General features: G+C 64.8%; 54 protein-coding genes and 1 pseudogene (1 of these 55 running past the window's edge). 31 read left to right on the top strand and 24 right to left on the bottom strand.

Going from position 1 to position 56,792, the window contains the following annotated elements; genetic code table 11:
• Positions 1–1,001: the 3' portion of a LysR family transcriptional regulator gene (locus tag ABID59_RS04810; protein ID WP_148752977.1), read on the top strand. The gene continues 40 nt to the left of window position 1, outside the view; the window shows 1,001 of its 1,041 coding nt (coding positions 41–1,041); its start codon lies off the left edge, out of view; the stop codon is at positions 999–1,001.
• A 7-nt stretch (positions 1,002–1,008) separates the two neighbouring features.
• On the opposite strand, the gene ABID59_RS04805 is transcribed toward ABID59_RS04810, so the two are convergent.
• Positions 1,009–2,202: an autotransporter outer membrane beta-barrel domain-containing protein gene (locus tag ABID59_RS04805; protein WP_354082608.1), complete on the bottom strand. Its 1,194-nt coding sequence runs from the start codon at positions 2,200–2,202 to the stop codon at positions 1,009–1,011.
• Positions 2,203–2,581: 379 nt separating this feature from the next.
• Between ABID59_RS04805 and ABID59_RS04800 the strand changes: the two genes are divergently transcribed.
• The 4 genes and pseudogenes from ABID59_RS04800 to ABID59_RS04785 form a co-directional block, all read left to right on the top strand.
• Positions 2,582–2,788 carry a cold-shock protein gene (locus tag ABID59_RS04800; RefSeq protein WP_148752975.1) on the top strand — a complete coding sequence of 69 codons (207 nt, stop codon included), beginning with the start codon at positions 2,582–2,584 and terminating at the stop codon, positions 2,786–2,788.
• 140 nt (positions 2,789–2,928) lie between these two features.
• Positions 2,929–3,231: a hypothetical protein gene (locus ABID59_RS04795; RefSeq protein ID WP_148752974.1), complete on the top strand. Its 303-nt coding sequence runs from the start codon at positions 2,929–2,931 to the stop codon at positions 3,229–3,231.
• Positions 3,228–3,644, top strand: a complete 417-nt coding sequence (locus ABID59_RS04790) for a type II toxin-antitoxin system VapC family toxin (protein WP_354082607.1) — start codon at positions 3,228–3,230, stop codon at positions 3,642–3,644. Before ABID59_RS04795 ends, ABID59_RS04790 begins: the two co-directional genes overlap by 4 nt.
• Before the next feature lie 31 nt (positions 3,645–3,675).
• Positions 3,676–3,954 (top strand): annotated as a pseudogene (locus ABID59_RS04785) (DUF6678 family protein); the annotation flags it as partial.
• A gap of 57 nt (positions 3,955–4,011) precedes the next feature.
• Here ABID59_RS04785 and purN read toward each other — a convergent pair.
• Both purN and purM read right to left on the bottom strand, forming a co-directional pair.
• Positions 4,012–4,665 (bottom strand): phosphoribosylglycinamide formyltransferase, encoded by a 654-nt coding sequence (purN, locus tag ABID59_RS04780; RefSeq protein WP_187435038.1) that lies wholly within the window; start codon positions 4,663–4,665, stop codon positions 4,012–4,014.
• Complete coding sequence (gene purM, locus ABID59_RS04775; RefSeq protein WP_148752971.1) at positions 4,665–5,738, bottom strand: phosphoribosylformylglycinamidine cyclo-ligase; 1,074 nt, start codon at positions 5,736–5,738, stop codon at positions 4,665–4,667. The genes purN and purM overlap by 1 nt, the downstream gene beginning before the upstream one ends.
• Positions 5,739–5,892: 154 nt before the next feature.
• Here purM and ABID59_RS04770 point away from each other — a divergent pair, with 154 nt between their 5' ends.
• From ABID59_RS04770 to ppx, 4 genes are all read left to right on the top strand, one after another.
• Positions 5,893–6,435: a CDP-alcohol phosphatidyltransferase family protein gene (locus ABID59_RS04770; RefSeq protein WP_148752970.1), complete on the top strand. Its 543-nt coding sequence runs from the start codon at positions 5,893–5,895 to the stop codon at positions 6,433–6,435.
• A 131-nt stretch (positions 6,436–6,566) separates the two neighbouring features.
• Positions 6,567–7,244 (top strand): P-loop NTPase family protein, encoded by a 678-nt coding sequence (locus tag ABID59_RS04765; protein WP_148752969.1) that lies wholly within the window; start codon positions 6,567–6,569, stop codon positions 7,242–7,244.
• Positions 7,245–7,397: 153 nt separating this feature from the next.
• Positions 7,398–9,590 (top strand): RNA degradosome polyphosphate kinase, encoded by a 2,193-nt coding sequence (locus tag ABID59_RS04760; RefSeq protein WP_354083102.1) that lies wholly within the window; start codon positions 7,398–7,400, stop codon positions 9,588–9,590.
• Positions 9,591–9,605: 15 nt separating this feature from the next.
• A complete protein-coding gene (ppx, locus tag ABID59_RS04755) occupies positions 9,606–11,108 on the top strand; it encodes an exopolyphosphatase (protein WP_354082606.1) in 1,503 nt (500 codons plus the stop codon).
• A gap of 3 nt (positions 11,109–11,111) precedes the next feature.
• On the opposite strand, the gene ABID59_RS04750 is transcribed toward ppx, so the two are convergent.
• On the bottom strand, positions 11,112–11,960 hold the full coding sequence (locus ABID59_RS04750) for a TerC family protein (protein ID WP_354082605.1): 849 nt from the start codon (positions 11,958–11,960) through the stop codon (positions 11,112–11,114).
• A gap of 44 nt (positions 11,961–12,004) precedes the next feature.
• A complete protein-coding gene (gene ndk / locus ABID59_RS04745; protein ID WP_018456271.1) occupies positions 12,005–12,427 on the bottom strand; it encodes a nucleoside-diphosphate kinase in 423 nt (140 codons plus the stop codon).
• Positions 12,428–12,728: 301 nt separating this feature from the next.
• On the opposite strand from ndk, the gene ABID59_RS04740 reads away from it, so the two are divergent.
• On the top strand, positions 12,729–12,989 hold the full coding sequence (locus ABID59_RS04740) for a sulfur globule protein precursor (protein WP_148752965.1): 261 nt from the start codon (positions 12,729–12,731) through the stop codon (positions 12,987–12,989).
• 144 nt (positions 12,990–13,133) lie between these two features.
• Here ABID59_RS04740 and ABID59_RS04735 read toward each other — a convergent pair whose 3' ends face one another.
• Positions 13,134–13,475, bottom strand: coding sequence for a hypothetical protein (locus ABID59_RS04735; RefSeq protein WP_354083127.1), 342 nt, complete (start codon positions 13,473–13,475; stop codon positions 13,134–13,136).
• On the opposite strand from ABID59_RS04735, the gene ABID59_RS04730 reads away from it, so the two are divergent.
• The gene (locus ABID59_RS04730) at positions 13,462–15,324 is read left to right on the top strand and encodes an ABC-F family ATP-binding cassette domain-containing protein (RefSeq protein ID WP_354082604.1); all 1,863 of its coding nucleotides are present in this window, start codon (positions 13,462–13,464) and stop codon (positions 15,322–15,324) included. The two genes, ABID59_RS04735 and ABID59_RS04730, sit on opposite strands and share 14 nt — an antisense overlap.
• On the opposite strand, the gene ABID59_RS04725 is transcribed toward ABID59_RS04730, so the two are convergent.
• From ABID59_RS04725 to ABID59_RS04715, 3 genes are read right to left on the bottom strand one after another with little or no spacing between them, the layout of a single operon-like run.
• Positions 15,321–16,775, bottom strand: coding sequence for an HlyD family type I secretion periplasmic adaptor subunit (locus ABID59_RS04725; RefSeq protein ID WP_354082603.1), 1,455 nt, complete (start codon positions 16,773–16,775; stop codon positions 15,321–15,323). The genes ABID59_RS04730 and ABID59_RS04725 overlap by 4 nt on opposite strands.
• A complete protein-coding gene (locus tag ABID59_RS04720; protein ID WP_354082602.1) occupies positions 16,762–18,894 on the bottom strand; it encodes a type I secretion system permease/ATPase in 2,133 nt (710 codons plus the stop codon). The genes ABID59_RS04725 and ABID59_RS04720 overlap by 14 nt, the downstream gene beginning before the upstream one ends.
• 22 nt (positions 18,895–18,916) lie before the next feature.
• Positions 18,917–21,766, bottom strand: coding sequence for a beta strand repeat-containing protein (locus tag ABID59_RS04715; protein ID WP_354082601.1), 2,850 nt, complete (start codon positions 21,764–21,766; stop codon positions 18,917–18,919).
• A gap of 357 nt (positions 21,767–22,123) precedes the next feature.
• Here ABID59_RS04715 and ABID59_RS04710 point away from each other — a divergent pair, with 357 nt between their 5' ends.
• Entirely contained in the window at positions 22,124–22,912 is a 789-nt protein-coding gene (locus ABID59_RS04710; RefSeq protein ID WP_354036104.1) for a class I SAM-dependent methyltransferase, read from the top strand.
• A gap of 73 nt (positions 22,913–22,985) precedes the next feature.
• Here the strand turns inward: ABID59_RS04710 and ABID59_RS04705 are convergent, their stop codons facing one another.
• The 3 genes from ABID59_RS04705 to ABID59_RS04695 form a co-directional block, all read right to left on the bottom strand.
• A complete protein-coding gene (locus ABID59_RS04705) occupies positions 22,986–23,483 on the bottom strand; it encodes a hypothetical protein (RefSeq protein ID WP_187435048.1) in 498 nt (165 codons plus the stop codon).
• Between the two features lie 166 nt (positions 23,484–23,649).
• Positions 23,650–24,102: a DNA polymerase III subunit chi gene (locus ABID59_RS04700; protein WP_354036102.1), complete on the bottom strand. Its 453-nt coding sequence runs from the start codon at positions 24,100–24,102 to the stop codon at positions 23,650–23,652.
• A complete protein-coding gene (locus ABID59_RS04695) occupies positions 24,099–25,598 on the bottom strand; it encodes a leucyl aminopeptidase (RefSeq protein ID WP_148752957.1) in 1,500 nt (499 codons plus the stop codon). Before ABID59_RS04695 ends, ABID59_RS04700 begins: the two co-directional genes overlap by 4 nt.
• 343 nt (positions 25,599–25,941) lie before the next feature.
• Between ABID59_RS04695 and lptF the strand changes: the two genes are divergently transcribed.
• The 12 genes from lptF to ABID59_RS04635 all read left to right on the top strand — a co-directional run bounded on the left by lptF (position 25,942) and on the right by ABID59_RS04635 (position 37,902).
• Positions 25,942–27,111 carry an LPS export ABC transporter permease LptF gene (lptF, locus tag ABID59_RS04690; RefSeq protein WP_148752956.1) on the top strand — a complete coding sequence of 390 codons (1,170 nt, stop codon included), beginning with the start codon at positions 25,942–25,944 and terminating at the stop codon, positions 27,109–27,111.
• Positions 27,108–28,205 carry an LPS export ABC transporter permease LptG gene (gene lptG, locus ABID59_RS04685; RefSeq protein ID WP_148752955.1) on the top strand — a complete coding sequence of 366 codons (1,098 nt, stop codon included), beginning with the start codon at positions 27,108–27,110 and terminating at the stop codon, positions 28,203–28,205. Before lptF ends, lptG begins: the two co-directional genes overlap by 4 nt.
• Positions 28,205–30,691: an LPS-assembly protein LptD gene (locus tag ABID59_RS04680; RefSeq protein ID WP_354036100.1), complete on the top strand. Its 2,487-nt coding sequence runs from the start codon at positions 28,205–28,207 to the stop codon at positions 30,689–30,691. The genes lptG and ABID59_RS04680 overlap by 1 nt, the downstream gene beginning before the upstream one ends.
• A gap of 83 nt (positions 30,692–30,774) precedes the next feature.
• A complete protein-coding gene (locus ABID59_RS04675; protein WP_148752953.1) occupies positions 30,775–31,719 on the top strand; it encodes a peptidylprolyl isomerase family protein in 945 nt (314 codons plus the stop codon).
• Entirely contained in the window at positions 31,719–32,729 is a 1,011-nt protein-coding gene (gene pdxA / locus ABID59_RS04670) for a 4-hydroxythreonine-4-phosphate dehydrogenase PdxA (RefSeq protein ID WP_354082600.1), read from the top strand. The genes ABID59_RS04675 and pdxA overlap by 1 nt, the downstream gene beginning before the upstream one ends.
• A complete protein-coding gene (rsmA, locus tag ABID59_RS04665; protein ID WP_354082599.1) occupies positions 32,729–33,583 on the top strand; it encodes a 16S rRNA (adenine(1518)-N(6)/adenine(1519)-N(6))-dimethyltransferase RsmA in 855 nt (284 codons plus the stop codon). Before pdxA ends, rsmA begins: the two co-directional genes overlap by 1 nt.
• A gap of 25 nt (positions 33,584–33,608) precedes the next feature.
• On the top strand, positions 33,609–34,667 hold the full coding sequence (locus ABID59_RS04660) for an alcohol dehydrogenase (RefSeq protein WP_354082598.1): 1,059 nt from the start codon (positions 33,609–33,611) through the stop codon (positions 34,665–34,667).
• Positions 34,668–35,137: 470 nt separating this feature from the next.
• Positions 35,138–35,653, top strand: coding sequence for a phosphonate metabolism protein PhnM (locus ABID59_RS04655; protein WP_354036096.1), 516 nt, complete (start codon positions 35,138–35,140; stop codon positions 35,651–35,653).
• A gap of 96 nt (positions 35,654–35,749) precedes the next feature.
• Positions 35,750–35,941: a hypothetical protein gene (locus ABID59_RS04650; protein WP_148752949.1), complete on the top strand. Its 192-nt coding sequence runs from the start codon at positions 35,750–35,752 to the stop codon at positions 35,939–35,941.
• A gap of 37 nt (positions 35,942–35,978) precedes the next feature.
• Complete coding sequence (locus tag ABID59_RS04645; RefSeq protein ID WP_148752948.1) at positions 35,979–36,158, top strand: hypothetical protein; 180 nt, start codon at positions 35,979–35,981, stop codon at positions 36,156–36,158.
• Between the two features lie 55 nt (positions 36,159–36,213).
• Positions 36,214–36,468, top strand: a complete 255-nt coding sequence (locus ABID59_RS04640; RefSeq protein ID WP_354082597.1) for a hypothetical protein — start codon at positions 36,214–36,216, stop codon at positions 36,466–36,468.
• A 216-nt stretch (positions 36,469–36,684) separates the two neighbouring features.
• The gene (locus tag ABID59_RS04635; protein WP_354082596.1) at positions 36,685–37,902 is read left to right on the top strand and encodes a hypothetical protein; all 1,218 of its coding nucleotides are present in this window, start codon (positions 36,685–36,687) and stop codon (positions 37,900–37,902) included.
• Here the strand turns inward: ABID59_RS04635 and gmk are convergent.
• The 9 genes from gmk to ABID59_RS04590 all read right to left on the bottom strand — a co-directional run bounded on the left by gmk (position 37,835) and on the right by ABID59_RS04590 (position 46,450).
• Positions 37,835–38,494, bottom strand: a complete 660-nt coding sequence (gene gmk / locus ABID59_RS04630; protein WP_148752946.1) for a guanylate kinase — start codon at positions 38,492–38,494, stop codon at positions 37,835–37,837. The genes ABID59_RS04635 and gmk overlap by 68 nt on opposite strands.
• Positions 38,495–38,497: 3 nt before the next feature.
• A complete protein-coding gene (locus ABID59_RS04625) occupies positions 38,498–39,385 on the bottom strand; it encodes a YicC/YloC family endoribonuclease (RefSeq protein WP_354036090.1) in 888 nt (295 codons plus the stop codon).
• A 134-nt stretch (positions 39,386–39,519) separates the two neighbouring features.
• Positions 39,520–40,791: an endolytic transglycosylase MltG gene (gene mltG / locus ABID59_RS04620; RefSeq protein ID WP_148752944.1), complete on the bottom strand. Its 1,272-nt coding sequence runs from the start codon at positions 40,789–40,791 to the stop codon at positions 39,520–39,522.
• 125 nt (positions 40,792–40,916) lie between these two features.
• Positions 40,917–42,182, bottom strand: coding sequence for a beta-ketoacyl-ACP synthase II (fabF, locus tag ABID59_RS04615; protein WP_148752943.1), 1,266 nt, complete (start codon positions 42,180–42,182; stop codon positions 40,917–40,919).
• 107 nt (positions 42,183–42,289) lie between these two features.
• Positions 42,290–42,529, bottom strand: coding sequence for an acyl carrier protein (locus ABID59_RS04610; RefSeq protein ID WP_008130699.1), 240 nt, complete (start codon positions 42,527–42,529; stop codon positions 42,290–42,292).
• Between the two features lie 306 nt (positions 42,530–42,835).
• Entirely contained in the window at positions 42,836–43,573 is a 738-nt protein-coding gene (gene fabG / locus ABID59_RS04605) for a 3-oxoacyl-[acyl-carrier-protein] reductase (protein ID WP_148752942.1), read from the bottom strand.
• 11 nt (positions 43,574–43,584) lie between these two features.
• Positions 43,585–44,544 (bottom strand): ACP S-malonyltransferase, encoded by a 960-nt coding sequence (gene fabD, locus ABID59_RS04600; RefSeq protein ID WP_354082595.1) that lies wholly within the window; start codon positions 44,542–44,544, stop codon positions 43,585–43,587.
• Positions 44,545–44,717: 173 nt separating this feature from the next.
• Positions 44,718–45,743 (bottom strand): fatty acid desaturase family protein, encoded by a 1,026-nt coding sequence (locus tag ABID59_RS04595; protein WP_354082594.1) that lies wholly within the window; start codon positions 45,741–45,743, stop codon positions 44,718–44,720.
• Positions 45,740–46,450 carry a TetR/AcrR family transcriptional regulator C-terminal domain-containing protein gene (locus ABID59_RS04590; protein WP_354082593.1) on the bottom strand — a complete coding sequence of 237 codons (711 nt, stop codon included), beginning with the start codon at positions 46,448–46,450 and terminating at the stop codon, positions 45,740–45,742. Before ABID59_RS04590 ends, ABID59_RS04595 begins: the two co-directional genes overlap by 4 nt.
• Positions 46,451–46,788: 338 nt before the next feature.
• On the opposite strand from ABID59_RS04590, the gene rpsF reads away from it, so the two are divergent.
• The 4 genes from rpsF to rplI all read left to right on the top strand — a co-directional run bounded on the left by rpsF (position 46,789) and on the right by rplI (position 49,300).
• Entirely contained in the window at positions 46,789–47,289 is a 501-nt protein-coding gene (rpsF, locus tag ABID59_RS04585; RefSeq protein ID WP_354036082.1) for a 30S ribosomal protein S6, read from the top strand.
• A gap of 5 nt (positions 47,290–47,294) precedes the next feature.
• Complete coding sequence (gene rpsR, locus ABID59_RS04580; RefSeq protein ID WP_007592020.1) at positions 47,295–47,534, top strand: 30S ribosomal protein S18; 240 nt, start codon at positions 47,295–47,297, stop codon at positions 47,532–47,534.
• Between the two features lie 128 nt (positions 47,535–47,662).
• Positions 47,663–48,646 (top strand): DUF2232 domain-containing protein, encoded by a 984-nt coding sequence (locus tag ABID59_RS04575; RefSeq protein WP_148752937.1) that lies wholly within the window; start codon positions 47,663–47,665, stop codon positions 48,644–48,646.
• Between the two features lie 48 nt (positions 48,647–48,694).
• Entirely contained in the window at positions 48,695–49,300 is a 606-nt protein-coding gene (rplI, locus tag ABID59_RS04570; protein ID WP_148752936.1) for a 50S ribosomal protein L9, read from the top strand.
• Positions 49,301–49,337: 37 nt separating this feature from the next.
• On the opposite strand, the gene ABID59_RS04565 is transcribed toward rplI, so the two are convergent.
• The 3 genes from ABID59_RS04565 to ABID59_RS04555 all read right to left on the bottom strand — a co-directional run bounded on the left by ABID59_RS04565 (position 49,338) and on the right by ABID59_RS04555 (position 51,582).
• Complete coding sequence (locus ABID59_RS04565) at positions 49,338–49,805, bottom strand: PaaI family thioesterase (RefSeq protein ID WP_354082592.1); 468 nt, start codon at positions 49,803–49,805, stop codon at positions 49,338–49,340.
• The gene (locus tag ABID59_RS04560) at positions 49,802–50,413 is read right to left on the bottom strand and encodes a TetR/AcrR family transcriptional regulator (protein ID WP_354082591.1); all 612 of its coding nucleotides are present in this window, start codon (positions 50,411–50,413) and stop codon (positions 49,802–49,804) included. The genes ABID59_RS04565 and ABID59_RS04560 overlap by 4 nt, the downstream gene beginning before the upstream one ends.
• A 101-nt stretch (positions 50,414–50,514) precedes the next feature.
• The gene (locus ABID59_RS04555) at positions 50,515–51,582 is read right to left on the bottom strand and encodes a hypothetical protein (protein WP_354082590.1); all 1,068 of its coding nucleotides are present in this window, start codon (positions 51,580–51,582) and stop codon (positions 50,515–50,517) included.
• A 277-nt stretch (positions 51,583–51,859) separates the two neighbouring features.
• Between ABID59_RS04555 and ABID59_RS04550 the strand changes: the two genes are divergently transcribed.
• From ABID59_RS04550 to alr, 3 genes are all read left to right on the top strand, one after another.
• The gene (locus tag ABID59_RS04550; RefSeq protein WP_354082589.1) at positions 51,860–53,110 is read left to right on the top strand and encodes a cyclopropane fatty acid synthase; all 1,251 of its coding nucleotides are present in this window, start codon (positions 51,860–51,862) and stop codon (positions 53,108–53,110) included.
• Positions 53,111–53,869: 759 nt separating this feature from the next.
• Positions 53,870–55,378, top strand: coding sequence for a replicative DNA helicase (locus ABID59_RS04545; protein ID WP_354036071.1), 1,509 nt, complete (start codon positions 53,870–53,872; stop codon positions 55,376–55,378).
• Positions 55,379–55,424: 46 nt separating this feature from the next.
• Positions 55,425–56,702, top strand: a complete 1,278-nt coding sequence (gene alr / locus ABID59_RS04540) for an alanine racemase (RefSeq protein WP_354082588.1) — start codon at positions 55,425–55,427, stop codon at positions 56,700–56,702.
• Positions 56,703–56,792 lie beyond the last annotated feature (90 nt).

Raw genomic sequence — 56,792 nt, 5'->3', positions numbered from 1 at the left:
ACCATGAAGAAGCGCTAAATGCGTCCTGGGACGATTTGAAGCTCTTTTTAGCTTGCGCCAAATTTAAAAGCTTCCGAAATGCGGGCGAAGAGCTCGGGCTCACCTCCACCACGTTGATGCGCCGGATCGACCGGCTCGAAGAGAGCATCGGCTGCAAGCTTTTCCTGCGCGACCAGAGCGGGCTCACGCTCAGCGACGAAGGCACCGCGATGATTGCCGACGTCGCGCATATGGAGCGTCACGCCTTCAACGTCTTCCGCCGCGCCTCGCGATCCCAAAACGACACGTCGGGCACGGTGCGCGTCGCAGTGACGGAGGGCCCAGGCAATTTCTGGATCCTGCCGCGGCTGATCGATTTCCAGAAGACCTATCGCAAGATCACCGTCGACCTGCGTTGTGCGATGGAGCAGGCCGACGTCGCGCGGCTGGAGTCGGACATTGCGATCCAGCTCGAGCCGCCGACCAATCCCGATCTCATCGTCGCCAAGCTTGGCCGGCTGCACATCTATCCCTTCGTCTCCAGGGACTATGCGGATCTCTACGGCGTGCCGGCGACGCTCGCCGAGTTGCCGAGCCACCGCATCATCAAGCAGAGCGCGCCGCAGGTCGACGACGGCGCCTATGCCCGCGTGCTCGGTTTGAAATCGCTGGAAGGCATCGTCGGGATCAAGACCAATTCTTCCGTCGGCGTGCTCTATGCGGTCGAGCGCGGCGCCGGCATCGGCTTCCTGCCGACGGTGTCGATCGCGCTCGGTGTGCCGCTTGTCGCCGTCGACCTCGGCGTCAGCCACCACGCCGACCTCTGGCTCACCTATCACAAGGAGTTCCGCGCCTCCGAGCGGCACAAGATCGTGGTCGACTGGCTGAAGAAGATCTTCGACCCCAAGACCCATCCCTGCTTCCGCGACGAGTTCATCCATCCAAACGCGCTGGTGCCGATGATGACGGCGGCACGCGAAGGCTTTGGATTGTCCGGATACGTTGCAGCGACGCCGAAGTAAGCTCGCCTCACCACCGATATTCGAAGCCGATCGTGCCCTGGTGCGATGTCAGCTCGTTGCGGAACTTGCCGTCGTAATTGACGTAGAGCCGCGCGGTGTTGGTCAGGCTGAGTGACGCCGAGGCGCCGGCGTCCATGCCGTAGCGGCTCTCGCCGATGCCGGGGACGATGATGCTCTGGGTGCCCAGGCTGACCTGGACCGATCCCAGATCCTGATAGAAATTGTCGACGAACTTGCCATAGGCTGACAAGTCCAGGATCTTCCGGTCGAAAATGAAGTATCGCCCGATCTCGGCGCCGATCATGACGCGCGCGCGCGCGAGCGCGCTCGAGCCGACGTTGAGCGGATCGAGCCCGCCGGCCTCCTGGAACGCCGCGCCGGTGGCCCGCACATATTCGAGCGCGCCCTTGGGCACGACGCGCATCTGGTCCTTGGTCCAGTAGTAGCTGATCTCGGTCAGTGCGCCGTCGACCGCGGCGCGATAGCCGGCCGTCGCAACACCAAAGCCGGTGTCCCGGCTGGAATGGACCTTGCCGAAACCGTGCACCACCGCAAAGGCCCAGGTCCACGGTCCCTTGTCGACGGAGCCGTTGAAGCCGATCTGGGTCAGGTCGAGCGACGCCGACTGCAGCGCGAGCGGCACGTCGATATCGGTATGGCTCTGGTCGACGGAGAAGCCGAGATTGACGCCCGGCGCGACCCGCGCACCGAAACCGGCGACGCCGCCGAACGTCTTGCGCTTGTCGCCGACGAAATCGCCTTGCGGATCGGTCCGGACCGAAATGCCGTAGCCCTCGTACCAGGTGCGGTAACGCGGATCCTCCGTGCTCGCCGAGGCTCCGCCACCGCCGGGGTTGGTGCGGAACGCGCGATTGACGCCGCCAGAGGCCTGATTTCCCAGGCGCTCCAGGAAGTTCGAGCCGAGATTGAGCGTGGAGTTGCCGGCGGACTGGTCGTAGTTGGTCGACGTCGGGACCGGGATCGGCGTCGGAGACGGAGTAGGCGTCGGCGTCGGAGTGGGCGTCGGAGTGGGCGTCGGGCTCTGCGCGAACGCCGGCGTCGCCGCCGATATCGTCACGACGATTGCCAAGGCCATCGCAGTGGCCATCGCAGTGGCCATCGCAATCGCGGCCGCGACCCGGCGGACGCGGTCCAGCCCGATCGTCTGCCGTGTTCCGGAGGGCTGCGAGGGGCAGCTCATGATGACAAATCCCAAAGCAAAATGACGGCCCGCAAAAATACAACACGAACAGCGAGCGGGTGCGGCGATTTGTGCTGAACTGCCACTAAGGGTCAACCGTTTGGCACACTATCGCAGGGGCGATTGCCCCTGATTGTGGTTCCGCGGCCACAGGTCGCAAATTGCAACGGCGCAGGCCCGGTCCGGCCTTGAAATTTGCGCGCGGCTTGCTAGCGCGTGGTTTTCGTGTTGGAATACCGCACACAATCGGAATTGGCGCTCGGCTGTGCGTTTCGCGACATTGAGACTCAAGACTCGAACAGACTTCCGGAAGCCCGTTTGTGGCGTGGCACGCGAAATGCGGCCGCGTCTTTTTTGTATCTAGCGGAGGAGACTAACGATGCCACAAAAGGGCACCGTCAAATGGTTCAACCCGACCAAGGGCTACGGGTTCATCAAGCCGAACGGCAGCGACAAGGACGTGTTCGTCCACATCTCTGCCGTCGAGCGTGCCGGACTCTCGACCCTCAATGAAAACCAGGCGGTTGAATACGACCTCGTGGAAAACCGCGGCAAGGCATCCGCGGAAAACCTCAAGGTCTCCTGATTTCTCTCAAAGCTAAGCGCGAGAGATCATGACGTTGCCCCCGGCTCTGCCGGGGGATTTTGTTTTTGGCCCTGTTTCTTCCAATTGGACTTTATGTAGATTTCCGGTTATATTACCGGAGATTTATTTCGGAGCGGGCCGTGTCGACGAAATCCCAGCGAAAGGCAACCCGAACCCATCGGCGCCGCGCCGCAGCGCGTGGTTTGGTACGGGTTGAAGTCCAAGCCGCGAAGAAGGACGCAAGCCTCATCCGTGCCTTGGCGGAAACCCTACGCGACAAACCGGAAAGAGCTGCGGCACTTCGATCGACGCTCGCCAGCGCCCTTCTCAATCCTGAGGTCAGGACGGCCTTCGACGTTTTTGGCTCGGAACTTCCCGATGACGCGTTCGAGGGTGTGTTCGATCAGCCACGGCGTGACGGCTGGCGAGAGGTCGACTTGTGAAGTTTCTGGTCGATACCAACGTCATTTCCGAAATTCGTAAGCGCGAGCGGGCCGACCCAAACGTCATTCGTTGGGTTAATCAGATCCCAGCCGAAGAAATCGGAACCAGCGTCTTGGTTCTGGCTGAAATTCGCCGAGACATCGAACTAAAAAGGCGAAGCGATCCGCTCCAGGCAAAATCTCTCGATCGGTGGTTTTCGCAGATGAGGACAAGACTTGCGGATCGGGTTCTGCCCATTGATGAGAGCATCGCCGACACCTGGGCACTCCTTGGAGTTCCCAATCCGCTGCCACTCATCGACAGTCTCCTCGCCGCCACTGCCAAGGTCCACGGCCTAACACTGGTGACGCGCAACATTGCCGATATTGAATCGACCGGTGTGGCGCTGCTCGACCCGTTTGCAGCGCCGTGAGCGATAGAGCGATGGTTACAACGATCGGAGTATTTCTCTCGCTAATGACACCAAATGGCGAGACCTGCGAACTGCAATACTCGACCTCGACCGAGCCGATCAACCCGCTTTTCGTTGCAAAGACTTTGAAAGCGGCGTCCACGGCTCCCCGGATGGAGAATGGTATTATCATTGGCTGCAAGACGGCTGGGTGTGGATGGAGTGGGTAGAACTGTCCGTGGAAACGCCGCAGCAGCGCGACCTCGTCCGAGCAATCTTGAAACGTACTCGGTTCGCAGAAGAGGAGACCGCGGCAGGTTTCCGCATTCTCGGATATGTCGGCAACGGCGAGCCGGCAAACCATATCGAACAGCCGCGCGGTTCTGCCCTAGCTCACCACGGGCGCAACCAAAAAATTCTCCGACGCCGAACTGCCCACCGTCTTGCAAACATCGCCTTCGATCCGGACCTTGCCGGTCGCAAGCAGGCTCAGCGCTGCGGGATAGATGCGGTGCTCGACTTCGAGGATGCGCTCCGACAGCGTTTCGCCAGTATCATGGTCGCCGACGGGCACCGCGCCCTGCATCACGATCGGACCGGCGTCGGTCTCGGGGATCACGAAGTGCACTGTCGCGCCGGACAGCTTTACGCCGGCGCGCAAGGCCTGGCCGTGCGGATCGAGGCCGGGAAAGGACGGCAGCAGCGAGGGATGGATGTTGAGCATCCGCCCGTACCAGGCCCTGGCGAATTCGGCGGTGAACAGGCGCATGAAGCCGCCGAGGCAGATCAGCTCGATGCCGTGCAGGTCGAGCGCTGCCTGCAGCACCGCCTCGAAGCCGGCGCGATCCTTGCCGAACGGCTTGCTCTCGATCACCTGCGTTTTCACGCCGGCCGCCTTGGCCCGTTCGAGCCCGAGCGCGTCGGCCTTATTCGAGACGACGAGCGAGATTTCGGCAGGAAAATCCGCCGCGCTTGCTGCCTTGATCAGCGCGGACATGTTGGAGCCGCGGCCGGAAATCAGGATGGCGACGCGGCGCTTCATCACAGCGCCAGGTCGAGATGGCCGTTATAGACGACGCGGTGCTCGCCCTCGGCCGGGATCACGGTGCCGAGTTGCGCCACGGTCTCGCCGGCATGGGTGAAAACCCGCACGACCTCGTCGACCTTCTCAGGCTCGACGATCGCGATCATGCCGATGCCGCAGTTGAAGGTCCTGAGCATTTCGAGCTCGGCGATGCCGGCTTGCGCCGCCAGCCATTTGAACACGGGCAGCACGGGCAGGCGCGCCAGATCGATGCCGACACCGAGATGGCTCGGCAGCACGCGCGGAATGTTGTCGGTGAAGCCGCCGCCGGTGATGTGGGCGAGGCCCTTCACCGCAGCCGTTTCGCGGATCGCGCGCAGGCAGGATTTGACGTAGAGCCGCGTCGGCGTCAGCAGCGCGCCGCCAAGCGTCATCACCGGCGCGAACGGCGCCTGCGCCTCGAAGCCGAGGCCGGATTGTTCCACGATCTTGCGCACCAGCGAGAAGCCGTTGGAGTGCACGCCCGACGAGGCCAGGCCGATCACGGCGTCGCCTGCGGCAATGTCCTTGCGCGGCAGCAGCGTGCCCCGCTCGGCTGCGCCGACGGCAAAGCCGCCGAGATCATAGTCGCCGTCCTTGTAGAGGCCGGGCATTTCAGCGGTCTCGCCGCCGATCAGCGCGCAGCCGGACTCGCGGCAGCCTTCGGCGACGCCGGCGACAATCGAGGCGGTCGCCTCCGGGTCGAGCTTGCCGCAGGCAAAATAGTCGAGGAAGAACAGCGGCTCGGCGCCCTGCACCACGAGGTCGTTGACGCTCATGGCGACGAGGTCGATGCCGATCCCGCCATGCAGGCCGGTCTCGATCGCGATCTTGACCTTGGTGCCGACGCCGTCGGTGGCCGCGACCAGGACAGGGTCCTTGAAGCCGGCCGCCTTGAGGTCGAACAGGCCGCCGAATCCGCCGATCTCGGCGTCGGCGCCTGGCCGTGCAGTGGCGCGCACCATCGGCTTGATCAGGTCGACCAGGCGGTTGCCCGCGTCGATATCGACGCCTGAATCGGCGTAAGTGAGGCCGTTTTTGCGGTCGGTCATGCCCGATTTCCAGTGGGTTTGCGGCTGGTTACGTCGAATTCCGGGGACACGCAATGGCAAGCGTGGCGCCCCGCCCTATACTATGTAGATATCAACCGGTTCGGCCTCCAAGGGGCCGGATTTCGAGGTCAGGTCGGGTGCCGGGAAGCGCCGCGTGAGTATTCCGAACATCATTACCCTGGGCCGCATCATGCTGGTCCCGATCATCGTCTGGGCCATCGTGTCGAGCCAAATGGAGGTGGCGTTCACCGTCTTCCTGGTCGCCGGCATCAGCGACGCCGTCGACGGCTTTCTGGCCAAGCGCTTCAACATGGCGAGCGAGCTAGGCGCCCTGCTCGACCCCCTGGCCGACAAGGCGCTGCTGGTGTCGATCTACCTCGCGCTCGGCATCTGGGGCGACATTCCGCGCTGGATCGTGATCCTGGTGGTGTCGCGCGACATCATGATCGTGGCGGCAGTGATCGTGTCCTGGCTGTTCGACAAGCCGGTCGAGATGAAGCCGTCGATGGTCTCCAAGCTCAACACCGCGGCCCAGGTGGCCTATGCGGCGCTGGTGCTGGCCTCGCTCGCCTTCGGCTTCAAGTCGGGGCCCTATGATATCATCCTGATGGGCCTCGTTACGGTGTTCACGCTGTCCTCCGTGTCGCTCTATCTCGTCGAGTGGCTACGGCACATGAGCACTATTGATGGCAAGTAGCACTATTGATGCCAAGTAGCACGATCGGGGCCAAATGAGCCGGGAGGCGGCCGCGCAAAAGGCCAACTCCCGATCGAATAAGTCTATCCTCTTCAAACACAGCCGGCGCGCCGGCACGGAGCAAAGCAAGCGTGGCAGGCCGCGTTCATCCCCGACAATTGGCGTTTTCGCTTCCGCATGCGGAGAGCCTCAGCCGGGACAATTTCCTCGAGGGCCCTGCCAATGCCGCAGGCCTCGCGCTGATCGACGGCTGGCCGGAATGGCCGAACCGGGTCATGTGGCTCGCCGGCCCCGAAGGCTCAGGCAAGAGCCATCTCGGCGCGATCTGGGCCGAGGAGGCCGGCGCCCGTTCGAGCGCGGCCAATGCGCTGACCGCAGCCAGCGTCCCCGGCGCGCTCGCGACCGGCGCGCTGGTGGTCGAGGATCTCAAGGCCACGGATTTTGACGAGCGCGCCCTCTTCCATCTGATGAACCTCGCCCGCGAAGACGGCGCCTATGTGCTGTTCACCGGACGTGAGGCGCCGGCGGCGATCGAGGTGGAGCTCCGAGACCTCCGCTCCCGGCTGCGGACGATTCCGGTGATTTCGCTGGCGCCGCCAGACGACCAGCTGTTCCGCGGCCTGATCGTCAAGTTCTGCGCCGACCGCCAGCTCTCCGTGGACGAAAGCGTGGTCAGCTACCTCGCGACCCGGCTGGAGCGGTCGTCGGCCGCCGCCCGGCGCGCCGTGGAGCTGCTCGACGGCGAGGCGCTCCGGCTCGGCCGCCCCGTCACCCGGGCGCTCGCCGCTGAACTGCTGCGCGACGCCTGACCGCCAAGTCCCCCTTTGGTCCACTTTGCGCCCGCTTGACGCGGCGAGGCAGCGGAACATCAATGTCATCGAAACGTCATCGCACTAACACATGCTCCGGCCGGCTTTGCGCATAAGACGCAAATTGGGGCGAACTGAATGGACCGACTTCTCATGGATTTCGTGCAAGCTATTGAAACAAAAGAGAAAGCTGCGGAATCCGAGAGCCTTCCGGCGATCGCCTCAAGCCCCGAGCGATTCATCAATCGCGAGCTCTCCTGGCTGCATTTCAACCGCCGTGTCCTGGAGGAATCGGTCAATCCCAGCCATCCGGTGCTGGAGCGGGTGCGATTCCTGTCGATCTCCGCAAATAACCTCGACGAATTCTTCATGGTCCGCGTCGCCGGCATCAAGGCGCAGGTGCGCGAGGGTATCGCCGAACGTGCCCCCGATGGCCTGACCCCGTCCGAGCAACTCGCGCTCATCAACCGCACCGTTTCGCGGCTTGCTTCCGACCAGCAGGCGATCTGGGCCGATTTGCGCGGCACCCTCGCCGGGGTCGGCATCGCGCTGGTCGACGGCAAGGAGGTCAGCAAGACGGAGCGGACCTGGCTCGAGGATTATTTCCTCAACAACGTGTTCCCACTGCTCACGCCATTGGCGATCGATCCGGCCCACCCCTTCCCGTTCATCCCGAGCCTCGGCTTCACCATCGCGCTCCAGCTCACGCGCGCCATCGACGGCAAGCAGATGAACGCGCTGATCCGCATGCCCGGCAAGATCGATCGCTTCATCCGCCTGCCGACCGACGGCAAGGTGGTGCGCCTGATCTCGCTGGAGCAGGTGACCGGTCTTTTCATCAACCGCCTGTTCCCCGGCTACAATCTCCACGGCCAGGGCGCCTTCCGCATCATCCGCGACTCCGAGCTCGAAATCGAGGAAGAGGCCGAAGACCTCGTCCGCCTGTTCGAGACCGCGCTGAAGCGCCGCCGCCGCGGGTCGGTGATCCGGCTCGAGATCGACGCCAAGATGCCGGAGCAGCTGCGCAGCTTCGTGCAGCACGCGCTGTCGGCCGCCGACGACGAAGTGTTCCTGGTCGACGGCGTGCTCGCCATGAACGAGCTCTCGCAGCTCACCCGGCTCGACCGGCCCGATCTCGAATTCACCCCTTACGTGCCGCGCCATCCCGAACGCGTGCGCGAGCATGGCGGCGACATCTTTGCCGCCATTCGCCAGAAGGACCTGGTCGTCCATCACCCCTACGAATCCTTCGACGTGGTGGTGCAATTCCTGCAGCAGGCCGCGCGCGACCCCGACGTCGTCGCGATCAAGCAGACGCTCTATCGCACCTCCAACAACTCGCCGATCGTGCGCACGCTGGCGGAAGCGGCCGAAGCCGGCAAGTCCGTCACCGCGCTGATTGAGCTGAAGGCGCGCTTCGACGAAGAAGCCAACATCCGCTGGGCGCGCGACCTCGAACGGGCCGGCGTGCAGGTCGTCTACGGCTTCCTCGAGTTGAAGACGCACGCGAAGCTTTCGATGGTGGTACGCCGCGAAGGCGGCAGCCTCACCACTTACGTCCATACCGGCACCGGCAACTATCACCCGGTCACCGCGCGTATTTATACGGACCTCTCTTACTTCACCTCGGAACCGACTATCGGCCGCGACGCCGCGCGCGTGTTCAACTTCATCACGGGCTACGCCGCACCAAGCGATCTGGAAAAGATGGCGGTGTCGCCGCTGACCCTGCGCAAGCGCATCATCGAGCACATCCAGGGCGAGACCGAGCACGCGCGTCACGGCAAGCCCGGCGCGGTCTGGATGAAGATGAATGCGCTGGTCGACCCCGATATCATCGACGCGCTCTACGAGGCCTCACAGGCGGGCGTGCAGGTCGAGCTCGTGGTCCGCGGTATCTGCTGCCTGCGACCCGGCATTCCCGGCCTGTCGGAGAACATCCGCGTCAAGTCGATCATCGGACGCTTTCTGGAACACGGCCGAATCTACTGCTTCGGCATGGGCCAGGGCCTGCCGAGCGCGAAAGCGGCTGTGTATATCTCGTCAGCCGATATGATGCCGCGCAACCTCGACCGCCGCGTCGAGGTGCTGTGTCCGCTGCAAAATCCCACGGTGCATCAGCAGGTTCTCGAACAGATCATGGTCGCGAACCTGAAGGACAATGAGCAGAGCTGGCAGTTGTTGCCGGACGGGTCCTCAACGCGTATGAAGACCGCGAAGGGCGAGGAGCCTTTCAACGTGCACAACTACTTCATGACAAATCCGAGTCTGTCTGGCCGTGGAAAGTCGCTCAAGGAATCCTCGCCGCGCCGTCTCACGCGCAGAAACGAACGCCATCAGTCCTGACCGGAGATTTCTGCCTTGAAACGGCCGCGCAAGCGTGGCGCTAGCGTTGCGGTCATCGACATCGGCTCCAACTCGGTTCGTCTCGTCGTCTACGAGGGACTGACACGGAGCCTGATTCCGATCTTCAACGAGAAGACGCTGTGCGGCCTCGGGCGCGAGGTGCAGAGCACGGGCCTGCTCGCGCCGGATGCCGTCGACAAGGCGCTGACCTCGCTGAAGCGTTTTCGGGCGTTGTGCCGCGTGATGCAGGTCGGCCGCGTGTTTGCGATTGCGACCGCGGCCTGCCGCGATGCTTCCAACGGCCCCGACTTTATCGCCAAAGCCGAGCGCATCTGCGCCGTGAAGATCGAGATCCTGTCGGGACCGCGCGAAGCGAAGCTGTCGGCGCTCGGCGTGCTCTCGGGCATTCACCGCCCCGACGGCATCGTCGGCGATCTCGGCGGCGGCTCGCTCGAGCTGATCGACGTGCGCGGGAGCAGCGTGCGCAGCGGCGTGACGCTGCCGCTCGGCGGCCTCGCGCTGCAGGACCTCGCGCACAAATCGCTCAAGCGCGCCGACCGCATCGTCCGCGAGGCAATCGACGATGTGGCGCAGCTCAAGGCGGGCAGCGGCCGCAGCTTCTATGCGGTCGGCGGCACCTGGCGCGCGCTTGCGCGCATCCACATCATCCAGAGCGGGTACCCGCTCCAGGTGATGCACGGCTATTCGATTTCGGCCGCCGAAGCGCTCGACTTTTCGCGTCGTCTGCGTCGTCTTGCAGCCGCCAACATGCTCGCCGACATCGAGGTCGTCGCGGATGCGCGGCGCCCTCTCCTCACCTATGCCGCGCTGGTGCTCGAGCACATCATCCGGGTCGCAAAACCGAAGACCATCGTGTTTTCGACCTTCGGGGTGCGCGAAGGTCTGCTGCACGAGAAGCTCTCGGAGAGCGAGCGCAACAAGGACGGGCTGATCTGCGCGGCCGAAGAGCTGAACCAGCTGCTGTCACGCTCGGCCAAGCATGCGCGCGAGCTGATCGCCTGGACCGACCGCCTCGCGCGCGTTGTCAAGCTGCGCGAGACCGGGGAGGACCGCCGGCTTCGCCACGCCGCCTGCCTGCTCTCCGACATCGGCTGGCGTGTGCATCCCGACCATCGCGGCGAGCAAACGCTGAGCCTCGTCGTCAACGGCAATTTCGGCGCAATCACGCACATCGAGCGCGCCTTTGTCGGCCTGTCGGTGTTCTATCGCTATGCGGGCTTGAGCGAAGAGAACCAGCCGCCGCTGACGATGCAGGAGCTGCTGACACCGGCGCAGCTCGAGCGCGCCCGCCTCCTTGGGGCGGCGTTCCGTGTCGCGCATCTGATCTCGGCGGCGCGCCCGGGCGTGCTACCCGCCACGCATTTCCGCAGCCAGGGGCGCAACCTGATGCTGGTGTTCGAGCACAGGCTCGGCGATCTCGTCGCCGACCGCGTCGGCAGCCGCTTCAAGCAGCTCGCCCGCCTGATCGGACGATCGGGGTCGATCGTACGGCGGTAGGGCTTATTCAGCTGACGCTTTTGCGTGCTCGAGCGCGGCGAGACTCAGGCTGCGCCGGCGCCAGATCGAGCCGACCAGCAGCACGACGATGACGCCGAGCGCTGCGCAGAGATATTCCGCGCCACCGCCGCCATGGGCGAATTGCGGCGGGACGTGCAGGCTGCCGAGCATCTTGTCCAGCGAGGTGCCGAACGGACCTTCGGATAGCGTGTGCAGCTTCGGCGCGATGCCGGGATCGGTTGCGATCACCTCGCCCGCGATCCAGCCGAGCAGCGCCGCGCCGGCCCAGACCAGGATCGGCAGCTTCGACAGCAGCGCCATGATCAGCGCCGCACCGGCGACGATCAGGGGCACGCTGATGGCAAGGCCGAGCACCAGCAGCGGCACGCTGCCATTGGCCGCCGCGGCGACCGCAATGACGTTGTCGAGGCTCATGACGATGTCGGCGATGACGACGATCTGCACCGCCTGCCACAGATGCGAGGCTGATTCGACGCCGTCCTCGTCCTCGTTTTCGGGCACGAGCAGCTTTGCCGCGATCACGATCAGCGCGAGGCCGCCGACCAGCTTGAGGTACGGCAGCGCCATCAGGCTCGCGACGATGCCGGTGAAGATGATCCGCAGCAGCACCGCAGCGCCCGCCCCGAGCACCATGCCCCACAGCCGATGCCGCGGCGTCAGGCCGCGGCAGGCAAGCGCAATCACCAGCGCATTGTCGCCGGACAAAAGGATGTTGATCCAGATGATCTTGCCGACCGCAATCCAGAAGGTCGGCTCGGCCATCTCATTGCGGAACTGGATGAAGAATGCCCCGATCGTGGCGGGATCGAAGATCTGCCAGAGCCAGTTCACAATACGTCCTTTCGCCCCGTCGACTTAACTTATCGGCTGAAAGCTCAGCCGACGATCTCGTTGCCCGAGAAGAACTGCGCGATCTCGATCGCGGCGGTCTCCGGGGCGTCCGAGCCGTGGGCGGAGTTCTCGCCGATCGACTTTGCGTAGAGCTTACGGATGGTGCCGTCGGCCGCCTTGGACGGATCGGTCGCGCCCATTACGTCACGGTACTTGGCGACCGCGCCCTCGCCTTCCAGCACCTGGACCACAACCGGGCCCGAGGTCATGAACTCCACGAGCTCGCCGAAGAACGGACGGGCCTTGTGGACGGCGTAGAACGTCTCGGCCTGTTCCTTGGTCATACGGATGCGCTTCTGCGCGACGATGCGCAGGCCCGCCTTCTCGATCACGGCGTTCACGGCGCCGGTCAGGTTACGCGCAGTCGCGTCGGGCTTGATGATCGAGAAAGTGCGTTCGATGGCCATGATCTTGTCCTTGAAGAGAAAAAGGGTGGTTCGGAGTTGCGGGGCTTATATCGGCGCCTTCGCGATCCGGCAAGCGACCGCCGGAACGGCCTTGCGGTCGCTTCGCCCGGCCGGATTCCAACATGGATTACGACGATTTCACGGAGATGAACCCAATCTGAAGGCTCTATCAGGTTTTGGTTCAGTCTCGCTGGCGTAACGTCAACGCCATCGAAACCAAAGCCTCCCCCCGAGGCGAACCGTTTCGGCGGCCTTTCCATCGACGCGATTGCCCCGCGCCGGCAGTTTTGAGGAGATCACCATGTTGAGGAAACTTTCGCTCGCTGCAGTCGCCGCGGTCGCGCTGGGTGCCGCGCTGGCTCCCACCTCCGCCTCCGCTCACTGGCATGGCGGCGGCTGGGGCTGGCACGGCGGTGGCGGCTGGCATCACGGCGGCTGGGGCTGGGGCGGACCGCGCTTCTATGCTGCCCCCGTCTCCTACGGTTATGGCGGCTGCTATGTGCGCCGGCTGGTGCCGACCCCCTGGGGACCCCGCTGGCGGCTGATCAACCGCTGCTACTGAGCCCGCAAGCACCTTCTGAAGCACCTTTCTAAATACCTTCCTGAGGTACTGTTCCCCCTGCAGTACCTTCCAAGCAAGGCCCCGGCGTTCCCCCCCGCCGGGGCCTTGCATTTGGGCAGATACGACGAATTCATACAATTTTTACTAGAATGCCAGGCCAGCCTGACGTTCGCGAAACCATTTGGGCGCCAATGACTTGGTACCGTGTCGTTTACTTTGCAAATACGGAACCCTGCGATGGCTAGCCCTTCTGCCAATGACAGCGAACAGATCGACCGGCGCACCAGCCGCGCGATTTGCGATGCCGTGGGCGAACGGCTGCAGCAGAGCATTCGCCCCGAACCCCGGCTCCCGACGCATCTCGAACAGCTGATGGACGAGTTGAGGAAGCGCGAGCGCGACCAGCACTGACGAAATATTGGCTTGCGAAAAATCGGGTTGCGTTTGATCCCGGCTGCGGTGACAAGGCCGCATGCTCTCCATCACCGACCTCTCCATCCGCCTCGCCGGACGCCTTCTGATCGATAACAGCTCCGTGCAGATCACGCCCGGCTCGCGGGTCGGCATGGTCGGGCGCAACGGCACCGGCAAATCGACGCTGTTCAAGGTGATCCGCGGCGAGCTTGCGGCCGAGCACGGCTCGGTGACGCTGCCGCCCCGCTGGCGCGTGGGCAGCCTGGCGCAAGAAGCACCGAACGGCCCCGAAAGCCTGATCTCGGTCGTGCTCAAAGCCGACCTCGAGCGCGACGCGCTGCTTCACGAAGCCGAGAGCGCGACCGATCCGCACCGGATCGCCGAGATCCAGACCCGGCTCGTCGATATCGACGCGCATTCGGCGCCCGCACGTGCGGCCGCCATCCTCTCCGGCCTCGGCTTCTCCGCCGCCGACCAGTTGCGGCCCTGCGCCGAATTCTCCGGCGGCTGGCGCATGCGCGTCGCGCTGGCGGCGACGCTGTTTGCAGCACCCGACCTGTTGCTGCTCGACGAGCCCACCAACTATCTCGACCTCGAAGGCACGCTGTGGCTGGAGGATCACCTCGCGCATTATCCGCGCACCGTGATCGTGATCAGCCATGACCGCGACCTGCTGGATAGCTCGGTCGACCAGATCCTGCATCTGGAGCGCGGCAAGCTCACGCTCTACAAGGGCACCTACTCCTCCTTCGAGGAGCAGCGCGCCGCGCGCGAACTGCTCGATGCCAAGGCGGTCAAGCGCCAGGAGGCCGAGCGCGCCCGCCTGCAGGCCTTCGTCGACCGCTTCAAGGCCAAGGCGTCCAAGGCACGCCAGGCCCAATCGCGCGTAAAAATGCTGGAGCGGCTGAAGCCGATCGCGGCGCTGGTGACGGAGGACGTCCGCGAAATCACCTTCCCGGCACCGGAGAAAATCCTTTCGCCGCCGATCATCGCCGTCGACAACGCCTCGGTCGGCTACGATCCGGCGACACCGGTGCTGAGCCGCGTGACGCTACGCATCGACAACGACGACCGCATTGCGCTGTTAGGGGCCAACGGCAACGGCAAGTCGACACTCGTCAAGCTGCTCGCCGCGCGTCTGGCGCCCTTCTCCGGCAAGGTGACGCGGGCCGACAAGCTGTCGATCGCCTATTTCGCGCAGCATCAGCTCGACGAGCTGAACGAGGACGCCTCGGCCTACGACCACGTCCGCAAGCTGATGGGCGATGCGCCCGAAGCCAAGGTGCGGGCCCGCGCCGGCGCGATCGGCTTCTCCGGCAAGGCGGCCGACACCAAGGCCGGCAAACTCTCGGGCGGCGAGAAGGCCCGGCTCCTGCTGGGCCTTGCCACCTTCTTCGGCCCCAACATGATCATCCTGGACGAGCCGACCAACCATCTCGACATCGACAGCCGCGCCGCACTTGCCGAAGCGATCAACGAGTTTCCCGGCGCGATCATCATGGTCTCGCACGACCGCTACCTGATCGAGGCCTGCGCCGACCAGCTCTGGATCGTCGCCGACCGCACCGTGACCAATTACGATGGCGACCTCGACGAGTACCGCCGCCTGGTGCTGTCCTCGCGCAACGGCGAGCCCGCCCCGCGCGAGCGCAGCATGGCGAGCGAAAAGCCGCAGCGCCCCAAATCGGACAATCGCGGCTCGCTGAAGAAACGCATCGCGGAGGCCGAGAGCGAGATTGCGCGCGTCAGCGACATCATCGCCAAGATCGACGCCGCGCTCGCCCTGCCCGACATCTTCACCCGGGATCCCAAGCAGGCCGCGCAACTGTCGAAGGCTCGCGCCAACGCCGCCGACGCGCTGGCGCGCGCGGAAGAACAGTGGCTCGAGGCGAGCGCGCAGTTTGATCAGGCGGCGAACTAACGCTCCCGCATGATGTCGTGCCGGTAGCGCTGCAGCGGCGACAGCAGATAGCTCAGAATCGTGCGCGAGCCGGTTCGGATCTCCACCGTCACGGCCATTCCCGGCGACAGGTTCACGAGCCGATCTTCCACTTGCATTTGCGCGCGATCGAGCGAGATACGCGCGCTGTAGCTGAGCTCCTGCCCGTCGGGCTCGCTGCTATCGTGCCGCGTCCCGGCCGCGCGGTCGCCGCTACGCTCCGGCGGTCGGTCGCGAATGATGGCGTCCTGCGAGACGCTCAGCACCCGGCCTTCCAAAAGGCCGTAACGGGTGAAGTTGAAGGTGTCGACCTTGATGGCAGCGCCCTGCCCGGCCTCGACAAAGCCGATGTCGCGGTTGGAGATCATCGCCTCGATCTCGAGCCGCGTGTCTGACGGCACGATCACGAGCAGCGACTGCGCCGGCGTGACCACGCCGCCGATGGTGTGGACCGCGAGCTGCTGCACGACGCCGTCGACCGGTGACGTCAATTGCTGGAGCTGCGTCCTCTGCTGCGCCTTGATCAGGTCCCGCGCAATCCCGTTGGCCTTCTGCCCGCTCTTGGCAAGCTCATCGGACAGGCTTTTGCGATACTCGGCCACGGCCTGGATTCGGGTCTCGCGGATCGCGGCGACGGCCTGCTCGGCCTCCTTCAGGCGGCTGCGTTGGACACCGAGCTCCTCCTGCTGCTCGATCTGGAGCTGAAGCGTCTCGTAATATGTCAGCTTCGAACCGATCTCCTTCTCCATCAGCGTCTTGCGGATATCGACGCGCTGCTCGGTCACGGGGAGCAATGCACCCAGCTTGTGGATCGTCGCCGCGATGGTCTGATGCTCGGCGTCCTTCTGCGCCTCCTGGCGTTCAAGGGCCGCGAGCTTGGCGCGGTGCTCGCTCACCTGGTTGGCGAGAAGCTGCTGCTGCGTCGCGACCAGCGATGGATCGGCATTCGCGGGAGGAACGAGATCGGCGGAGCCATCCTCGCCCGCGGCCAGCGCCGCGCGGAGGCGCGCGCTATTGAGACGTTCGGCCACGAGATCGTCGTGCAGGTGATCGCGCTCCGCGGCGTTCACGGTTGGATCGAGCTCGATCAGCACGTCGCCGGATTTGACCGCCTGCCCGTCCTGCACTTGGATGGCGCGCACCACGCCGGTCTCGAACGGCTGCACCACCTTGCTGCGCCCGCTCGACACCACCTTGCCGGTCGCGGACGCCACGATGTCGATCGTACCCCACGCGGACCACGCGAGCGCCGCACAGACAAGGGCCATCAGCGCCATCGCGATGGCGCGGCCGATCGGCGATGGCGGGGTTTCGGTGATCTCCAGCGCTGCCGGGAGAAAGGCGATTTCCTCGGCACGCCGGCTCTTCGCCTTCCGGAAGGGAACGACGGTCTGCTCCGGCTTCCGGGCCGGCGCGGTGCTAGCCGACCTCATAGATCCCTCCCTGAAGCCGGTGCAAGGTGGCATAGCGGCCGCCGTTCCTGATCAAGGCGTCATGCGTGCCGTCCTCGACCAGACGGCCGCGCTCCAGCGTGAAGATGCGGTCGGCGCCGCGGACGGTGGAGAGACGATGCGCGATGATCAGGACAGTGCGGCCCTTCGCGATGTCCTTCATGTTGTCATGGATGATCCGCTCGCTTTCATAGTCGAGCGCGCTGGTGGCTTCGTCGAAGATCAGGATGCGCGGATTGGTCACGAGTGCGCGGGCGATCGCGATGCGCTGGCGCTGCCCGCCCGAGAGCGTCGAGCCGCGCTCGCCGACGACGGTGTCGTAGCCCTCCGGGAGCTCCAGAATGAAATCATGGGCGCCCGCAAGCTTCGCCGCTTCCATGATTCGGTCCATCGGCAGGGTCGGATCGGCGAGCGCGATGTTGTCGCGCACCGAGCGGTTGAACAGCATGTTCTCCTGGAGAACCACCCCGATCTGCCGCCGCAGCCAGGCCGGGTCGGTCATGACAAGATCCATGCCGTCGATCAGCACGCGGCCGCCCTGCGGTACATAGAGCCGTTGCACCAGCTTTGCGAAGGTGCTCTTGCCCGAGCCCGACGATCCGACAATGCCGACGGTCTGGCCGGCCGGAATATCGAACGAGACGTCGTGCAGGATTTCCGGCCCGTCGAGCCGGTAGCGGAACGCGACGTGCTCGAAGCGGATATTGCCCTGCAGTGCCGGCAGCCCGGCGCGGGCCGCCGAGTAAGCCGGCTCCGCGGCGCTGTTGAGGATGTCGCCGAGCCGGGCGATCGAGAGCCGTGCCTGATGAAAATCCTGCCAGACCTGCGCCAGCCTCAGCACCGGCGCCGAGACGCGCCCTGCAAAGATGTTGAACGCCACGAGCTCGCCGACGGTCAGGCCGTCCCCGATCACAAGCCGCGCGCCGACATAGAGGATCGCAGCGGTGACGACCTTGCTGACGAACTGCACCAGTTGGCTCGCGGTGTTGCCGAGGCTGGTGACGCCAAAACTCGCCGAGACGTAGCCGGCGAGCTGCTCCTCCCAGCGGCGCTGCATCTGCGGCTCGACCGCCATCGCCTTCAGCGTCTCGATGCCGCTGACACTCTCGACCAGAAAAGCCTGGTTCTCGGCGCCGCGGCGGAATTTCTCCTCCAGCCTGCGGCGAAACAGTGGCGTCGCGACCGCCGAGATCGCGATGTAGAACGGAAACGATCCGAGCACGATGCAGGTCATCATCGGCGAATAGGCGAACATCGCCGCCAAAAACACCGAGGTGAAGACCAGGTCGATGACAAGCGTCAGCGACGAGCTGGTGATGAAATTGCGGATGTTCTCGAGCTCGCGGACCCGCGCCACGGAATCGCCGACTCGCCTGGCCTGAAACCAGGCCATCGGCAGCGCCAGCAGATGATGGAACAGGCGGGCCCCCAGCTCGACGTCGATGCGGTTGGTCGTATGCGAGAACAGATAATTGCGCAAAATTCCGAGCACGGTGTCGAACAGCGAGACGACGACGAGGCCGATCACGAGCACGTCGAGCGTGGACAGCGAGCGGTGCACCAGCACCTTGTCGATCACGACCTGAAAGAACAGCGGCGAGACCAGCGCAAACAGCTGGAGAAAGAACGAGGCGGCCAGCACCTCGCCGAACAGCCGCCGGTATTTTCCGATCGCGCCGATGAACCAGGTGATGTCGAAGGCACGCCCGGGGTCGGACCGTCCGGCGCGCCGGGCCATCAGGATCAATCCACCGTCCCAGATCGCGCACAGCTCGTCGCGCTCAATGAACACCGGCCGCCGCGCCACCGGCGACTGCACCAGCACCTTGTCGGCGGAGGCTTTTGCGATGACCATGAAACTGCCGTCACGCAGCATCGCGATTGCCGGCAGCGGACTGTCCGACAGACGGCTCCATTGCGTTCGATAGGTTCGTGCTTTCAGTCCGAGCGACCTGGCGCAGCGGATGATGTCCGCTGCGCCGAAGCTTGCCGTGCCTAGCCGGTGCCTGAGCTGATCGCGGTCGGCCGCCACGCCTTGCAGATGAAGCAAGGTCAAGAGCGCGTCGAGCCCCGTATCGGTCGAGACCGCGTGCGTCGTCATGGGCGTTCTCCAGGCCGGAGCGTCAGGCGTGCTGCGGAGGAGCGAGCGTCTGGGTCTGCGCCGCGTGCGGATCGGCCAGCGGCATCTCGCCATGGCCGTCGCCAGCCGGAACGAAGCTCGCCGCCATGGCCTGGTTGAGCAGCATCGTTGCCGCCATCGCCGCCCCGTCCTGGATCAGGACGTTGTTGCCGGTGCCGCCATCGAGGATGTCTTGGCCGGCGCCGCCGATCAGCACGTCGTCACCCGCGCCGCCCGTCAGCGTGTCGTTGCCGGAGCCGCCGATCAGGACGTCGTCGCCATTGCCGCCATTGGCGACGAGCTGGATGCCGCCGTGCAGGCCCGAAGCCGTGATGACGTCATCGCCATCGAGGCCGTTGATGACGATCCTGTCGCCTGCGCCGGCATCGGAGATGTTGATGTCCTGGCCAAGCCCGGACACCGTGACGATGCCATCGTGCTCGGTCACCGTGATGACGTCGCTGCCGCCGGTTCCGTTGATGGTCACGGTATCAGCGGCGCCGTCATTGGCGCCGAGGTCGAGATTGACCTGGTTCACCCCGGTGCCGGAGAGATCATTGACCGTGATGTTGTCGGCGCCGCCGAGAGCGTTGAAGTTGACGTGCTCGACGCCATTGAGGTCCATCGCGATGGCGGCGACGTCGCGGGTGAACAGCACCCGGCCGCCGTTGGCCGAGATGTTGATGTTCTCGTTGATGTTGGCACCGTTGAACAGCAGCGTATCGGTGCCCTTGCCGCCTTCGACGGTGTCGCTGCCGTCGCCGGGGTTCCAGACGAAGGTGTCGTCACCGCCACCGAGACTGGCGACGTCGTTGCCGCGGCCGCCGATCACGGTGTCATTGCCGGCGCTGCCGGTGATGGTGTCGTTGCCGTCACCGCCGTTGATGTTGAGACTGACGAGCTGGCCGGCCTTGATCGCGGATGCATCGATGACGTCGTTGCCGACGCCGCCGTTGAGGGCGAGCGCGTCGCCGGCGTCTGCGTGCGCGATCGTGACCTGCGCGGCCAAGCCGTTGACCACGACCGATCCGCTGGACGTGACGACCTTGATGTTATCGTCACCCGCGGTGCCGTTCACCGTCACGCGGTCCGCCGCGCCGTCTCCGCTCTGGCTGCCGGGACCGGCGCTGAGGTCGATCGCGACCTGCGTGACGCCGGTGCCGGTGAGGTCGCCGACATTGATGTTGTCGGCGCCGCCGGCCGCGGCGATCTGCACGCGCTCGACGCCGTTGAGGTCCATGGTAATGGCGCCGACGTCGCGGGTGAGAAGCGCACGGCCTCCATTCGCCGAAATCGACATATTCTCGGCCACATTGGAGCCGTTGAACACCAGCGTGTCCGTTCCCGTGCCGCCTTCGACGGTGTCGCTGCCGTCGCCGGGATTCCAGACGAAGGTGTCGTCGCCCGCACCGAGAAGGGCCACGTCGCTGCCGCGGCCGCCGGTGACCTTGTCGTTGCCGTCACCGCCGATCAGTGTGTCGGCGCCCTGGCTGCCGGTGATGGTGTCGTTGCCCGCGCCGCCGTCAATGGTCAGCCCGATCACCGCAGCGAGCGCGGAAGCATCGATGACGTCGTTGCCGCCGAGTGACTGGATGACCAGCCGATCGTTGGCAGCTTCTGCATTCGCGATTGTCACGACTTGCGGCAGGCCGGTCACCGTGACCGTGGTGCCCTCGGCTGTGACCTGGATGTTCTGATTGCCGTTGGTCCCGTTGACGGTCACCGTATCGGCCGCGCCATCGCCCTGCGTGCCGCCAGGAACGGCTCCGAGATCGACGAGGATCTGCTTGACGCCGGTGCCGGTGAGATCGCCGACATTGATATTGTCGGCGCCGCCTCGCGCATCGAACTCGATCTGCTCGATGCTGTTGAGGTCCATCGTGATGTTGGCGACATCGCGGGTGAAGCGCACCCGGCTGCCATTGGCCGAGATGTTGATGGTCTCGTTGATATTGGCGCCGTTGAACAAGAGCTTGTCGTTGCCCGATCCGCCTTCCACGGTGTCGCTGCCGTCGCCGGGATTCCAGATGAAAGTGTCGTCACCCGATCCAAGCTGGGCGACGTCGTTGCCGCGACCGCCATTGACGATGTCGTTGCCGGAGCCGCCGATCAGGAGATCGTTGCCGTCACCGCCGGTGATCGTGTCGTTGCCGGCGCCGCCGTCGAGCGTCAGCGAAATCAGGCTGCCGAGTCCGTTACCTGCGGTGATGACATCGTCGCCGCCGCCGGCGTGCAGCACGAGATTCTCCGTCGTGCCTATGTCGAGCGAAAATGGTGCCGGGCCCGTCCCGTCAAACCGCACGCGCGTGCCATTCGCCGTGATCGTAAATGTTTCGGAAGTATTGCTTCCGTTGATCTGCACCGTGTCGTTGCCGTCGCCGCCCTCAACGACGTTGGTGCCGCCGCCGGGATTCCAGATCATGAGGTCGTTGCCGGCCTCGCCGAAGAGCTGGTTGTCGCCGCTGCCGCCGTCCAGCGTGTCGTTGCCTGCGCCACCGAACAGCAGATCGTTGCCGCCGCCGCCCTTGATCACATCGTCGCCAGCCTGCCCGAACAGCAAATCGGCTCCCGAGCCGCCGGTGATTTTGTCATTGCCGTCACCGCCGAAGATGTTGACCGCGGGCATCGGACCGTGGCCTTCGTCGACGGTGATCGTGTCGTCGCCGCCTTGCCCGAAGATGTCGATCTCGTTGGTGTTGGCAATTGTGGGATCGCCACCGATCGTCTTCACGTGCCCGTTATTGATGAGAATGCGGCCGGACTGGTCGCGGCCGATCACGAGGCCGTTATTGGCGCTGTCGCCGAAAATCGTGAGCTGCCCCGTAACCGGGGAAAAAACAGAGGTAATAGACATTCTAATATCCTTCGATCGATCTAGCCCCTCCCCTCGATGCCTAGCAGCCGCCAACACAACAATCTTGAAGCGTTGCTTGAGACACGCGTGATTAATCTGGAGATTTCCTCCAGATTTGCGGCAGGCCGGTTTCGGAGATCAGCGGATGTGACAGCTCGCACATTGCGCGGCGCGGCGGCGGCGCAGCTTTAGGCGAGCATGCCGGGGCCGAACGAAATTGCCCGTGTGGTCTCGACGCCTTTGGTATTAAGCTCGGCGGTGGAATTGGCGTCAGCACATGATGTACGGTCCCGAGAGCGACCCGGTATTTTCGGCCCAACGGATATCCAAACAAGGAATATTTGAAGGAGATCTCACTTGTCATTACCAGAACCGATCAAGTTCACCGACGGCGCGGCTTACGAGCGCTTCATGTCGCCCTGGAGCCGATCGGCCGGGACGCTGTTCCTCGACTGGCTGGCGCCACACTCGGGACTGGCCTGGGTGGATGTCGGTGCCGGCAATGGCGCCTTCACCGAGCTGCTGCTTGCGAAGTCCGCGCCCTCATCCGTTTGCGCGATCGATCCGTCGGACGCGCAGATTGCGACTGCACGCCAGAAGATATCGGCAAAGCAGGTCGAGCTTTCGATTGGCGATGCGATGGCGCTTCCCTACGACGCCGACCGCTTCGACGTCGCGGTGATGGCGCTGGTGCTGTTCTTCGTCCCCGACCCGCGCAAGGGCGCCTCGGAGATGGTCCGCGTCACCAGGCCCGGCGGCATGGTCGCGTCCTACACCTGGGACATCATGCGGGGCGGGACGCCCACCGAGCCCCTGTGGGAAGAGTTGGACGCCATGGGCAAACCGGCGGCGCGCCCGCCGAGTGCGGAGATCTCGCGCTTCGAAGCGCTGAAGGCGCTTTGGGCGGAGCTCGGTCTTCGCGACATCGAAACCCGCGAGCTGGTCGTCGAGCGGACATTCGCTGACTTCGACGACTACTGGCTCTCCATGGTTGTGAGCAGCCCGGCCGGCGTGCTGGGAAAGCTTTCGGACACCGAGAGCGCGGAGCTGAAGCGCCGATTACAAGCGCGACTGCCGGCGAGTGCGACCGGCGAAATCACCGTTCATGCGAGCGCGACTGCGATCAAGGGACGAAAGGCCGCTTGATGGTCGGGCGAGCATCCGCGGCTGATCGCGTTGACAGCCGCAACCGGCTTCAGGGCGGAAGGCCGACGACGTGTTACGTCGCCGCCTTCTTCTTCGCCTTCGGCTTCACTGGTTTCGGAGCGACCGCCGGCTCCGGCGAGCCCTCGATCGCGGACAGGCGTCCGGCCGTAAATGTGTAGATGCCCGCGCGGGGGCCCGTGGTCCAGGTGACCACCGCGACGCGACGGCCGGCGGCATCGCTGGAGAGATTGACGGTCGATGGCGCGCCGATGCCGCGCACCACGTCGCATTCGGTGTGACCGAGCGCGACCGTGCCGCCCATCGGCGCGGGCGCCGTGGTCGAGGCATTGGCGTCGGCAGGTCCAGGCGGCGTCATGCCGGGGCAAGCGCCGTCGGCGCTGACGAGATCCTCGGCGCCAACCGGCTTGTCCGGGGTCAGCGGCGGCGATTCGATCGAGATGTTCTTGATGAACAGGCGGCTCGGCTTGTTGAACCATTCGGCGTCTTTTGCAGACGCCAGCAGATCGGTCCCGCCCGAGCAGCCCGCGATCAGCGGCGCGACAGCGGCCAACACAAGTATGAGCGACTTTGGAAGCTTTTGATGTCGCACGATGAACTAAATTCCCCACGTCAAGGAGCAGCCCTAAGCGATTGTCCCAACATCACTTTGCGGCACGAAGGTGGCCGAAACCAGTTTGCCCGAGAAAGTCCAAATTATCATTAATTGCGAACGGCCGCTAATTCCGCCGCTGCCATCGGCCCCGTTCGTCCGCCTGCCAATAGGTGACCTCAAATCCGCGCGTCTTGCAATCCGTCCAGGTGCTGCGGGCCACCGCGAGCGCATCCGGATCGTCGCCGTTGAACAGCAGCACCATGCGCTCATAGGCCTCCGCGTCCTGCGGCAAGGCGGCGCTGTCGACCAGAAAGCGGACATTGGCGCCGTTGGGATTACCCTCCTCGATCGCCAGCACGATCAGTTGCTCGGCCACATCGTTCACGCGCCATGTCGCATGCGGCAGGAAAGAATCGTCGCGATAGGTCCATAAATGCGCGTCGAGCGCATCGGCGCGCTCCGGCGAAGTCGATTGCACCACGACGCGCCAGCCGCGCTCGAGCGATTTCTCGAGAAGCGGCGGCAAGACATTCTCAACCGTCATGTTTTGCAGATGGTAGAACAGCACTTCCGTCATTTGCGCTCGTAATGATCTGCCACCAGGCGATCGAGCAGCCTGACGCCGTAGCCCGAACCCCAGCTCTGGTTGATGTCGGTCTTGGGCGTGCCCATCGCGGTGCCGGCGATGTCGAGGTGCGCCCAAGGCGTGCCGTCGACAAAGCGCTGCAGGAACTGCGCCGCGGTGATCGAGCCGCCGTGACGGCCGCCGGTGTTCTTCATGTCGGCAAACTGGGAATCGATCAGCTTGTCGTATTCGGGGCCGAGCGGCAGGCGCCAGACCTTCTCGCCGCTCTCGATGCCGGCCGCGAGCAGGCGCTCGGCGAGCTCGTCATTGTTGGAGAACATGCCGGCATGATCGGTGCCGAGCGCGACCACGATCGCGCCGGTCAGCGTCGCCAGATCCACCATGAATTTCGGCTTGGTCTTCTTGGCCACGTACCAGAGCACGTCGGCCAGCACGAGGCGGCCTTCCGCGTCGGTGTTGATGATCTCGATGGTCTGGCCCGACATCGAGGTGACGATGTCGCCCGGCCGCTGCGCGTTGCCGTCGGGCATGTTCTCGACGAGGCCGATGGCGCCGACCGCATTGACCTTGGCTTTGCGCGCCGCGAGCGCGTGCATCAGGCCGACGACGCAGGCCGCCCCGCCCATGTCGCCCTTCATGTCCTCCATGCTGCCGGCCGGCTTGATCGAGATGCCGCCGGTGTCGAAGCAGACGCCCTTGCCGACGAAGGCAACCGGCGCCTCGCCCTTCCTTGCCCCGTCCCAGCGCATGATCACGGTGCGGCTCGGCCGCGCCGAGCCCTGGCCGACGCCGAGCAGCGCGCCCATGCCGAGCTTCGCCATCGCCTTGACGTCGAGCACCTCGATCTTGACGCCGAGCTTGCGCAGCTCGCTGGCGCGGCGCGCGAACTCCTCGGGGTAGAGCACGTTCGGCGGCTCGTTGACGAGATCGCGCGCGATGATGACGCCGTCGACGACCGCGCCGGCCGAGGCAAAGGCCTTCTTCGCCGCGGCCGCATCGCCGACCGCCAGCGAGACGTCGGCGCGCAAGGTCCCCTCCTCGCCGTCCTTCTTTTTGGTCTTGTAGCGATCGAACTTGTAGGCGCGCAGCCGCAGGCCCGAGGCGATCGCGACCGCCTGCTCGCTGCTCATGGCGCCGGTCGCCAGTTCCGCCACGATGGTCATGGCAGCGGGACCCGCCTTGAGCTTGCTGGCGGCGATGCCGCCGAATTTGAGGAAGTCGTTGCCCTTCAGGCCCGATGCCTTGCCGGTCCCGATCACGATCAGGCGCTCGGCCTTCAGACCCTCAGGCGCGAGGATGTCCAGGGCGGCGCCGGTTTTACCCTTGAATGAGGCGACGGCCGCCGCCCGCTTCACGAGCTCGGCTGCCCCGCCGAGCGCCTTGGCCGTCGCCGGGCCGACCTTCAGAGCGTCGTCACAGAACACGATCAGGATGCCACGGGCGGCGGTAGCCAGCGGGACGAAGCCGACCTTGATGGCATCTGGCATGGGTAACTCCTCGAAAACATGGGATATTTTGCCAATCAAGGGGACCGGCCGAGAGCCGGATCTGAACGGCGATTCACTCGTCTGTCCCCACTATGGGCCAGAGCCACGGTGGATGCCAAGCGCCGGCCGTGGCAGGGACGCCACAACGAGCGAAATATTAACCATATGTTGAGGGTGCCATGGGTCAGCCATTTTGTTGACGGATCAAAGGGATGGTAGTGAGAAAGTGAGCCTCCAGAAGAGCAGCCTGGCCGACCTTGGGGATCCCCTGTCAGGGGATTGGTTGGACAGAAGGGCTTCCGGTGCGCGCGTTGGGGCTTTGGTGGGATTCGTGCGGTAGCGCATGGGGTCAATCGACAGGTATATTTTCCGCACGACGCTGGCGTCGTTTGCGCTCGTCCTGGTCAGCCTCACCGGCGTGATCTGGATTACGCAGGCGTTGCGCGGCATCGACCTGATGACGAGCCAGGGTCAGACCATCCTGACCTTCCTCGGCATCACCGGGCTCGTCATTCCGGCGCTGGTCCTGATTATCTCGCCGATCGCGCTGATGATCGCGATCTCGCACACGCTGAACAAGCTCGCGACCGATTCCGAAATCATCGTGATGAATGCCGCCGGCTTCTCGCCGTTCCGGCTGTTCTATCCGTTCTTCTACGCCACCTGCGTGGTGGCGCTGCTGGTCACCTTCATCTCGGCCTATCTCGCCCCCGATGGCATGCGGCGGATCAAGCAATGGGATGCCGAGATCACCGCCGACGTGCTCACCAACATCCTGCAGCCCGGCCGCTTTGCCCAGCTCGACAAGAATCTCACGATCCGGATCCGCGAGCGGCAGCCCGGCGGCATTCTCGCCGGCATTTTCATCGACGACCGCCGCGATCCCAATGAGCGCGTCTCAATCGTCGCCGAGCACGGCGAGGTCGTGAAGAACGAGAACGGTTCATTCCTGGTCCTCAAGGACGGCAATCTCCAGCGCTTCGAGGCCGGCAAGCGCGATCCGGCGCTGGTGGCCTTCGGCCGCTACGGCTTCGACATGTCGAAGTTCTCCAACCAGGGCCACGACGTCACCCTCGGCATTCGCGAACGCTATCTCTGGGAGCTGTTCTCGCCGTCCGAGGACGACCCCGTCTACAAGGCGGTCCCCGGCCAATTCTGGTCCGAGCTGCATGACCGCCTGATGGCGCCGCTCTATCCGTTCGCGTTTGCGGCACTGACCTTCGCCTTCCTCGGCGCGCCGCGCACCACGCGCCAGAGCCGCAACTTCTCGATCGGCGGCTCGGTGCTCGCGGTGTTCGGGTTGCGCATGGCCGGATTTGCCTGCTCGGTGATGGCGGTGAAGTCGCCGTTCGCCGCCGCCGTGCAATATGCGATGCTGGTGACAGCGATCGGTGCCGGCATGTGGATGATCGTCGGCGGTGTCGTGGTCGAGCCGCCTGCCGGCCTGATGGAAGCCATCAACAGATCAAACGCGCGTATCGCGCGGCTGTTCGGGCGGCCGGCCGCCGCATGAGCATGCTCACCAACACGCTCGGGCGCTATTTCGCCGGCCGATTCGTGGTCGCCGCGCTCGGCGTGTTCGCGAGCATTTTCCTGCTGCTGGTGCTGGTCGACTACATCGAGATGGTGCGCAAGACCTCAGGGCTGGCCTCAGCCTCCGCGGTCATGGTCGCGGAAACCTCGCTGTTCCGGGTGCCGCAGCTGCTGGAGAAGCTGACGCCGTTCTGCATGCTGATCGGCGCCATGATGTGCTATCTCGCGCTCTCGCGCCGGCTCGAGCTCGTGGTGGCGCGCGCCGCCGGCGTCTCGGCCTGGCAGTTCATCTCGCCCGCGCTCGGCAGCGCGCTCCTGATCGGCGTGATCGCTACCGTCGCCTACAATCCGATGTCGGCTAACCTGCGCGAGCTCTCCAAGCGCATGGAAGCCGAGCTGTTCGGCTCGGCGCCGGGCGGCGGCATTCAGGATGCATCCGGCTTCTGGCTCAACCAGGTGACCAGCGACGGCCAAACCATCATCAACGCCGCGCGCAGCGAGCAGCAGGGCGTCCGGCTGACGGGGCTCACGCTGTTCCGGTTTGACACAGAGCAGCATTTCAAGGAGCGGGTCGAGGCGCGCGAGGCGACGCTCGAGTCCGGCCACTGGCTGTTCAAGGGCGTGCGCCGCTTCTCGCTCGATGCCCCGCCGGTCGATCAGGCCAGCCTCGAGATTCCGACGACGTTGACCGAAGCGCAGGTCCGCAACAGCTTTTCCACACCCGAGACTGTGTCCTTTTGGCAACTACCGAGCTACATCCGCTCATCGGAGAGCTCGGGGTTCGCGACAGCCGGATATCGACTCCAGTATCACAAGCTGCTGGCACAGCCGTTTTTGCTCGCCGCCATGGTGATGCTCGCGGCTTCCGTGTCGCTGCGCTTCTTCCGGATGGGCGGCGTACAAAAGATGGTTTTGAGTGGCGTGGGCGCAGGCTTTCTGCTCTACGTTCTGTCGAAAGTGACTGAAGACTTGAGCAAGGCTGAGTTGATGCATCCGATCGCTGCGGCGTGGTTGCCCGCGGTGGTGGGCGGCCTCACCGGCTTTTTGGCCTTGCTGTATCAGGAGGACGGATAGTGACGACCGTCCGCCGAGGACACGTGTCTGGTTTGGCGTTGCGCAATCCCGTGCGCGCGAACGGATTCGGCTTGTCTGTCCGCAGGCTCCTGCTCGCCCTGATCGCGACCGTATCACTTGCCGGCATGATCGATCTTGCCGCGGTGACGCCGGCTGCCGCCCAGAGCTACACCTACAATCCGCGGCCGCCACGTCCGACGCCGCCCAAGGCCGCCAATGACGGGCAGATGCTCGTGCAGGCGACCGAGGTCGATTACGACTACAACAACTCGCGCGTCTCCGCGGTCGGCAACGTCCAGCTGTTCTACAACGGCACCAGCGTCGAGGCCGACCGGGTCATCTACGACCAGAAGACCAAGCGGCTCCATGCCGAAGGCAACATCCGCATGACGGATGCCGACGGCAAGATCACCTACGCCGAGATCCTGGATCTTTCCGACGATTACCGCGACGGCTTCGTCGATTCGCTGCGCGTGGACACTGCCGACCAGACCCGCATGGCCGCGACCCGCGCCGACCGCTCCTCCGGCAACTACACGGTGTTCGAGAACGGCGTCTACACGGCCTGCGCGCCGTGCAAGGACGATCCGAAGAAGCCGCCGCTCTGGCAGGTCAAGGGCGCCCGCATCATCCACGACCAGCAGGAGAAGATGCTGTATTTCGAGACGGCGCAGCTCGAATTCTTCGGCGTGCCGCTCGCCTACATGCCCTATTTCTCGACGCCCGATCCGACCGTGAAGCGCAAGACCGGCTTCCTGATGCCGGGCTTCACCTCCTACACGGCGTTCGGCTACGGCGTCGAAGTCCCGTTCTACTGGGCGATCGCGCCCGACATGGACGCGACCTTCAGCCCGCGCATCACCTCCAAGCAGGGCGTGCTGTTCCAGGCCGAGTTCCGCCAGCGCCTGATGGACGGCGCCTATCAGGTTCGCGTCTACGGCATCGACCAGCTCAACCCCGGCAATTTCGCCGGCCAGCCGGGCGACCGCCAGTTCCGCGGCGGCATCGAGACCAAGGGCCAGTTCGCGCTGAACGACAAATGGGTCTGGGGCTGGGACGGCGTCCTGCTCTCCGATTACTATTTCATGTCGGACTACCGCCTGTCGGCCTATCGCGATCCGCTCGGCTCGTTCCTGAACCTGCCGACGGATGCGCTGTCGCAGCTCTATCTGACCGGCGTCGGCAATCGCAGCTTCTTCGACGCGCGCACGATGTACTGGACGAGCTTCTCGGGCAACCAGCAGCAGGTCCCGGTCGTCTATCCCGTGATCGACTACTCGAACGTGCTCAACTATCCGATCTTCGGCGGCGAGGTCTCCTACAAGACCAACTTCGTCAATCTGACGCGTAACGACGCGGCGTTCGATCCGATCACGACGGCGGCCAACACCAGCGGCCTGTGCACGACGACGTCAGCCGATCCGCTCGCGCGCACGCCGTCGCAGTGCCTGCTGCGCGGCTTCCCCGGCACCTACACCCGCCTGACGGCGGAGGCGCAGTGGCGCAAGTCCTTCACCGATCCCTTCGGCGAGATCTGGACGCCATTCGCGATCCTGCGCGCCGACGCGATCAATTCCGACGTCTCCAACCAGCCGGGCGTTTCGAACTACCTGCCCGTCGGCGACACCCAGGCGTTCCGCCTGATGCCGACCGTCGGCCTCGAATATCGCTATCCCTTCATCAACGTTCAGCCCTGGGGCTCGACCACCATCGAGCCGATCGCGCAGATCATCATCCGCCCGAACGAGACCTATGCCGGCAAGCTTCCGAACGAGGATGCGCAGAGCATGGTGTTCGACACCTCGAACCTGTTCAGCGTCGACAAGTTCTCCGGCTACGACCGTGTCGAGGGCGGCGGCCGCGCCAATGTCGGCGTGCAGGCGACCACGCAATTCGACAAGGGCGGCGCCGTCAAAGTGCTGTTCGGCCAGTCCTACCAGCTGTTCGGCATGAACTCCTACGCGGTGCAGGACTCCATCAATACCGGCATCAATTCCGGCCTCGACAAGCCGCGTTCGGATTACGTGGCGAGCGCCGCCTACTCGCCGAACAGCACCTATACGTTCAGCGTTCGCTCCCGCATGGACGAGCAGACCTGGAACGTCCAGCGCTTCGAGGCGGAAGGCCGCGCCAACTTCAATCGCTGGGCGGTCAGCGTGATGTACGGCAATTATGCGGCGCAGCCGGAGCTCGGCTATTTGACCCGCCGCGAGGGTATTCTGACGACCGGCTCGATCAAGGTCGCGACCAATTGGGTGGTGACGGGCTCGGCGCGCTGGGACCTCGAGGCCAACAAGATCAACCAATACGTGCTCGGCGCCGGCTATGTCGACGATTGCTTCGTGCTGGCGGCGAACTATGTAACTTCGTATAGCTACTCCGCGGGCACAACACCGCCCGTGCTGAGCCACGCGTTCATGTTCCAGATCGGCCTGCGCACGCTGGCGACCTCGACCGGGTCCAGCGGTACCGCCGGTTACCAGTGAACCCATCTAAAGTGCCGGCCGCCTGTTCCCTATCGCGGAATCATTGCGGCTGACATGCGAGCGACAACCATGACGACCCGATCATGACCATCCGATTGCCTGTCTTCCGCCTCCCCCTCCTCGTGCTGGGCGCCGTGCTGGCCTCCATACTGGTTCTCGCTGGCGCACCTGCGCGTGCGCAGAACATCGTGGTCATGGTCAACGGCGATCCCATCACCGATTTCGACATCGAGCAGCGCTCCAAGCTCGACCAGCTGACGACGCAGAAGGCCCCGAGCCGGCAGGACGTCATCAACGTGCTGATCGACGACAAGATCAAGCTCAAGGAAGGCAAGAAGTACGGCGTCGATCCCACCGCTTCCGACATCAACCAGTCCTACGAGGGCATGGCGCAGCGCATGCGCATCTCGCCCGATCAGCTCACCAAATCGCTCGAGGTCAAGGGCGTGCGCCCCGAAGCTCTCAAGAATCGCATGAAGTCCGAGATGGTCTGGACCAGCCTCGTGCGCGGCCGCTTCAAGGAGAAGTTGCTAGTCAGCGAGAAGGACGTCGCCGACAAGGTGCGGGAAGGCGGCGACGAGAAGCTTCAGATCGAGGGCACCGAATACAAGATGCAGCCGATCGTGCTGATCGTGCCGCGCGGCTCGTCCGCCGCCTTCCAGGAGACGCGGATGAAGGAAGCCGAGCAATATCGCTCGCGTGTCGGAAGCTGCGAGGAAGCCAATTCGCTGTTCCGTTCGACGCCGAACGCCACCATCCGCGACAGCGTCACCAAGACCACCGCCGACCTGCCGGAGGCGCTGCGCAAGGTTCTCGACGACACCGCGATCGGCCACCTCACGGCACCCGAAGTGACCAAGGCCGGCATCGAGATGGTCGTGCTTTGCTCGCGCAAGCCGACCACGATCGATACGCCGAAGAAGCGCGAGATCCGCGAGAAGATGTATACGGAGAAGTACGAGAAGACCCAGAGGGTCTATCTCGACGAGCTCCGTAAAGCGGCGATGATCGAATATCGCAACCACTGATGGCTGCTCCCGCAAAGCCCCTTGCACTGACGCTCGGAGAGCCCGCCGGCATCGGCCCCGACATCACCATCGCAGCCTGGCTCAGGCGCCGCGAGCTAGGCCTGCCCGCCTTCTATCTGCTCGGCGACGAGGCGCTGATCGCGCAGCGCGCCAAAGCACTCGGCGCCGAGATCAGGATCGCCGCGGTGAGCCCGGGCGAAGCCGTGAGCGCCTTCGCCGACGCCCTGCCCGTGGTTGCGACCGGCGGGCGTGCGACCGCTGCGCCCGGTAAGCCCGACGCCTCGAGCGCACCGGCAGCCCTTGCCTCGATTCGCCAGGCCGTCAGCGACGTCCGTGCCGGCCGCGCCAGCGCCGTCGTCACCAACCCGATCGCCAAGAGCGTGCTCTACCGCGCGGGCTTCCGTCATCCCGGCCACACCGAATTCCTCGCCGAGCTCGCAGCCACCGATGCCAGCGTGCCGCAGCCGGTGATGATGCTGTGGTCGCCGCGGCTCGCCGTGGTGCCGGTGACGATCCACGTTTCCCTGCGGGAAGCCCTTACCCAGCTCACGAGCGAGCTCATCGTCTCGACCGTGCGCATCGTCGCGACTGAGCTCACATCACGCTTCGGCATTGCGCGGCCGCGGATCGCGATCTCCGGCCTCAACCCGCATGCCGGCGAGGACGGTTCGCTCGGACATGAGGAGCAGACCGTGATCGCGCCGGCGCTGAAAGCGCTGCGCCATGACGGCATCGACGCCAGGGGACCGCTGCCCGCCGACACCATGTTCCACGAAGCCGCGCGAAACACTTATGACTGCGCGGTCTGCATGTATCACGACCAGGCGCTGATCCCGATCAAGACGGTGGCGTTCGACGACGCCGTCAACGTCACGCTCGGCCTGCCCTTCATCCGCACCTCGCCCGATCACGGCACCGCCTTCGACATCGCCGGCACCGGCAAGGCCAATCCGGCGAGCCTGATCGCGGCGCTCAAGCTTGCCAGCCGCATGGCGGCTGCAAACAGCTGATGAGCGCGATCGACGACCTCCCGCCGCTTCGCGAGGTCATTCGCCAGCACGCTCTGTCGGCCCGCAAATCGCTGGGCCAGAACTTTCTGCTCGATCTCAATCTCACCGCGCGCATCGCGCGCGCGGCAACGCCGCTGGAAGAGAGCACCATCGTCGAGATCGGCCCGGGCCCGGGCGGACTGACGCGCGCACTGCTCGCGCTCGGCGCCAAACGCGTCATCGCGATCGAGCATGACGAGCGCGCGATCCCGGCGCTGAATGACATTTCCGCGCGCTATCCCGGCCGGCTCGAGATCGTGCATGGCGATGCCATGACCTTCGATCCGCGTCCGCTGCTTGGCGGAGAGCGCGCGAAGATCGTCGCCAATCTGCCCTACAACATCGCGACCCAGCTCCTGATCAACTGGCTCACCACCGAGCCCTGGCCGCCCTGGTACGACATGATGGTGCTGATGTTTCAGCGCGAGGTCGGCGAGCGCATCGTCGCGCGCGAGGACGAGGAGGCCTATGGCCGGCTCGGCGTGCTCGCCAACTGGCGCTGCGAGACCAGAATCCTGTTCGACATCTCACCATCCGCCTTCGTGCCGCCGCCGAAGGTCACCTCCTCGGTCGTGCGCCTGGTGCCGCGCGCGGAGCCTCTGCCGTGCGATCGCAAGATGCTCGAGCAGGTCGCGGCCGCGGCGTTCGGCCAGCGCCGGAAAATGCTGCGCCAGAGCCTGAAATCGCTTCAAGCGGATCCCGCGCGGCTTGCGCAGGCGGCCGGCGTCGATGCGACGCGGCGTGCCGAGACCATTCCCATCTCCGGCTTTGTTGCCATGGCGCGTGAATTGGCGGATATACGAGCCGAAACGTGAGAATGGAAATTCCGGAGGAAGGAAAATGGCGGTGATGCGCCGGCAGTCGCTGGTCACGTTCGATGCACCCTTGTGCGAGACCATCGTCGATACGCCCAAGCCGCAAGGACGTGAGGTGCTGGTGCGCATCGAGCGCTGCGGCCTCTGCCATTCCGACCTGCACATCCAGGACGGCTATGCCGATCTCGGCGGCGGCAAGAAGCTCGACACCACGCGCGGCATGACGCTGCCCTTCACGCTCGGCCACGAGATCGCCGGCGTCGTCGACGAAGTCGGCCCCGACGTGGCGGCGGGTCTCGTCGGTTCGAAGAAGGCGGTGTTTCCCTGGATCGGCTGCGGCCAGTGCCGCGACTGCAAGAACGGCGACGAGAACCTCTGCGCGAGACAGCGCTTCCTCGGCGTCTCCATCGACGGCGGCTTCGCCACCCACGTGCTGGTGCCCGACGCAAAGTATCTGCTCGATTACGATCCGCTGCCCGTCAACCAGGCCGCGACCTTGATGTGCTCCGGCGTCACCGCCTATGGCGCGCTCAAGCGCCTGGTCGACCGTCCGCGCCAGCGCAACCTCTTGCTGATTGGTCTGGGCGGCGTCGGCATGATGGGCCTGTCATTTGCGCAAGCCATGTTCAAGCAGCCGATCACGGTCGCCGATCTCTCGCCGGCCGCGCGCGAGACCGCGCTGAAGAACGGCGCGGCCAACGCCTACGATCCGTCCGAACCCGACGTGATCAAGCGCATCCTGAAGGAGACCGATGGCGGTTTTGACGAGGTCGTCGATTTCGCCGGCAACGAGAAGTCGATGGCATTCGCGGTCGCGGTTGCCGCGCGCGGCGGCAAGGTCGTGGTCTCCGGCCTGATGGGCGGCCAGTTCACGCTGCCGATGGTGCAATGGATCTACAAGCGCCTCACCGTCGAGGGTTTTATGGTCGGCACGCTTGCTGAGGCGCATGAACTGATGGCGCTCGCCCGCGCCGGCAAGATCAAGCCGACGCCGATGCGCGAAGAGCCGATGGGCGACGTCCAGAAATGGATCGATGAGCTGCGCGCAGGCCACGTGGTCGGCCGCATCGTGTTGAAGAACTGAGTTTCGAACGGCGGCGGGATACGCATCTCGCCCCCGCTTTCGTCTTGCTCGATTTCTCGGCTCGACGTTCGTCGCTGAGGTAGACACGCACGCCTTCGCACGAAGCCCGGCGCGTGGAACGGCTGCGGCTACACCGCGTTGGCAGCGCATGTCCATTCGCTGCACTATCGAGGCCGCGCCCTCGGTACGCCGAGGGTGCAGGCCGGCGGTCCATCGGGCACTCAATTTCGAAATTCCGTAGTTCTCCGGACGAGAACAGAGTTCGGGGCGTGGCCCTCGTGCAACGCAGCACGCTCTTCCCGGATTCGGCTCCAATTTTTCGATTTCCCGGAAGCCGTTGGTCGGCCCTTCCGCCCGACGCGGCCCGTCGCTGGCAGCACGCCAACGCCTGCCGCCATCCCAGTTCCGCGGATGGATCCGGGCGCCCCCGCCCCAACTTGCCGAATTCCGATAGCCTATTCCCCCGAAACTTGCGTAGAACCAAAGCACAACTTGCATTGGAATGCGAACAGCCGTTCAATGGCAGCATAAGCCAACAGCACATTGCATCACCTGTGGTTTTGAGTGGAATGCAGACCTTTCTTGTCATTCTGGGCATCTGGCTCCTGATCAACGTACTCTTCGTCGTGATCATGATCCCCCCGCGCAAGCCGCGAAAATCTGACCAGCCGCGATCGTCGAGCACGCTTGCGCCTGTCCCGATCGGCCAAAATGCCTACGCGTTCGATGAGGACGAAAAGGTCTCGCTACGCCACACAATCATCGCCATTGCGATGGGTGCGCTGTTCTCCCTGACGCCGCCTCTTCTGCAAGCCGTCGACGACATCAAGCGGATGATCGGCAAATACCGCAAGCCGTTGCAGCACGCCGAGATGGAAGGCGACGGGCGATCCCTCGATACGGCCCTGAAACAGCTCCGCTCCCGCGAGACTCAGACACCGGCCGATGGATCGTCATCCGGCGAGCAGGACGGCTTGAAACATTAGAGACGCGTCCTTCCATCACTTCGCTCTAAAAATTGGAACGCCGCGAACCGCCCGCGCGTTGGCTTCTCGTCAAGGCAACGACGGAATCTGAATCGCATGACGAAGCCGCTGACAAAGACGGTGCGGCCAGTTCCAGACGAAAACCAGAGTCACAAGGGCGCCGGCAGCGCGCCGACCGTTCCCGTCGACACCACCAAGGGCCACCGCGACGACGAGAAGCAGAACATCCGTGAGCAGGCAGCCCACGGCAACTTGACCCAGAATACCAGCAACCGGCGCATGGGATAGGCGCAGAAATCAGGGGGATCAAACAGGAGACACGAACTTGGTCAGTCCAGACAACAAATGGTACGATCCGATCTCAGAGCGCTGGATCGCGCCGCGCGAACTCCACGCCGCAGCACCATCTCCCCACGCCAGCGAGAACCACGTCCTCGAGCTTCAGAGGAACGTCGAAATCCAGCGCATCTGGCGCGCGTTGGTCGATTGCTGCGCAAGGAAGTGATGCTCTTGGACGAGCGTGGCGGAACGCACCACCTGCCGCGCCATTATCACCCCGCATGACCGATCCCGCATCATCAGCAAGGCCCGTCGCAACCGCGATCCGCTATCTCTCGATCATCGCCGGCTGCGCCTGCCTGCTGCTCGCCGCGATCTGCTTCGCCATCGCCTGCCAGGTCTTCATCCAGACCGGGGTGTTCGGGCAATCCTACGCAATGGTGGGATTGATCAGTACGGTGCTGGGGCTTCTCGTTCTAACGCTGGCCCGTGTCTGGAATGGGTTTCGCAAGGGCTCAATCCATCCTACGAGCTGAAGCTGGGGAGACGATCTTTGCTGCGCAGTGACGCTCGGGTACCTGGACCGCGAGCAAGCAATAGCGCCGGCAAAAAGCCTGAATTCGCGGTGGAACCAACGCCGTGCGGGCCCGATTCAGGCCACATCCTCTCCGGATTTGCGGCTCATTGCCACCTAAGTCTTTGTTGAGAAAGGGAAGGTAACGAGTTGCATGATGCGTAACCGGGAGACCAGAATGGGCAACCGCACGGCAAAGTTTGTATCCGCGCTGATCGGCAGCATCATTGCCGGCGCGCCGTTGGCCGCTGTCTCACAGAACGCGCCAAGCGCCCCCAGTGCGGCGAGCACGGCGAATGCCGCGAGCGACTGTCTCGCCTCACCGAAGGGTGCCACGCCGCAGGGCCAGCACTGGTTCTATCGGCTCGAGCGCGCGACCAAGCGGCAATGCTGGTATCTGCGTGCCGAAGGCGCCAAGGCGACGCAGAGCGCGCAGGCGACGCAGGGCGCGCAGGAGGCGACGGCCGATACGCCGAATGCAGCTCCAGCCGCGCCGCAATCGGTGCAGAATGCGCATGCTGAATACATCGCGCCGCAAACCCGTGCCGCAGCAAGCGCGCCGGCGCCGGCCGCAGCCTCAACACAGCAGTCTCCCGGCACCGCTGATGCCAATGCAGCGCAGCCCGCCGTCGCCACGCGTTGGCCCGACGCCGCAGCCGCTTCGCCTGCACCGCAGCAGCCATCACCTGCGACGGCTGCCGCACCTGCAGCGGCGCCCGTACGGCCGAGCGCGACACCCGCCGCATCCCCTGCCCCGGTGACGCTCGCCGCGGCCGAAGCGCCCGCCGACAAGCCGACGGGCTCGCTCCAGATGCTCCTGCTCGTCATCGGCGGCGCGCTGGCGCTCGCCGGCCTCCTCGCCAGCATCATCTACCGCTTCGCCGGCGGACGCGTCCGCGTCCAGGCCGGCGACCATCGCCGCGTGAACTGGGACCAGCGGGATCACGGCGACAGCCGCGCGCCCTGGCTCAATGACGCGCCTGCCCCGGCGCCGCGCGCGCAACGGCCGCGACCGGTGGACTTCGACGCTGCGCGTCCCCAGCCGGCGCAACTCGCCGCATTCACCAACGAGATCGGCAGGATCGCAGCACGGGGCCGCCCCGCCCCGCTCGCAGCAGCAGCAGAACCTGACGAGACCGAGATCGAGATATTCGACGGGGAGCTCGAGGTCGAGGCCCCGGTACCGCAGTTGGCTGCCGCCGCCCCCCATGCCGCAGCGCCGGCTGGTCACGATGAAGCGACACCCGACGACGAGGATGCCGTCAACATCAACATCATCACGGCGATGCTGGAACGGCTGGCGCAGGAAGGGCCGCGGCTGCCGCAGCCTAGCCTTGAAGCTGACCTTGCAGACCTCGCACGAATCCAACGAGACCGGTCCGCCGCTCGCGCTTGAGGCGCTCGGCCTTCAGGATCGACTGCACCTCGGCGAAGGCGTCATCGACATTGTGGTTGATGACGATGTAGTCGTACTCGGCCCAGTGGCTCATCTCGTGGCTGGCACGGCTCATCCGATTGCGGATCACCTCGTCGGAATCCTGCGCGCGTGAGTGTAGCCGCTTCTCGAGATCGCCGGCCGACGGCGGCAGGATGAAGACGCGAACCACGTCGACGCTTGCTTTCTGGTGCAGTTGCTGCGTGCCCTGCCAGTCGATGTCGAAAAGCACGTCCTGTCCGGCCGACAGTGCAGCCTCGACCGGCGCACGCGGCGTCCCGTAAAGATTGTCAAACACAGTGGCCCATTCGAGCAGTTCGCCCTGTTCCACCATCGTCTCGAACCTGGGCTTGCTGACGAAGAAATAATCGCGCCCCTCGACCTCTCCCGGCCGCTTCTGACGCGTGGTCGCCGACACTGACATCTTCAGGCCGGGCTCCCGCTCGAGCAACATCCGCGACAGCGTCGTCTTGCCCGCGCCCGATGGCGAGGACAGCACGAACATCAATCCGCGCCGCTCGACACCGTCAGTACCGTGACCGCCCGTCGTCATCGATCACTCCAGATTCTGGACCTGCTCGCGAAATTGCTCGACCACGTTCTTCATGGCGAGCCCGGTATTGGTCAGCTCGATGTCGTTCGACTTCGAGCAGCAGGTGTTGACCTCGCGGTGAAACTCCTGCGCCAGGAAATCGAGCTTGCGCCCAACCGGGCCGCCCTTGCCGATCAGCTCGCGCGCCTGCGCGATGTGGGAGGCGATGCGGTCGAGCTCCTCGCGGATGTCGGCCCTGGTTGCGATCAGGATCGCTTCCTGCATCAGGCGCTCGGAATCGAAACGGTCGGAGGTGTCCAGCAGCGTTGCGATCTGCTCGGCGAGCCTGGCCCTGATCGCCTCCGGCTTGCGGCCCGGGGCGGCCTCGGCCTTCTTCGCCAGCACCTCGACCTCGTCCACGCGCTGGGTGAGGATCTGCCCGAGCGAGGTGCCCTCGCGCTTGCGCATCTCGACGAGTTCGGCGAGCGCCTTGTCGAAGGCGTCCGCTGCAGCTGCGCGCGCGGCCTTGTCCTCCTCCTCGTCCCCCTCGGGCTCGGCGACCTCGATCACGCCCTTGATGGCCAGGAGGCCGTCGACGCTCGGCGCGACCGCGTCGACCTTGCCGGCGATGACGGAGGCGGCCTTCAGAACGGCATTGAGCACGTCCTCATTGACGCGGACGGAGGTGGCGGCATTGGCGCGCTTGACGGTGAGATTGGCGTAGACGGTGCCGCGCGACAGCAGCTCGGCGGCGCGCTTCTTGGCATAAGCCTCGAGCTCGTCGAACCCCTGCGGCAGCCGCACCCGCAGGTCAAAGCCCTTGGCGTTGACCGACTTCAATTCCCATTCGAACGTATACGGCCCGCTCGCGCCGTGGCTTCGGGCAAAGCCGGTCATGGACGACAGCGCCATCAGGTCAAATTCTCCGGAAACATGGGATTCGCGAGGCCAACAGGCCACGCGAATCTTAAGACTATTTTGCAGGAAAGTGGAATCCGCAAAGTCCCGTAGGCAGGTCTGCGCAAGGGCTGACGCCGGACCAAGGCCTAGCGCTGGATCACCGGCGGCGACGGCTGCACCGCGCCCTGCCGCGCGGGCGCCGGACCAGCGGGCCGCGCCGGCGGCTTCTTCTGCTGGGTCGGCTTGGGCGTGGTCGCGGTCGGCGCCGTATCGGCAGCCGCAGGCGCCGCGGCGGCCGGCGCCTGTACGTCGTCGGCCGGCTCGACCGTGTCGTTCTGGATCTGCCTCTCCATCGCGCGCAGCTTGGCGACGTTCTTCTGGTGCGCGTCGTAGGTCTCGGTGAAGGCATGCCCGCCCGACCCGTCGGCGACGAAAAAGAGGTCGCGGGTACGGGCCGGATTGGCCGCAGCCTCAAGCGAGGCGCGGCCGGGGTTGGCGATCGGGCCCGGAGGCAGGCCCTCGATCACATAGGTGTTGTAGGGCGAAGGCTGCGTGATCTCGCTGCGCTTGATCGGGCGTCCCAGCGTGCCCTTGCCGCCGACAAGGCCGTAGATGATGGTCGGATCGGACTGCAGCTTGATCTTCTGCTTGAGGCGATTGACGAACACGGCAGCGACTCGGCTGCGCTCGTCCGGCTTGCCCGTCTCCTTCTCGACGATCGAGGCGAGCGTCTCCAGCTGCTCCGGAGTCTTGACCGGAAGATCCTGGCTGCGGCGCTCCCAGATCTCCGCGAGCACGCGCTTGTGCGCCTGCTGCATGCGCTGGATCACCTGCTCGCGCGGGGTCCCGCGCGGGAACTTGTAGGTCTCGGGCAGCAGCGTGCCTTCACGCGGCAATTCGCGCACGCTGCCGGTGAAGATGTCATTGTCGGACAGCCGCGCCACGATCTGCTCGGAGGTCAGGCCTTCCGGAATCGTGACGGAATGCTGCACCACCTTGCCCTCGACGATGGTGGCGATGACGTCACGCAGGGATGCATTCTTCTGGAACGAATATTCCCCCGGCTTCAGGTCCGAGCTCGCCTTCAGCGCAGCCACCGCGGCGATGAACACCCACGGATTGACATCGGTCACGCTTTCCCTGTTCAGGGTCTCGGCGATGTCACGCTTTCCGGCGCGCTGCGGAATGTTGACGATCTTGTCGTCCTTCAGCGGCCCCGGCGCCTCGAGCACCTGCCGGCCGTAATAATAGACGCCGCCGGCGCCGAGCATGGCAATCAGCAGCAGGGTGATGATGGCGTTGCCGACCACGACAAAGGGATTACGCGCCCGCTCCGAACGCTTCGGCGGCGGCGGGACCTGCTCGGGCTCGAGCGCTGCCCGGGGACTCCGGGGCGAAATGGGCGGCCTTTCACTCATCGAAGCAACCTGAATCCTGCCGGTTCAATCGCAGCCTGACAATCGCTTGCCGAGCCAAATGCACGCGCCCACAGACATGACTATCGCCGAATACGGCAAAACGGTGGATTCGTCGCAAACACAAACTATTGGGCCAGACGCCGGATGATCACCGACGCATTGGTACCGCCGAAACCAAAAGAATTCGACAACGCGACGTTCACCTCACGCTGCTTCGCCTTATGCGGCACGAGATCGATCGCGGTCTCCACCGACGGGTTGTCCAGGTTGATGGTCGGCGGGACGACATTATCGCGAATCGCGAGGATGGCGAAGATCGCCTCGATCGCGCCAGCCGCACCGAGCAGATGGCCGGTCGACGATTTGGTCGAGGACATCGCGACTTTGGACGCGGCGTTGCCGAGCAGCCGCTCCACCGCGGCGAGCTCGATCTCGTCGCCGAGCGGCGTCGAGGTGCCGTGCGCGTTGATGTAGTCGAGATCGGACGCGGTGAGGCCGGCGCGCTTCAGCGCGGCCGACATGCTGCGGAAGCCGCCATTGCCATCGGGGGACGGCGACGTAATGTGATAGGCGTCACCCGACAGACCGTAGCCGATCACCTCGGCGTAGATCCTGGCGCCGCGGCGCCGGGCATGCTCGAGCTCCTCCAGGACGAGGACGCCGGCGCCCTCCCCCATGACGAAACCGTCGCGGTCCTTGTCGTACGGACGCGAGGCCTTCTCCGGCGTCTCGTTGAAGCCGGTCGACAGCGCGCGCGCGGCGTTGAAGCCGGCAATGCCGATACGGCTGATCGGCGACTCCGCGCCACCGGCAACCATCACGTCGGCATCGCCGAGCGCAATCAGGCGCGCGGCGTCGCCGACCGCGTGGGCGCCGGTCGAGCAGGCCGTGACCACCGAATGGTTCGGCCCCTTCAGCCCGTGCTTGATCGAGACATAGCCGGACGCGAGATTGATCAGGCGGCCCGGAATGAAGAACGGCGACACGCGGCGCGGGCCGCGCTCTTTCAGCAGGATCGCGGTATCGGCAATGCCGTTGAGGCCACCGATGCCCGAGCCGATCATGGTACCGGTCGCGCATTTGTCCTCTTCGGTCTCGGGATGCCAGTTGGCATCGTCGAGCGCCTGGCCGGCCGCGGCCATGCCGAAGATGATGAAGTCGTCGACCTTGCGCTGGTCCTTCGGCTCCATCCAGATATCGGGATTGAAGCTATCGTTCGACCCGTCGCCGCGCACGACGGTGCAGGCGTATTTGGTCTGCAGATCGGAGACATCGAAGCTCTCGATCCTGCGCGCACCGCTTTCGCCGTTGAGGATGCGTTTCCAGGTCGGCTCGACGCCGCAGCCGAGTGGCGACACCATGCCGAGACCAGTGACGACAACCCGCCTCATATCCGAAAACTCCGCATCGAAAGATTCACGGCCAATAACAAGAAACCGGCTGACCGCTGCGAAGCGGCCCGTCCGGTTTCAATGTTGTCCCCGCGAAAATGAAGAGCTTAGCTCTTCGCGTTCTTCTCGAGAAACTTCGTGGCGTCGCCGACGGTGAGAATCGTCTCCGCGGCGTCGTCCGGAATCTCGCAACCGAATTCTTCTTCGAACGCCATCACCAGTTCGACGGTGTCCAGACTGTCGGCGCCGAGGTCGTCGATGAAGCTCGCTGCGTCGACAACCTTCTCGGGTTCAACACCAAGGTGTTCGACCACGATCTTCTTAACCCGTTCGCCAATGTCACTCATTGCATAACCTCGCGTTGTTCCCTGTAGACCCGACCCCCCGGGACGATACGAGCCGTCGTGGTCGTTGACTGCCTTCGCTTACGAACTTTGATTTGGCCCCACCTTAACCGATGGAGGCCCGGCGAACGACGGCCAAGGCTCCGCATCGCCAATATACAGGGTTTCAAAAACCTGCAATGGCGTTCTTTGCCCATCCGTTGAAGGCCCGGTTATCATACTTCAACTGCCTTGACTACACGCCTCAATTCGCTCCGGAAACGGCCGTTTGCCGCATCCTGCCCATGTGGGCAGTGCGAAAACGAATTGTCAGATCATCGCCATGCCGCCATTGACGTGGATGGTCTGGCCGGTGACGTAAGCTGCTTCGTTCGAACTCAGGTAGACTGCGGCCGCCGCAATGTCCTCGGGCGTCCCCAGGCGATTGGCCGGAACCTTGGTCAGAATCGTCTCGCGCTGCTTGTCGTTGAGCGCATCCGTCATCGGCGTCTTGATGAAGCCGGGCGCGATGCAGTTCGCGGTCACGCCGCGCTTGGCGTATTCGGCGCCGAGCGTCTTGATCATGCCGATCAGGCCGGCCTTCGATGCGGTGTAATTGCCCTGCCCGGGATTACCGGTGACGCCGACGACCGAGGTGATGGCGATGATGCGGCCGAAGCGCTTGCGCATCATCAATTTGGTGGCGGCACGCGCCAAGCGGAAGGTCGCGGTCAGATTGACGTTGATGACCTCGTCCCAATCCTCGTCGCGAAGCTGCACGAAAAGATTGTCACGCGTGATGCCGGCATTGGCAACGAGAATGTCGACCTGCCCCATCGCGGCTTCCGCGGCCGGCACCAGCGCCTCGACCTCGTCGGCCTTGGAGAGATTGCAGGGCAGCACATGGGTGCGCTCGCCAAGCTTGCCGGCCACCTCATCCAGCACTTCCTTGCGCGTTCCAGAGATCGCGACGGTGGCGCCCTGCGCGTGCAGCGCCTGTGCGATCGCGCCGCCGATGCCGCCGGTCGCGCCGGTGACGAGCGCCTTTTTGCCAGTCAGATCGAACATCGAATACTCCTCTAGCCCTGCTTCGCAGCGGCCATTGCATCCTTGGCGGCGGCAATATCGTTCGGACCGCCCACGGCAACACCGACGGCGCCGTCAGCGATACGTTTGACGAGTCCCGTCAGGACCTTGCCTGCGCCGATCTCGAAGAAGCGGGTGACGCCCTGCCCCGCCATATAGACAACCGACTCGCGCCAGCGCACCGTGCCGGTGACCTGCTCGACCAGGCGGCGGCGGATCTCGTCGGGATCGGTGATGGCGCTTGCCAGCACGTTCGACACCAGCGGCGCAGCCGGCGCCTTGATCGTGACCTTGGACAGCGCCTCGGCCATGGCGTCGGCGGCAGGCTGCATCAGCTTGCAATGGAACGGCGCGGACACCGGCAGCAGCATGGCGCGCTTGGCACCCTTGGTCTTGGCGATCTCGACGGCGCGATCGACCGCGGCCTTGTCGCCGGAGACAACCACCTGGCCGCCGCCATTGTCATTCGCAGCCTGGCAGATCTGGCCCTGAGCCGCCTCCTTGGCGACCGCCATGGCCGCGTCGTAATCAAGGCCGAGCAACGCGGCCATCGCGCCGGCGCCGACCGGCACGGCTTTTTGCATTGCGAGACCGCGGATGCGAAGCAGCCGCGCGGTGTCCGAGATCGTCAGACTGCCGGCAGCAGCCAGCGCCGAGTATTCGCCGAGCGAGTGGCCGGCGACGAACGCCGCATCCCGCCCCACGGAAAACCCGGCTTCAGCCTCCAGCACGCGCAGGGTGGCCACAGACACCGCCATCAGGGCGGGCTGGGCGTTCTCGGTGAGCTGGAGGGTTTCGGCCGGGCCGTCCCAGATGGTGGCCGTCAGCTTCTCTCCAAGCGCGGCATCGACCTCATCGAACACGGCGCGCGCCGCCGGAAAGGCGTCGGCCAAGGCCTTGCCCATGCCAACCGCCTGGGAACCCTGCCCCGGAAATGTGAATGCTGCCGTCATCGGCGCTCCCTGGATCGCTCGAGCCGCGTGCTTCGAGAACCCGGCAGCCGATGACGCCCGGCCCGAGCCTTGGTTCCCGACCGTGCTCCGAAAGGGGCCGTAGACACTGTCCGGGGCTGGAATGTCAAGCCAAGATAGGAACTTCGGCCTGCATTCGACTGGGGATGCGGCCCCTAGAATCCACCATTGGTCTGGTTGGAATCGACCGCTGCCCCTGCTTGCGCGCGGCGTGCATTGTTGACCAACTGCCCCGGCCGGTCGTCGCAGTTCGGCTTGGCCGTGGCGAGCCGCAGCACTGCGGCGTAGTTCGGCTGCACCTCCATCCGCTCGGCATGCCGACTCTCGCTCAACAGGCGATGCACCTTCGGCAGATTGTAACAGGGCACATAGAACAGCAGATGATGCTCGAGGTGGTAGTTCACGTAGTATGGCGCAATGAACAGGCGCTCGAGAAAATTCGCATGCGTGGTGCGGGTGTTGCGCAGGGGATCGCTGCTGTCGGGCACCACGGCATGCTCGGCAATGTTGCGGATGCGGGTGATGACCATCATCCAGGTCAATAGCGGCACCAGCCATAGCAGCGGATAGGCCCACCACACGCCGGCCGCCGCGCACGCTGCGAACATCGCGGCGTTGACCAGGCATTGCGGGCCGAGCTTGTCCCGGAAATGCGCGGTGCGCTGCCGCCATTGCCAGCCCTTCGGACCGAGCGCGTTGAGCAATTGCGCCTTGCGCTGCTGGTAGCCGGTCTGCCCGGTGATGTCGCGAATGAACTTGCGGCGATAGCTCAGCCCGGTGATTGGAAACGGCGCCGACAGCACCAGATCAGGATCGTCCTCCTGCTGGGTGCGTGCATGATGCTGCAGGTGATAGCGCCGATAGCTGCGCGTCTCGGCAAAGAGCGGATAGGCGCAGAGCCACTGGCTCAGGGCCAGATTGGTCTTCTCGTCAGCGGACAGGCAACCATGCGCACCGTCATGCATGAGGATCGCGAGCCCGAGCTGGCGCGAGCCGATGATGGCGACGGCGAGAACATAAGTGATCGGATTGGGCCACCACGCGACGAAGGCGATCGCGGCAATGATGAGCGCCCAGGCGTGTGCGATCATCGCAACGCCCTTCCAGGTCACGCGCTGGCGCACCTCGGCCAGTTGATCGTCGGTCAGGAAATCGCGGGCACGCATGCGAAGCGCGGTCATGACCTGCCCTCCTCGTTCGAATGGCTTGATGTGTCGCGCTCGTCGACGAGACGCGGGCGCGCTGTCTCGCCCGTGGATTTCGCCTGCTCGCCGAGGACGCGCAGCATCTCCTCGCAGAGTGCCTCCGGCGAGCGGCCCATGGCGTAGCCCTCGAGAATGATTCCGATGGCGACGGCCCAGAAACGCCGCGAGCTTTCGTCGGGCGCGCGCAGCGAGCGCCAGCCATGGCGGGCGACCGGGCCCGCATAAGCACGTGCGCCTTCGCTGTGCAGGCGTTCGATGGTGCGCTCGACCAGCGGCGCCAGATCCTGTCGCCGCCGCGTCAGCGTCAACGCCTCCGCGAAGAAGGCGATCGAATCGCTCGCCGTCACTGTCTCGGCCAGCGCGTGGGTGTATTCCCGCGGTGTGCGCGCCTTCAGCGCCGCCTGCTCGGTCGCGCGCGCCAGATACAGGAGATCGCGGCAGGCGCATTCGACGAACAGCGCCTCCTTGGTGCGGAAGTAATAGGTGATCTGGCTCGGGAACGCGTCCGCTGCGGCGGCGATATCGGTGATTGCGGTGCCCGACAGCCCCCGCTCCCGAAACAGCGGGCTGGCGGCGTCCAGCAGCAGGGAACGCGTCTTGCGCCCGGCCGAACGCGTCGCCCGCGTGGCATGTTTGGGATCGCCAGCCGCCTCAAACGGCTCCTGGGCCGACTTTTCCACCATCGGATCCTCTCGCTCATATATTTGTATGACATACAAACAAAGAAATCAAGCCGGATGCGGCGTGGGAGGACCAGTCCCCTCACCGGGACGATCCGGGCCGAAAACACGGCCGCAAACCTTGCCAAGCCGGCCAAAATCCGTATAACGCCCACATCCGCAGACCCCGGCCGGGAGCTGAACGGACGGTCTCAGCAAATCATTCGTTGATTTTGGTGTGGCAGGGCCAGTCGGCCCGTCGTCCCGTGTTTCCGCCTTCTGAGCTTAATCCCAGAGTCCTTTCCGAAGGTCTCTTAAGGGCTTGACGCCGGGCGATGCGCTAACACGAGGAAAGGACGACTATGGCTCTCTATGAGCATGTTTTTCTCGCGCGCCAAGACGCGAGCACGCAGCAGGTCGAAGAGCTGACTGCGCAAATGACCGGCATCGTCGAGGGTCTCGGCGGCAAGGTCACCAAGACCGAGAATTGGGGCGTTCGCTCCCTCACTTACCGCATGAACAAGAACCGCAAGGCGCATTTCGTGCTGCTCAACATCGACGCGCCCTCCGCGGCGATCGCCGAGATCGAGCGCCAGGAGCGTATCAGCGAAGACGTGATCCGCTATCTCAGCGTCCGCGTCGAAGAGCTCGAGGAAGGCCCGTCCGCGATGATGCGCAAGGCTGACCGCGATCGCGAGCGTGACGACCGTGGCGGCGGCTTCCGCGATCGTGAAGGTGGCGGCTTCCGTGGCGACCGCGAAGGCGGTTTCCGTGGTGGCGATCGTGATGGCGGCGGCTTCCGCGGCGATCGCGGCCCGCGCCGTCCACGCGACGAAGCTGAAACCACGACGGGTGGGGAGTAAGACCAATGGCTGAAGCTGGTGCACGCCGTCCGTTTTTCCGCCGCCGCAAGAGCTGCCCGTTCACGGGAGCCAATGCGCCGAAGATCGACTACAAGGACTCCAAGCTGCTGATGCGTTACGTCTCCGAGCGCGGCAAGATCGTGCCGAGCCGCATCACCGCGGTGTCCGCGAAGAAGCAGCGTGAGCTCGCCCGCGCCATCAAGCGCGCGCGGTTCCTGGGCCTGCTGCCCTACGTCATACGCTAAGACGAATTCGACCGGCGGCGATCGCGCCGCCGGTCGTGACTTTCTGAACTCATAAGGCTTCCGGGTCGTCCGGTCGCCGATGGTTGGGGCAAAACGCCTCTAACCGCTCGAAGGGAGCGGGACAGCTGATGATGGTATTTGGACTGATAGCCCTGATCGCCGGCGCTGCGTCGGCCCTGATGTTCGCCTCGATTGTGTCGGGCGCGCTGATCTCGCTTGTCCTGGTTTACCTCGCTCCGCTGCCGCTCATGCTCGCCGCGATCGCCTGGGGACCGCTCTGCGGTGCACTTGGTGGCATCGTCGCGACGCTCGTCATCGCTGGCGCGCTCAGCCCGCCCCTCGCCCTCGGTTACGGTTTCGCGTTCGCGCTGCCGGCCTGGTGGCTTGGCCATCTCGCCATGCTGGGAAGACCCGTGACGCTGGGAAGACCGGCAAGCGGCACCGCGGGCTCGGATGCGGCTTCGGTCCAGGTTGAATGGTATCCGCTTGGACGCATCCTGCTCTGGATTGCGGCGCTGGCGACGCTGCTGACCGCGGGATCGCTGTATTCGCTGGGCAGCGATGCGTCGGCCATCAGCGATGCGATGCGCCGCGGCTTCGCCAAAATTCTTTCAATGGTGAGCGAGACGACCGTTACGGAGAGTGATCCTCGCGTCGGCCTGATGGTCGCAGTCATTCCGGTTCTGGTCGCGGCATCGCAGATGGCGACGCTGACCTTGAATCTCTGGCTTGCCGCCAAGGTCGCGGCTGTTTCAGGTCGGCTGCATCGGCCCTGGCCGGACCTCAGCAGCACGAGCTTGCCGCCGATGACGCTGGTGGCACTCTGTGTCGCGCTTGCGTTCAGCTTTTTCAGCGGGATGACCGGCATTCTCGCCGTCGTCGTCACGACCGTCGTGATGATGGCCTATGCGCTGGTCGGCCTTGCCGTTCTGCACACCATCACGCGCGACCTCGCCAATCGCGGAATTTGGCTCGCCTCCGCCTACGCCATCCTCTTCATGTTCAGCGTGAGCCTCATCCTGCTGACCGCCCTCGGGCTTGCGGACGCCGTGTTCGGCTTCCGCGAGCGCTTCCTGCGCAACCGGCAACCGCCGCCATTGCCGACGACTTAAGTCCATCCCGAAAACTGAAAACCCAGAGCACTTCAAAGGAGAACGAATATGGAAGTCATTTTGCTGGAACGCGTGAACAAGCTCGGCCAGATGGGCGAAGTCGTGAAGGTTCGCGACGGCTATGCCCGCAATTTCCTGCTCAAGCGCGGCAAGGCGCTGCGCGCCACCGCCGACAACCGCGCCAAGTACGACGGCATGAAGGCCGACCTCGAAGCTCGCAACCTTGCCTCGAAGGGCGAGGCGTCCAAGATTGCCGAGAAGGTCCAGGGCAAGAACATCATCGTGATCCGTCAGGCCTCCGAAGCCGGCCAGCTGTTCGGCTCGGTGACGGTGCGTGACGTCGTCACGGCGTTCGAAGCCGATGGCGTTTCGCTCGACCGTCCGCAGGTGCAGCTCGACGCGCCGATCAAGACCATCGGCAAGCACACCATCACCGTCGCCATTCATCCCGAGGTCGAGGTTGAGGTTTCCGTCACGGTTGCGCGCAGCCAGGACGAGGCTGAGCGCATCAACCGCGGCGAGGACATCTCGACCCGCAACGAGGACCGCGACGCGGCCGCCGAGGCGATTGCCGCCGCCGGCGAGTTCTTCGATCCGGAAGCTCAGCACGACGACGCCGAGCCCGCTCCGGCTGCGGAAGAGACCGAGAAGTAAGCTTCGCGCTCGCGCTAGCTTACGAAGCCCGGCTGCCTCAGGCAGCCGGGCTTTTCGATTTGGGCGCGACATCCTCGCTCAGGATGGCGATCGAGGCGAGTGCCGTTGCAGTGTGCTTCTCGACACCATCGCTGACGCAGAACACGTCGGCCGCGACCACGGAGACCTGACGGCCCGGTTTGATCACCCTCGCACGACAGATCAGCTTGTCGCCGATCGCCGGCGACAGCAGATTGAGCTTGTATTCCGCGGTCAGGGCCGCCTGCCCACGCGAGGTCGCGGCCGCGATGGTCGTGGCATTGTCGATCAGAAAGGCGGTGACGCCGCCATGGAAGAAACCATACTGCTGCAACAGCTCCGGCCGACGCTCGACCGCAATCGTGCAAGCGCCCCGCGACAATTCGGAGAGCTCGGCGCCGACCAGTTTCATAAAGCCCTGCCGGCCGACATTGGCGTGGATGCGCTCGGCAATCGGAGTGAACTCGGGATCAGCTTCTTTGCTCATGTCGCCACTCCTTGCCTGATATTGAGGCGGCCGGGCGGCACCAGCGCACGGATGGCGCAGGCGATCAGCGTGTCGGCCTCACCGCGCGGATCGGCGCGATCGCGTCCGGACAGAAAGGCACGGCAGAAGATCTGTGCCGGGCCGATCAGCTGGCTGACGAACATCACCGGTGTCATTGGCAGAAGCTCGCCGCGTGCGACCAGCGGCGCGCGCCAGCGCCCGATGCCTTCCGCGAGCCGCGCATTCTGCGCGCGCTGGGCGTCGCGGACGTCCTCACCCCACTCGTTGCACGAGATCTCGAAGAGATAGCGCGCCTCGCGGCGGCTCAGCACGACCCAGTCGAGATGGGCGCGGATCAGGCGATCGATGCCCTGCTCCGCATCGGCGCTTTGATCCAGTGCGGCAAGCATCGCGGCGTGATAGTGCCGCAGCACCTCCAGAAACAGCGCGCCGGCGAGCTCCTTCTTGGAGCCGAAGACATGAAAGAAGCTGCCGTTGGAGGCACGGGCCTTGGCGCGGATCGCGGCCACCGTCGCGCCCTCGAAGCCCGACCGGTCGAACACCGCGAGCCCCGCAGCCAATAGATCGTCGCGAACGCCGGATGACATCGCCACCTCCTAGAGTGATACTCTAGAGCAGGGCTCTAATCGCGGTCAAGACGACGTGAAGCCCGCGCTGGGCGCGGCCTTCGCAGATCGACGGGATGGGCTTATCGGGAGATCGGCGGCGCGGGCGGACTGGAGGACTCGGCGGGTGCAGGTGACGGCGCCGCGGCGGGCGCAGACGATGCCGGCTCAGCCGGCTTCGCCGCCGGTTCGGAGCTGGGCGCGGGTTCGGCCGGCCTGGAGACGGCCGCTTCCGCAGGCTTGGGCGCCGCCGGTTCAGCCGGCTTGGCGGCCGCCGGCGGGGCCGGCGTCACCTGCGGCACCGGATCGGGGCGCAGAGCCGGCGTCTCGCCGGCGCGCGGCTCGACCTTGGCGCTCTCCGGCTTAGCCTCTGTCGGCTTCTCGGCCGGCTTGGCGCTCTCGGACTTGGACTCGTCGCGCCCGGAATCGACCTTGGCGCTCTCGCTCTTTGGTTCAGTCGGGGGTTCGGTCTTGGATTCGGTCTTGGATTCGGTCTTGGATTCGGTCTTGGATTCGGTCTTGGGCTCAGCTTTGGAATCGACCTTCGGCTCAACCTTCTGCGCGGCTGCGTCGTCGTTCTGCGGCTTGCCGCGTTTGCCCATGCGCTTGCCTTTCCGGCCCTCGGGCGGTTGTTGGGTGGTGGCCTCGGGCTTGGCGCCTTCCTTAGCACCCTCCTCGCTCGGCCGCGCCGCGCGCTTCTGACGGCCCTCAGGCGCCGGGCTAGCGCCCTCGCCCTCCGGCTTGGCGGCCTCTTGCGAGCGCTGGCGGCGGCCCTGATGATCGGGCGCCTGGGCCGGGTTGGTGTTGGCGTCCTTCTCCTTGGCGCCGTCCTTCTTGTCCTTGCCGTCCTTGCCATCCTTGGATTGGTAGCGGGCGTCGGTCGCGCCGTTGGACACGAGGTAGGAGGCCAGCACGCCGGCCATGTCGGGGCTGGTCGTGTAGTGCTGGCGCAGGAAACCCGGTAGCGACCCTGGCGAAACCGTCTTCAAAAGACCCCTCGGGCTCTTGTGGCAGGCATTGCAGGTCTGCGCGAAGATCTGGGATGGGGCCTTGCCGGCCTCGAGGTTCGTCGCCTGCGCCAAGATGGCATCGGAGGCGCCGAAGCCGATCAGAAACAGCACCGTGGCGAGGCTGAGCGCTCGGCTCGACATTCCCATCATCTCCATTGAAATCCGATAGATACGGCCGGCGTGCGGGCGCGGCGGCGGTCACCTTTTAGCCGATTGCGCTGCGAATGGAAGCGCGCTCATCAAGCATGCAATTACGCGTTTTTCGAATATCGGGTTTGAACACAACGCATTAGTGGGACGGTCGCAGGCTGCCTAGGTTTAGATGCGAACGCATTGGAACCGCACCGGGTCCCTAAGCGTCAGTATGGGTGCCGGGCTAGTCGCATCTTTTCGGGTTCGCTCGATAGGTGGGGTGTTGATGGACCGCTTGTTGCGTAGATTCTTGTCTCAGTTCATCCGCCGCGGGTCGATGGCAGTGACCACGGCCGGTGGGATGAAGTTCAGCGTCGGCGACGGTTCCGGCGAGCCGGTTGACATCCGCTTCGTCACTGCCGACGCACAAAGGAGAGTCCTCATCAATCCCGAGCTCGGGCTTGGCGAGGCCTTTATGAACGGCGAGTTCGTCGTCGAGCGCGGCAGCATAGCCGATGCCCTCGCGATCCTGCTCGGTCAAGCCGACCTGTTGCCGCACTGGGCAAAACCCTGGTGGCACCTGCGTTATCTCGTCCGACATCTGAGACAGTTCAATCCGCGGGCACGCGCGCGCAGGAATGTCGCGCATCACTACGATCTCGATGCGCGGCTCTATTCGCTCTTCCTCGACGCCGACAAGCAATATAGCTGCGCCTATTTCGAGACGCCGGACGCCACGCTCGACGACGCACAACTCGCCAAGAAGCGGCACGTCACCGCAAAGCTGCTGGTGAGTCCCGGCCAGCGCGTGCTCGATATCGGCTCTGGCTGGGGCGGACTTGGCCTCTATCTTGCCGAGATCGCAGGCGCCGAGGTGACCGGAGTGACGCTATCGACAGAGCAGTTGCAGATTGCCAACACGCGCGCCGCCGAAAAAGGTCTGACGCGACAGGCGCGCTTCCTGCTTCAGGACTATCGCGACGTCGATGGCCCGTTCGACCGCATCGTCTCGGTCGGCATGTTCGAACACGTCGGAGCCGGATTCTACGACATGTATTTCCGGCGCTGCGCCGAATTGCTCAGCGAGGACGGCGTCATGCTGTTGCACTCGATCGGCCGTTCGCAAGGGCCGGATTCGACCAATCCCTGGATCGCCAAATACATCTTCCCCGGCGGTTACATCCCGTCGCTCTCGGAAGCGCTGCCCGCAATCGAGGCCGCCGGGCTCCTGGTCTGCGACATCGAGATCCTGCGCCTGCACTACGCCGAGACGCTGAAGGCCTGGCGGGAACGTTTCATGGCGCGGCGCGAGGAAGCCGTGCAGCTCTACGACGAGCGCTTCGCGCTGATGTGGGAGTTTTATCTTGCGGCCTCCGAGATGACCTTCCGCAAGCAGGGCATGATGAACTTCCAGGTCCAGCTTACCAGGCGCCAGGGTGTGGTCCCCATGACCCGCGACTATATCGCGCACGAGGAAGCCCGGCTCCGCGCCCTTGAGGGCGGCGCCAGACCGAAGCTGAAGCTCGCCGGTGAATGAATTCTAATGACGTAAGGTCGAACTCGGGAAGAGCCGCAAAGACGCCGGCAACGCCAGCTGGGCGCGCAATGCCGCGAGAGTTTCGGGTGCGACCGGCAGGCGCCGCTGGTCCGGCTGCGCGGCACGCTCCATGGCGGCGATGAGCCCGGACAGCCAGAGCCGGCTGCCTGCCTCGCTTCGCCAAACCTTTAGCTGCCGTTCTGGCCGCATCGCTTGCCTCGTCTCCCTGATGGCAGGTTACGGGAGACAATTCCCTACCCGCCAGTCCTGTTCCGGAGGTACCCCGAAAGAACCCGGGGAGATGTGATCTGCTTCACATAAGTCCGGTCGGTCCTTGGGTTAGATCGTCGCCATGAGCAAAGAGACCCAAACCTCATTCGACGTGCAGGACGACCTCCGAACCGATTATGCCCTGATCGCCACCGGCGTCGGCGCGGCCCTGGTGGCGCTGGTCTACCTCCTGCTGGTCTGAACCTGCGCTGGAAGCGCCAGCGCGCCCTGTCGCGCGCTCTTCAATACGTGTGCACCTCAATCCATTAGGTTCACGAATTCCGGATATTTCCGTGGCGCGGCCATGGCCCGCCTCCGGACGCGGCGAGTTCCGCAAAAATCCGTCAAGCGCGGCGCGTGCCGGGGCTGCCAGTCATCCACCATTTTAACTGAGCGGTTGATAGCGACCAGCTTTTGCTTCCGCTTTCGGCTGAGGCGGCGCTTTATCCCGGCCCCGCATCCGCCCCAGAAAATTGCTATCGCTCGACCATGGCCCTGACTGATTCGAACGTCCTCAAACTCGCGCCCGAACCCGGAACTCCCGCTTATCGGAGTGCGCCGCATAATATCGAGGCGGAACAGAGCCTTCTGGGCGCGATTCTGGTCAACAATGACGCCTTCTATCGTGTCTCCGACTTCCTGGAGCCGAAGCACTATTTCGAGCCGCTGCACCAGACCATCTTCGAGACCGCCGGCAGCCTGATCCGGATGGGCAAGATCGCCACACCCGTGACGCTGAAGACGTTCCTGCCCGCCGACACCGATGTCGGCGGCATGACCATCGGACAATATCTGGCGCGGCTCGCGGCCGAGGCGACCACCATCATCAACGCCCAGGACTATGGGCGTACCATCTATGATCTTGCGCTGCGCCGCGATCTCATCGGCATCGGCGAAGACATGGTCAATGTCGCCTATGACGCACCGGTCGATTTCGCGCCGCGGGCGCAGATCGAGGACGCCGAGCGCCGGCTCTACGAGCTCGCCGAGTCCGGCCGGTATGACGGCGGCTTCCAGAAATTCTCGCAGGCGTTGGCGGTCGCGGTCGATCTCGCGGCAAAGGCGTTCCAGCGCGACGGAAAGCTGTCCGGCATCTCCACGGGTATGCGCGACCTCGACACCAAGATGGGCGGCCTGCAGCACTCCGACCTCATCATCGTGGCCGGACGCCCGGGCATGGGCAAGACGTCGCTGGCGACCAACATCGCCTACAACGTCGCCAAGGCCTATGTCGGCGAGCTCCAGGCCGACGGCACCATGAAGGCCGCCAATGGCGGCGTGATCGGCTTCTTCTCCTGCGAAATGTCGGCCGACCAGCTCGCCACGCGTATCGTGGCCGAGCGCACCGGCATTCCCTCCTCCCACATCCGCCGCGGCGGCATCTCCGAAGCCGATTTCGACAAGATCAGGGAGGTCTCGATCGAGCTGCAGTCGCTGCCCTTCTATGTCGATGCGACCGGCGGCCTGTCGATCGCGCAGCTAATGGCGCGCGCGCGCCGGCTGAAGCGCCAGAAAGGCCTCGATCTGCTCGTGATCGACTACATCCAGCTGCTGTCCGGAAGCGGCAAGCGGAGCGAAAACCGCGTGCAGGAAATCACGGAGATCACGACAAGCCTGAAGGCGCTAGCGAAGGAACTCAACGTCCCCGTGATTGCACTGTCGCAGCTGTCGCGTCAGGTCGAATCCCGCGAGGACAAGCGGCCGCAGCTCTCCGACTTGCGTGAATCCGGATCAATCGAGCAGGACGCCGACGTCGTGCTGTTCGTTTATCGCGAGGAATATTACCTCGCGATGAAGGAGCCACGCCCGGGCACGCCCGAACACGAGAAATGGCGCCTGGACATGGACCTTGCGTACGGCAAGGCCGAAGTCATCATCGGCAAGCAGCGCCACGGCCCGACCGGCACCGTCGATTTGGCGTTCGAAGCCTCGGTCACGCGGTTCAGCGACCTCGCGCCTGACAGTCAGATGCCGGCTCGCAGCGGCAACGACTACTGAGTTCCTTGAACCCGACCTGCCTCTTGCGTAAAACGGCGCCATGACAATGGCGTCCGACCCTAACATGATCCCGCAATCCGGCCTTCTCTCCGCGGAGGCCAATCAGGCTGCCGCGCTCGCAGCCCACGGCGGCGTGCTCACCGTCGATCTCGACGCCATCATCGCGAACTGGCGCAAGCTCGAGAAGACGGCGGTGCCGGCCGAGTGCTCGGCGGTGATCAAGGCCGACGCTTACGGCTGCGGCACCGCGCAGGTCGCGCAGGCGCTGAACAAGGCCGGCTGCAAGACCTTCTTCGTCGCCACCATCGAGGAGGCGCGCACGGCCCGCGCGGCGCTACCGGACGCCACGATCTATGTGCTCGGCGGCTATTTCCAGAACACCGGCGAGCACTACGCCAAGATCAACTGCCGTCCCGTGATCGGCGACCTCAACGAGCTCGCCGAATGGGACGTGTTCTGCCGCCGCACCGGCTGGTCCGGTGGCGCCGCGATCCATATCGACACCGGCATGAACCGGCTCGGGCTGACGCTTGCGGAGGCGCAGGCCATCATCCCCCGCATCAATGCCGGCGATCATGGCATCACGCTGGTGATGAGCCATCTGGTCTCGGCCGAGCAGCTCAACAGCCCCGTCAATGCCAAACAGCTCGCGGCGTTCCGCAGCATCGCCAGCGAATTCTCCGGCGTGCCGGCGGCGCTTGCGAATTCGTCAGGCATTTTCCTTGGGGCGCCCTTCCAGTTCGATCTGGTTCGGCCGGGCGCCGCGCTCTACGGCGTCAATCCGACGCCGGAGGCCGACAATCCGATGCAGCCGGTCGTCGACCTCAAGGCGCGCATCGTGCAGATCCGCACTATCGAACGCGGCGAAAGCGTCGGCTATGGCGGCACCTGGACCGCGCGGCGACCGACCAAGCTCGCGATCATTGCGGTCGGCTATGCCGACGGCTATTTCCGCGCGGCCAGCTCCAATGACGGCACCCGCGGCGCCGAAGTGATCGTTGCCGGCAAGCGCTGCCCGGTGGCGGGTCGCATCTCCATGGACCTGATCGCGATCGACATCACCGACCTCCCGCCGAACGCGGCACGGCGCGGCCACATGGTGACGCTGCTCGGCGACGGCATCACCGTCGACGAGCTCGCCCATCATTTCGGCACGATCGGCTATGAGGTGCTGACCAGCCTCGGCCACCGCTACGCCCGCGTCTACAAGGGCGGCAATGTCGTGGAGCCGCTGGCAAAGCCCGAACCCGCGCAGGCGGCCGAACAGCCGCCCTCCCCGCCATCGGTCGAGCAGCCGGCGAACCCGCCGCCGCTGCCGAGCTAGAGCGTTAGCCGATCAGGTTGCAAGTACCCTGCGGCCACGAAGTAGTTTGTGGATTCTGCGGGCGTGTAGGTGTCGACGATGCGACCAATA

Origin of the sequence: Bradyrhizobium sp. S3.3.6 (assembly GCF_040546905.1) — a bacterium.
Taxonomy (GTDB): Bacteria; Pseudomonadota; Alphaproteobacteria; order Rhizobiales; family Xanthobacteraceae; genus Bradyrhizobium; species Bradyrhizobium cytisi.
Note: the sequence above shows the minus strand (reverse complement) of the source record. Positions and strands in the feature narration are given on the sequence as shown.

Coding starts and splice junctions, on each gene's coding strand:
- ABID59_RS04805 (WP_354082608.1), bottom strand. CDS start 2,202: ATGAGCTGCCCCTCGCAGCCCTCCGGAACACGGCAGACGATCGGGCTG.
- ABID59_RS04800 (WP_148752975.1), top strand. CDS start 2,582: ATGCCACAAAAGGGCACCGTCAAATGGTTCAACCCGACCAAGGGCTAC.
- purN (WP_187435038.1), bottom strand. CDS start 4,665: ATGAAGCGCCGCGTCGCCATCCTGATTTCCGGCCGCGGCTCCAACATG.
- purM (WP_148752971.1), bottom strand. CDS start 5,738: ATGACCGACCGCAAAAACGGCCTCACTTACGCCGATTCAGGCGTCGAT.
- ABID59_RS04760 (WP_354083102.1), top strand. CDS start 7,398: ATGGATTTCGTGCAAGCTATTGAAACAAAAGAGAAAGCTGCGGAATCC.
- ndk (WP_018456271.1), bottom strand. CDS start 12,427: ATGGCCATCGAACGCACTTTCTCGATCATCAAGCCCGACGCGACTGCG.
- ABID59_RS04740 (WP_148752965.1), top strand. CDS start 12,729: ATGTTGAGGAAACTTTCGCTCGCTGCAGTCGCCGCGGTCGCGCTGGGT.
- ABID59_RS04730 (WP_354082604.1), top strand. CDS start 13,462: ATGCTCTCCATCACCGACCTCTCCATCCGCCTCGCCGGACGCCTTCTG.
- ABID59_RS04725 (WP_354082603.1), bottom strand. CDS start 16,775: ATGAGGTCGGCTAGCACCGCGCCGGCCCGGAAGCCGGAGCAGACCGTC.
- ABID59_RS04720 (WP_354082602.1), bottom strand. CDS start 18,894: ATGACGACGCACGCGGTCTCGACCGATACGGGGCTCGACGCGCTCTTG.
- ABID59_RS04715 (WP_354082601.1), bottom strand. CDS start 21,766: ATGTCTATTACCTCTGTTTTTTCCCCGGTTACGGGGCAGCTCACGATT.
- ABID59_RS04700 (WP_354036102.1), bottom strand. CDS start 24,102: ATGACGGAAGTGCTGTTCTACCATCTGCAAAACATGACGGTTGAGAAT.
- ABID59_RS04695 (WP_148752957.1), bottom strand. CDS start 25,598: ATGCCAGATGCCATCAAGGTCGGCTTCGTCCCGCTGGCTACCGCCGCC.
- lptF (WP_148752956.1), top strand. CDS start 25,942: ATGGGGTCAATCGACAGGTATATTTTCCGCACGACGCTGGCGTCGTTT.
- lptG (WP_148752955.1), top strand. CDS start 27,108: ATGAGCATGCTCACCAACACGCTCGGGCGCTATTTCGCCGGCCGATTC.
- ABID59_RS04675 (WP_148752953.1), top strand. CDS start 30,775: ATGACCATCCGATTGCCTGTCTTCCGCCTCCCCCTCCTCGTGCTGGGC.
- pdxA (WP_354082600.1), top strand. CDS start 31,719: ATGGCTGCTCCCGCAAAGCCCCTTGCACTGACGCTCGGAGAGCCCGCC.
- rsmA (WP_354082599.1), top strand. CDS start 32,729: ATGAGCGCGATCGACGACCTCCCGCCGCTTCGCGAGGTCATTCGCCAG.
- ABID59_RS04660 (WP_354082598.1), top strand. CDS start 33,609: ATGGCGGTGATGCGCCGGCAGTCGCTGGTCACGTTCGATGCACCCTTG.
- ABID59_RS04650 (WP_148752949.1), top strand. CDS start 35,750: ATGACGAAGCCGCTGACAAAGACGGTGCGGCCAGTTCCAGACGAAAAC.
- ABID59_RS04640 (WP_354082597.1), top strand. CDS start 36,214: ATGACCGATCCCGCATCATCAGCAAGGCCCGTCGCAACCGCGATCCGC.
- ABID59_RS04635 (WP_354082596.1), top strand. CDS start 36,685: ATGGGCAACCGCACGGCAAAGTTTGTATCCGCGCTGATCGGCAGCATC.
- gmk (WP_148752946.1), bottom strand. CDS start 38,494: ATGACGACGGGCGGTCACGGTACTGACGGTGTCGAGCGGCGCGGATTG.
- ABID59_RS04625 (WP_354036090.1), bottom strand. CDS start 39,385: ATGGCGCTGTCGTCCATGACCGGCTTTGCCCGAAGCCACGGCGCGAGC.
- mltG (WP_148752944.1), bottom strand. CDS start 40,791: ATGAGTGAAAGGCCGCCCATTTCGCCCCGGAGTCCCCGGGCAGCGCTC.
- fabF (WP_148752943.1), bottom strand. CDS start 42,182: ATGAGGCGGGTTGTCGTCACTGGTCTCGGCATGGTGTCGCCACTCGGC.
- ABID59_RS04610 (WP_008130699.1), bottom strand. CDS start 42,529: ATGAGTGACATTGGCGAACGGGTTAAGAAGATCGTGGTCGAACACCTT.
- fabG (WP_148752942.1), bottom strand. CDS start 43,573: ATGTTCGATCTGACTGGCAAAAAGGCGCTCGTCACCGGCGCGACCGGC.
- fabD (WP_354082595.1), bottom strand. CDS start 44,544: ATGACGGCAGCATTCACATTTCCGGGGCAGGGTTCCCAGGCGGTTGGC.
- ABID59_RS04595 (WP_354082594.1), bottom strand. CDS start 45,743: ATGACCGCGCTTCGCATGCGTGCCCGCGATTTCCTGACCGACGATCAA.
- ABID59_RS04590 (WP_354082593.1), bottom strand. CDS start 46,450: ATGGTGGAAAAGTCGGCCCAGGAGCCGTTTGAGGCGGCTGGCGATCCC.
- rpsF (WP_354036082.1), top strand. CDS start 46,789: ATGGCTCTCTATGAGCATGTTTTTCTCGCGCGCCAAGACGCGAGCACG.
- rpsR (WP_007592020.1), top strand. CDS start 47,295: ATGGCTGAAGCTGGTGCACGCCGTCCGTTTTTCCGCCGCCGCAAGAGC.
- ABID59_RS04575 (WP_148752937.1), top strand. CDS start 47,663: ATGATGGTATTTGGACTGATAGCCCTGATCGCCGGCGCTGCGTCGGCC.
- rplI (WP_148752936.1), top strand. CDS start 48,695: ATGGAAGTCATTTTGCTGGAACGCGTGAACAAGCTCGGCCAGATGGGC.
- ABID59_RS04565 (WP_354082592.1), bottom strand. CDS start 49,805: ATGAGCAAAGAAGCTGATCCCGAGTTCACTCCGATTGCCGAGCGCATC.
- ABID59_RS04560 (WP_354082591.1), bottom strand. CDS start 50,413: ATGTCATCCGGCGTTCGCGACGATCTATTGGCTGCGGGGCTCGCGGTG.
- ABID59_RS04555 (WP_354082590.1), bottom strand. CDS start 51,582: ATGTCGAGCCGAGCGCTCAGCCTCGCCACGGTGCTGTTTCTGATCGGC.
- ABID59_RS04550 (WP_354082589.1), top strand. CDS start 51,860: ATGGACCGCTTGTTGCGTAGATTCTTGTCTCAGTTCATCCGCCGCGGG.
- ABID59_RS04545 (WP_354036071.1), top strand. CDS start 53,870: ATGGCCCTGACTGATTCGAACGTCCTCAAACTCGCGCCCGAACCCGGA.
- alr (WP_354082588.1), top strand. CDS start 55,425: ATGGCGTCCGACCCTAACATGATCCCGCAATCCGGCCTTCTCTCCGCG.